Source organism: Bacillus sp. OTU530 (assembly GCF_038440375.1).
Genome location: NZ_JASATP010000027.1, coordinates 1 through 57,671, shown reverse-complemented (window position 1 = coordinate 57,671; position 57,671 = coordinate 1). Strand labels below are relative to the sequence as shown.

Annotated in this window: 44 protein-coding genes, 9 tRNA genes, 2 other RNA genes and 2 pseudogenes; 44 read left to right on the top strand and 13 right to left on the bottom strand. The window is 40.0% G+C overall.

Annotation, left to right across the window (positions count from 1 at the left end; translation table 11 throughout):
* Positions 1 to 264: 264 nt before the first annotated feature.
* Positions 265 to 732, bottom strand: coding sequence for a phosphate-starvation-inducible protein PsiE (gene psiE / locus AAHB12_RS19065; protein WP_446715586.1), 468 nt, complete (start codon positions 730 to 732; stop codon positions 265 to 267).
* Between the two features lie 324 nt (positions 733 to 1,056).
* Here psiE and AAHB12_RS19060 point away from each other — a divergent pair, with 324 nt between their 5' ends.
* From AAHB12_RS19060 to gndA, 5 genes are all read left to right on the top strand, one after another.
* Positions 1,057 to 1,356 (top strand): hypothetical protein, encoded by a 300-nt coding sequence (locus AAHB12_RS19060; RefSeq protein ID WP_342046507.1) that lies wholly within the window; start codon positions 1,057 to 1,059, stop codon positions 1,354 to 1,356.
* A gap of 1,228 nt (positions 1,357 to 2,584) precedes the next feature.
* Positions 2,585 to 4,087 (top strand): glucose-6-phosphate dehydrogenase, encoded by a 1,503-nt coding sequence (gene zwf, locus AAHB12_RS19055; RefSeq protein ID WP_342046505.1) that lies wholly within the window; start codon positions 2,585 to 2,587, stop codon positions 4,085 to 4,087.
* A 36-nt stretch (positions 4,088 to 4,123) separates the two neighbouring features.
* Positions 4,124 to 6,139, top strand: a complete 2,016-nt coding sequence (tkt, locus tag AAHB12_RS19050; protein WP_342046503.1) for a transketolase — start codon at positions 4,124 to 4,126, stop codon at positions 6,137 to 6,139.
* A 19-nt stretch (positions 6,140 to 6,158) separates the two neighbouring features.
* A complete protein-coding gene (fsa, locus tag AAHB12_RS19045) occupies positions 6,159 to 6,827 on the top strand; it encodes a fructose-6-phosphate aldolase (RefSeq protein WP_129726681.1) in 669 nt (222 codons plus the stop codon).
* 111 nt (positions 6,828 to 6,938) lie between these two features.
* Positions 6,939 to 8,348, top strand: coding sequence for an NADP-dependent phosphogluconate dehydrogenase (gene gndA, locus AAHB12_RS19040; RefSeq protein WP_342046501.1), 1,410 nt, complete (start codon positions 6,939 to 6,941; stop codon positions 8,346 to 8,348).
* Between the two features lie 186 nt (positions 8,349 to 8,534).
* Here gndA and AAHB12_RS19035 read toward each other — a convergent pair whose 3' ends face one another.
* A complete protein-coding gene (locus AAHB12_RS19035) occupies positions 8,535 to 9,038 on the bottom strand; it encodes a GNAT family N-acetyltransferase (protein ID WP_342046499.1) in 504 nt (167 codons plus the stop codon).
* 510 nt (positions 9,039 to 9,548) lie between these two features.
* Here AAHB12_RS19035 and AAHB12_RS19030 point away from each other — a divergent pair.
* A pseudogene (locus AAHB12_RS19030) lies at positions 9,549 to 10,126 on the top strand (isochorismatase family protein).
* Positions 10,127 to 10,182: 56 nt separating this feature from the next.
* On the opposite strand, the gene AAHB12_RS19025 reads toward AAHB12_RS19030, so the two are convergent.
* Positions 10,183 to 10,932, bottom strand: coding sequence for a YqcI/YcgG family protein (locus tag AAHB12_RS19025; RefSeq protein ID WP_342046528.1), 750 nt, complete (start codon positions 10,930 to 10,932; stop codon positions 10,183 to 10,185).
* Between the two features lie 367 nt (positions 10,933 to 11,299).
* On the opposite strand from AAHB12_RS19025, the gene AAHB12_RS19020 reads away from it, so the two are divergent.
* From AAHB12_RS19020 to AAHB12_RS19000, 5 genes are all read left to right on the top strand, one after another.
* Positions 11,300 to 11,884 (top strand): hypothetical protein, encoded by a 585-nt coding sequence (locus AAHB12_RS19020; protein ID WP_342046498.1) that lies wholly within the window; start codon positions 11,300 to 11,302, stop codon positions 11,882 to 11,884.
* A 454-nt stretch (positions 11,885 to 12,338) separates the two neighbouring features.
* The gene (locus AAHB12_RS19015) at positions 12,339 to 12,866 is read left to right on the top strand and encodes a DinB family protein (protein ID WP_342046497.1); all 528 of its coding nucleotides are present in this window, start codon (positions 12,339 to 12,341) and stop codon (positions 12,864 to 12,866) included.
* Between the two features lie 423 nt (positions 12,867 to 13,289).
* Positions 13,290 to 14,486, top strand: coding sequence for an MFS transporter (locus tag AAHB12_RS19010; RefSeq protein WP_342046496.1), 1,197 nt, complete (start codon positions 13,290 to 13,292; stop codon positions 14,484 to 14,486).
* A 745-nt stretch (positions 14,487 to 15,231) separates the two neighbouring features.
* Complete coding sequence (locus AAHB12_RS19005) at positions 15,232 to 16,707, top strand: protein adenylyltransferase SelO (RefSeq protein WP_342046495.1); 1,476 nt, start codon at positions 15,232 to 15,234, stop codon at positions 16,705 to 16,707.
* 323 nt (positions 16,708 to 17,030) lie between these two features.
* Positions 17,031 to 18,362: a flavin monoamine oxidase family protein gene (locus tag AAHB12_RS19000; RefSeq protein WP_342046493.1), complete on the top strand. Its 1,332-nt coding sequence runs from the start codon at positions 17,031 to 17,033 to the stop codon at positions 18,360 to 18,362.
* Between the two features lie 229 nt (positions 18,363 to 18,591).
* On the opposite strand, the gene AAHB12_RS18995 is transcribed toward AAHB12_RS19000, so the two are convergent.
* A complete protein-coding gene (locus AAHB12_RS18995) occupies positions 18,592 to 19,491 on the bottom strand; it encodes an SDR family oxidoreductase (protein ID WP_342046492.1) in 900 nt (299 codons plus the stop codon).
* A 136-nt stretch (positions 19,492 to 19,627) separates the two neighbouring features.
* Between AAHB12_RS18995 and AAHB12_RS18990 the strand changes: the two genes are divergently transcribed.
* The 14 genes from AAHB12_RS18990 to AAHB12_RS18925 all read left to right on the top strand — a co-directional run bounded on the left by AAHB12_RS18990 (position 19,628) and on the right by AAHB12_RS18925 (position 26,273).
* Positions 19,628 to 22,156 (top strand): aldose epimerase family protein, encoded by a 2,529-nt coding sequence (locus AAHB12_RS18990; protein WP_342046491.1) that lies wholly within the window; start codon positions 19,628 to 19,630, stop codon positions 22,154 to 22,156.
* 517 nt (positions 22,157 to 22,673) lie between these two features.
* Positions 22,674 to 22,756: transfer RNA gene (locus AAHB12_RS18985), tRNA-Leu, on the top strand.
* Positions 22,757 to 22,939, top strand: a non-coding RNA gene (gene ssrS / locus AAHB12_RS18980) — 6S RNA. It begins immediately after the preceding tRNA gene.
* A gap of 38 nt (positions 22,940 to 22,977) precedes the next feature.
* Positions 22,978 to 23,244: signal recognition particle sRNA large type (gene ffs / locus AAHB12_RS18975), an RNA gene on the top strand.
* A gap of 14 nt (positions 23,245 to 23,258) precedes the next feature.
* Positions 23,259 to 23,334 (top strand) — tRNA-Ala (locus AAHB12_RS18970).
* Positions 23,335 to 23,341: 7 nt separating this feature from the next.
* Positions 23,342 to 23,416 (top strand) — tRNA-Asn (locus AAHB12_RS18965).
* Positions 23,417 to 23,419: 3 nt separating this feature from the next.
* Positions 23,420 to 23,510 (top strand) — tRNA-Ser (locus AAHB12_RS18960).
* A gap of 245 nt (positions 23,511 to 23,755) precedes the next feature.
* Positions 23,756 to 23,840, top strand: a tRNA-Tyr gene (locus tag AAHB12_RS18955).
* Positions 23,841 to 23,868: 28 nt separating this feature from the next.
* Positions 23,869 to 23,952: transfer RNA gene (locus AAHB12_RS18950), tRNA-Leu, on the top strand.
* 32 nt (positions 23,953 to 23,984) lie between these two features.
* Positions 23,985 to 24,056, top strand: a tRNA-Gly gene (locus AAHB12_RS18945).
* A 5-nt stretch (positions 24,057 to 24,061) separates the two neighbouring features.
* Positions 24,062 to 24,142: transfer RNA gene (locus tag AAHB12_RS18940), tRNA-Leu, on the top strand.
* Between the two features lie 309 nt (positions 24,143 to 24,451).
* Complete coding sequence (locus tag AAHB12_RS18935) at positions 24,452 to 25,537, top strand: FUSC family protein (RefSeq protein WP_129726373.1); 1,086 nt, start codon at positions 24,452 to 24,454, stop codon at positions 25,535 to 25,537.
* Positions 25,538 to 25,961: 424 nt separating this feature from the next.
* The gene (locus AAHB12_RS18930; RefSeq protein ID WP_342046489.1) at positions 25,962 to 26,111 is read left to right on the top strand and encodes a hypothetical protein; all 150 of its coding nucleotides are present in this window, start codon (positions 25,962 to 25,964) and stop codon (positions 26,109 to 26,111) included.
* 84 nt (positions 26,112 to 26,195) lie between these two features.
* Positions 26,196 to 26,273 (top strand) — tRNA-OTHER (locus AAHB12_RS18925).
* A 158-nt stretch (positions 26,274 to 26,431) separates the two neighbouring features.
* On the opposite strand, the gene AAHB12_RS18920 is transcribed toward AAHB12_RS18925, so the two are convergent.
* From AAHB12_RS18920 to AAHB12_RS18900, 5 genes and pseudogenes are all read right to left on the bottom strand, one after another.
* On the bottom strand, positions 26,432 to 26,593 hold the full coding sequence (locus AAHB12_RS18920; RefSeq protein WP_342046487.1) for a YjcZ family sporulation protein: 162 nt from the start codon (positions 26,591 to 26,593) through the stop codon (positions 26,432 to 26,434).
* A 144-nt stretch (positions 26,594 to 26,737) separates the two neighbouring features.
* On the bottom strand, positions 26,738 to 27,871 hold the full coding sequence (proB, locus tag AAHB12_RS18915; protein ID WP_129726371.1) for a glutamate 5-kinase: 1,134 nt from the start codon (positions 27,869 to 27,871) through the stop codon (positions 26,738 to 26,740).
* Between the two features lie 19 nt (positions 27,872 to 27,890).
* Positions 27,891 to 28,733 carry a pyrroline-5-carboxylate reductase gene (proC, locus tag AAHB12_RS18910; RefSeq protein ID WP_342046486.1) on the bottom strand — a complete coding sequence of 281 codons (843 nt, stop codon included), beginning with the start codon at positions 28,731 to 28,733 and terminating at the stop codon, positions 27,891 to 27,893.
* A 503-nt stretch (positions 28,734 to 29,236) separates the two neighbouring features.
* Positions 29,237 to 29,466 (bottom strand): annotated as a pseudogene (locus tag AAHB12_RS18905) (voltage-gated chloride channel protein); the annotation flags it as partial.
* A gap of 228 nt (positions 29,467 to 29,694) precedes the next feature.
* On the bottom strand, positions 29,695 to 30,657 hold the full coding sequence (locus AAHB12_RS18900) for a D-2-hydroxyacid dehydrogenase (RefSeq protein ID WP_129726369.1): 963 nt from the start codon (positions 30,655 to 30,657) through the stop codon (positions 29,695 to 29,697).
* A 236-nt stretch (positions 30,658 to 30,893) separates the two neighbouring features.
* Between AAHB12_RS18900 and AAHB12_RS18895 the strand changes: the two genes are divergently transcribed.
* Both AAHB12_RS18895 and AAHB12_RS18890 read left to right on the top strand, forming a co-directional pair.
* Positions 30,894 to 31,598, top strand: coding sequence for an IS607 family transposase (locus AAHB12_RS18895; RefSeq protein ID WP_446715585.1), 705 nt, complete (start codon positions 30,894 to 30,896; stop codon positions 31,596 to 31,598).
* 163 nt (positions 31,599 to 31,761) lie between these two features.
* Positions 31,762 to 33,063, top strand: coding sequence for an IS200/IS605 family accessory protein TnpB-related protein (locus AAHB12_RS18890; protein WP_342046485.1), 1,302 nt, complete (start codon positions 31,762 to 31,764; stop codon positions 33,061 to 33,063).
* A 957-nt stretch (positions 33,064 to 34,020) separates the two neighbouring features.
* Here AAHB12_RS18890 and AAHB12_RS18885 read toward each other — a convergent pair.
* Entirely contained in the window at positions 34,021 to 34,872 is an 852-nt protein-coding gene (locus AAHB12_RS18885; protein WP_342046483.1) for a glycerophosphodiester phosphodiesterase, read from the bottom strand.
* Between the two features lie 435 nt (positions 34,873 to 35,307).
* Here AAHB12_RS18885 and AAHB12_RS18880 point away from each other — a divergent pair, with 435 nt between their 5' ends.
* Both AAHB12_RS18880 and AAHB12_RS18875 read left to right on the top strand, forming a co-directional pair.
* Positions 35,308 to 36,159 carry an alpha/beta fold hydrolase gene (locus AAHB12_RS18880; protein WP_342046482.1) on the top strand — a complete coding sequence of 284 codons (852 nt, stop codon included), beginning with the start codon at positions 35,308 to 35,310 and terminating at the stop codon, positions 36,157 to 36,159.
* Positions 36,160 to 36,648: 489 nt separating this feature from the next.
* Positions 36,649 to 38,679, top strand: a complete 2,031-nt coding sequence (locus AAHB12_RS18875; RefSeq protein ID WP_342046480.1) for a glycoside hydrolase family 97 protein — start codon at positions 36,649 to 36,651, stop codon at positions 38,677 to 38,679.
* A gap of 266 nt (positions 38,680 to 38,945) precedes the next feature.
* Here the strand turns inward: AAHB12_RS18875 and AAHB12_RS18870 are convergent, their stop codons facing one another.
* On the bottom strand, positions 38,946 to 39,260 hold the full coding sequence (locus AAHB12_RS18870; protein WP_342046479.1) for a helix-turn-helix transcriptional regulator: 315 nt from the start codon (positions 39,258 to 39,260) through the stop codon (positions 38,946 to 38,948).
* On the opposite strand from AAHB12_RS18870, the gene AAHB12_RS18865 reads away from it, so the two are divergent.
* The 7 genes from AAHB12_RS18865 to AAHB12_RS18835 all read left to right on the top strand — a co-directional run bounded on the left by AAHB12_RS18865 (position 39,248) and on the right by AAHB12_RS18835 (position 49,558).
* On the top strand, positions 39,248 to 39,760 hold the full coding sequence (locus AAHB12_RS18865) for a GH32 C-terminal domain-containing protein (RefSeq protein ID WP_342046526.1): 513 nt from the start codon (positions 39,248 to 39,250) through the stop codon (positions 39,758 to 39,760). The two genes, AAHB12_RS18870 and AAHB12_RS18865, sit on opposite strands and share 13 nt — an antisense overlap.
* 602 nt (positions 39,761 to 40,362) lie before the next feature.
* Positions 40,363 to 42,486: a DNA helicase RecQ gene (gene recQ / locus AAHB12_RS18860; protein WP_342046478.1), complete on the top strand. Its 2,124-nt coding sequence runs from the start codon at positions 40,363 to 40,365 to the stop codon at positions 42,484 to 42,486.
* A 390-nt stretch (positions 42,487 to 42,876) separates the two neighbouring features.
* Complete coding sequence (locus AAHB12_RS18855) at positions 42,877 to 44,226, top strand: FAD-binding oxidoreductase (RefSeq protein ID WP_342046476.1); 1,350 nt, start codon at positions 42,877 to 42,879, stop codon at positions 44,224 to 44,226.
* A gap of 500 nt (positions 44,227 to 44,726) precedes the next feature.
* Entirely contained in the window at positions 44,727 to 47,111 is a 2,385-nt protein-coding gene (locus AAHB12_RS18850) for a xanthine dehydrogenase family protein molybdopterin-binding subunit (protein WP_342046475.1), read from the top strand.
* The gene (locus AAHB12_RS18845; protein ID WP_129726358.1) at positions 47,098 to 47,943 is read left to right on the top strand and encodes an FAD binding domain-containing protein; all 846 of its coding nucleotides are present in this window, start codon (positions 47,098 to 47,100) and stop codon (positions 47,941 to 47,943) included. The genes AAHB12_RS18850 and AAHB12_RS18845 overlap by 14 nt, the downstream gene beginning before the upstream one ends.
* Positions 47,934 to 48,407: a (2Fe-2S)-binding protein gene (locus AAHB12_RS18840; protein ID WP_205650879.1), complete on the top strand. Its 474-nt coding sequence runs from the start codon at positions 47,934 to 47,936 to the stop codon at positions 48,405 to 48,407. The genes AAHB12_RS18845 and AAHB12_RS18840 overlap by 10 nt, the downstream gene beginning before the upstream one ends.
* A gap of 74 nt (positions 48,408 to 48,481) precedes the next feature.
* The gene (locus tag AAHB12_RS18835; RefSeq protein ID WP_342046471.1) at positions 48,482 to 49,558 is read left to right on the top strand and encodes an XdhC family protein; all 1,077 of its coding nucleotides are present in this window, start codon (positions 48,482 to 48,484) and stop codon (positions 49,556 to 49,558) included.
* 235 nt (positions 49,559 to 49,793) lie between these two features.
* Here AAHB12_RS18835 and AAHB12_RS18830 read toward each other — a convergent pair whose 3' ends face one another.
* Positions 49,794 to 50,069, bottom strand: coding sequence for a hypothetical protein (locus tag AAHB12_RS18830; protein ID WP_129726355.1), 276 nt, complete (start codon positions 50,067 to 50,069; stop codon positions 49,794 to 49,796).
* A 339-nt stretch (positions 50,070 to 50,408) separates the two neighbouring features.
* Here AAHB12_RS18830 and AAHB12_RS18825 point away from each other — a divergent pair, with 339 nt between their 5' ends.
* Both AAHB12_RS18825 and AAHB12_RS18820 read left to right on the top strand, forming a co-directional pair.
* A complete protein-coding gene (locus AAHB12_RS18825) occupies positions 50,409 to 50,855 on the top strand; it encodes an HRDC domain-containing protein (RefSeq protein WP_342046469.1) in 447 nt (148 codons plus the stop codon).
* Complete coding sequence (locus AAHB12_RS18820; protein ID WP_342046467.1) at positions 50,765 to 51,043, top strand: helix-turn-helix domain-containing protein; 279 nt, start codon at positions 50,765 to 50,767, stop codon at positions 51,041 to 51,043. Before AAHB12_RS18825 ends, AAHB12_RS18820 begins: the two co-directional genes overlap by 91 nt.
* Before the next feature lie 136 nt (positions 51,044 to 51,179).
* Here AAHB12_RS18820 and AAHB12_RS31885 read toward each other — a convergent pair whose 3' ends face one another.
* Positions 51,180 to 51,380 carry a hypothetical protein gene (locus AAHB12_RS31885; protein ID WP_446715588.1) on the bottom strand — a complete coding sequence of 67 codons (201 nt, stop codon included), beginning with the start codon at positions 51,378 to 51,380 and terminating at the stop codon, positions 51,180 to 51,182.
* 360 nt (positions 51,381 to 51,740) lie between these two features.
* On the opposite strand from AAHB12_RS31885, the gene AAHB12_RS18815 reads away from it, so the two are divergent.
* From AAHB12_RS18815 to AAHB12_RS18790, 6 genes are read left to right on the top strand one after another with little or no spacing between them, the layout of a single operon-like run.
* Positions 51,741 to 52,829, top strand: a complete 1,089-nt coding sequence (locus AAHB12_RS18815) for a LuxE/PaaK family acyltransferase (RefSeq protein ID WP_342046466.1) — start codon at positions 51,741 to 51,743, stop codon at positions 52,827 to 52,829.
* The gene (locus AAHB12_RS18810) at positions 52,826 to 54,274 is read left to right on the top strand and encodes an acyl-CoA reductase (protein ID WP_342046464.1); all 1,449 of its coding nucleotides are present in this window, start codon (positions 52,826 to 52,828) and stop codon (positions 54,272 to 54,274) included. The genes AAHB12_RS18815 and AAHB12_RS18810 overlap by 4 nt, the downstream gene beginning before the upstream one ends.
* An 11-nt stretch (positions 54,275 to 54,285) precedes the next feature.
* A complete protein-coding gene (locus tag AAHB12_RS18805) occupies positions 54,286 to 55,032 on the top strand; it encodes an ABC transporter ATP-binding protein (protein WP_342046463.1) in 747 nt (248 codons plus the stop codon).
* Positions 55,029 to 55,784 carry an ABC transporter permease gene (locus AAHB12_RS18800; protein WP_342046461.1) on the top strand — a complete coding sequence of 252 codons (756 nt, stop codon included), beginning with the start codon at positions 55,029 to 55,031 and terminating at the stop codon, positions 55,782 to 55,784. Before AAHB12_RS18805 ends, AAHB12_RS18800 begins: the two co-directional genes overlap by 4 nt.
* On the top strand, positions 55,781 to 56,794 hold the full coding sequence (locus tag AAHB12_RS18795; RefSeq protein ID WP_342046460.1) for an ABC transporter substrate-binding protein: 1,014 nt from the start codon (positions 55,781 to 55,783) through the stop codon (positions 56,792 to 56,794). Before AAHB12_RS18800 ends, AAHB12_RS18795 begins: the two co-directional genes overlap by 4 nt.
* A gap of 12 nt (positions 56,795 to 56,806) precedes the next feature.
* Entirely contained in the window at positions 56,807 to 57,574 is a 768-nt protein-coding gene (locus AAHB12_RS18790; protein WP_342046459.1) for an SDR family oxidoreductase, read from the top strand.
* Positions 57,575 to 57,671: the final 97 nt, after the last annotated feature.

The window sequence follows — 57,671 nt, the reverse complement described above, 5'->3', positions numbered from 1 at the left end:
AGGAAGCGTAGATATTAAAAACTATGTTTTAGGATACCTGAACTGTAACTTGGTCTCTTGTATGCTAAAACATATAGGAAAGGGGAAATGGATATCTTACCTGCAAAAGCCGAGTAGATTGTGGTGCAAACGGGGAAAGCATTGATAGCCCCGGAGAGAAAAGGAAACCAATAGCTATTAAACTCACAAAATAAATTCCCCCTAGAACAAATAAACTGCTGAGTTCACTCGTCTTGGGGGAGTTCTTTAGTTTAATACTATACTTCAAGATTCTTTATTAGGAGGTTTTCTAGAGGATGTTTTATTAATAATGTAATAGCTTAAGATTAAAATAAGGATAACGAAAGCGTGTAGTAATGTATTGAAGGGGTTATCATGATCAACGATGATTAAGCGGAGCATTGCTGTAATACCAATATAGAGAAAGTATCTCATTGGAAAATGGTAATTTTCCCGAAAGTATTTTACAATCATTGAAATAAATTCAAAATAGAGAAAAAAGACAAGAATCTGTTCGAGGAAATTGTGAAAATTAGTTGTTTCAGATGTGATAATAAATTCTACAAAATGAAAAATTTCCTTAGCCATTAAAATACATAAAACCGTGGCAAGTATGATTAATGATGCATTTAAGACAAATTGTAATATCGATGGGACAGCGGTACGAAAAGTAGGAAGTTTGCTGAATTCAAAAATTGCTTTTTGCGAGGTCATTCTCCAAGTATCTCTCATTCATCAATCCCCCCTTTATCATAAATTACTTTTATATTATCAGCTGAAATAGAAATTTAGTTAAAAAGTGGAACATTATCTAACACATAAAATAAAAAATGTAAGAAAATATTACAATACAAAACCTAATGAACCAGTCTTATGTTAATGGATGAATGGTATTCCATAACGGCTTTGTATGATACATACACATTTCTATTAAGCTTTTTACATAAACAACAAGAAAGTTACAAAAAATTTAAAAATTTGCTTCACTCTGATGATAAAAGCAGTTCCTATGCCTCTTCCTTTTATAATAGATAGGACAATGGAGAAAGGATGGTTATGGTGGAGGCATTTGAATTAAAAGTTGAAGATTATGAACGAGCACGCGATGATTATGACAATTTGTTGCGAAAGATTGATGAAAAAGCGGTTGAAATTGTGCGCATTTTATTTGAAGAAGAAAAAGAAAAAAAGCTTTATATAAGATGGGAATACGGCACGTCATTTGTTCATAGCTCTAATGTGATCGTATTACTAAGATCAGACGGTTCCCCTATTTACTTGGAGCGAAACGAAGTGATGGGGATCATTGATACAATTGACCGATTATATAAAGATACCCTGGTAATAAACAATTAAAAAAAGAACGGGATATCTCGTTCCTTTTCAAATTAGTAAGGACGATTAAAAAGGATTTCGCTGGGCAGTGAAATCCTTTTTGAGATGTAGAAAAAATCTGAGTTTTTAAGTTTTTTGATTCGGTATGAATGGAGTATAGGCGTTTCGGACCAGTGATCTCCCTCTGTTAAGGGAAAAGGAGCGTTAGGGATATAGCTGATATGGCGGCTTGTTACACGGTCAACAATTATCGGTAGAGGAAAGACAGACATAACAGGTAAGTTTTCCGTTGTTGTTCCCGGGCAAAAGTAGAGGTAACTGTAAAGGATAGTGCAGGGAATTATAGCCTGTACACAATGGGAACGGTAGTACGGTGAGTGAAAGATTAAATGTATATAATGCACCTATGCTTTGTTATAAAAGGTTACATTTGAGAAGAGTGCGAAAACAGTAATTAGGCTAAGTACACTAATGCTAATGGATGTACATTAGGAATGGTTGTAGCTTTTGCAGGGATGGGGTAACTCATCCTTTTTTCTTTATAAATATAATTTTTCGGAAACGTGGAATCGCAATATTGTTTTAGCTATGGATTATGATAAAATTTCAAATGAGCTCGCGTTGGATAGATTTTACTCTTTGTTGAAGTTATCATTTTTTCAGTATATACATAATTTTCGTTCCGTAAAGTATTTGTTTGCAGTTTAAAATGATTTAAATTCTAGCGCGAAATGAATTTATATCAACTCATAGTAAATTAAAATCCTTTCAATTACATTCTAATTAATCAATAATAATTTCAACTGGGATCTATTCTCTTCTGCTTCTGTATGGCTGAGTCTATTTAATTGATATTTTTAAAAAATATATTATATAATACTTAACAAAGTTAACTTTATTCAAGTTTCCTAAACATTTCAACCTTATTTTTCAATATAAACAAATTAGAAATTTTGAAAATATATGAATATTGGATTAAAAAAGGATTGAAAGGTATAAATAAAGGTTGTATGATACGTATTGTTACTTTTATTGTTATAAGTTATTACATTTAAAGTTATGTTTTTGAGTGCCACGACTATGCTTTGGACTTTGATAAGCACAAGGGGACTTCTTAGAGGGGGGACTACAGCTAGAGAAACGGCATCAGGTGCAGGAGACGGGATGACAGGCGCTAGAGCTATTGAGGAGATATCTCTGTACAAGCACCTTTCGAGGAAATGTTTCAAATAAGAAGGAGGAATAAAAAGTGGACTCTATGACTTTTGTTCTATTTGGAGCGACAGGAGATTTAGCTAAGAGAAAAATTTACCCAGCTTTATATAATCTATTTATAGATCAAAAATTGCCTCAATCGATTTCTATTATTGGTTTAGGTAGAAGAGAATTATCTGATGTCACATTTCAAAATCATGTGGAGCAATCGATAGAAACATTTTCTAGGAGAATAGAGAATGATTATTCCAAAATGGGAGAGTTTCTTGATGCTTTCCGTTACAAGGCCTTAGATGTAACAAACACTGAAGATTACAGGGCTTTATTGAATTTTGTTGAGCGACGTGAGGAAGAATTAAATATTCCAGAAAATCGAATGTTTTATCTTTCTGTTGCACCAGAATTTTTTGATGGGATTGCTTTAAATATTAAGGAGAGTGGATTAGGTTCGACAAAAGGCTGGAAACGTCTGATTATTGAAAAGCCATTTGGACATGATTTAGAATCTGCTCGTGATTTAAATGCAAAGCTAAGCAAAGCCTTTGAAGAAGAAGAAATTTATCGGATTGACCATTATCTTGGAAAACCAATGGTTCAAAACCTGGAAGCTTTAGCATTTGCAAATCCTGTTCTGCAAGCATTATGGAATAATCAATATATTGCTAATGTGCAAATTACAGCTAGTGAAACAGTTGGGGTAGAGGAGAGAGCTGGGTATTATGATGGAGTAGGGGCTATTCGTGATATGGTGCAAAACCATATGTTACAGCTGCTGATGATGACAGCTATGCATCTGCCAAAACAAATTAGCGCAAACGATATCCGTGAGGAAAAGAGAAAGGTTATGGAATCCCTTCGTCCATTAAAAAAAGAAGATGTAGGCTTACACGTCATGCGCGGTCAATATAGCGCAGGGGAGATTAATGGTCAGTCGGTTGCTGGGTATACAGATGAGCCTGGGATTGAAGTCTCTTCTCAAAATGACACTTTTGTGGCTGCTAGGTTGTGGATTGATAATCCGTTTTGGGCTGGAGTACCTTTCTATATTCGTACAGGCAAAAGAATGAAAGAAAAATCTACTCGTGTCGTAATCGAATTTAAAGATTCGTTAAAAGAGTTATATAAAGATCGAAATGAGCAAACAGAGCCTAATCTTTTGATCATCGAAATCAATCCGAATGAAAATGTTTCTCTACAGCTCAATAGTAAAAATCCATTAAATGATGGAAAGATGGAGCCTGTGAGAATCCATTTTGCGTCAGAACAAGAAGGTGTACCTGAGGCTTATGAACGGTTGATTTTTGATGCGATTCGTGGCGATTCCACGTTCTTTGCTCATTGGAAAGAAGTTGAATTGTCTTGGGAGTGGGTGCAGCCAATCTTAGAAGCCTTTGAGGAGAATCTTGTACCGCTTCATTTATATGAGGCAGGTTCATATGGCCCTGAGGCGGCTCATCACTTGCTGAAAGAGGATGGATTTAAGTGGTTGTTAGATAAAGAATCCCTTAAAACTTCAGAGTTAGCTCTACAAGCTTAACTATAGAAACAAAATGACAAGGAGAGAGTAAACGTTATGAATTCTAACATTGAAACATTGGCTATTAATACGATTCGAACTTTATCAATCGACGCTATCAATCAAGCAAATTCCGGTCATCCAGGTCTTCCGATGGGTGCTGCTCCAATGGCGTATGCACTATGGGCGCATCATTTGGATCATAATCCTGCAAATGCAAAATGGTTTAACCGGGATCGTTTTGTTCTTTCCGCGGGACACGGCTCTAGCTTGCTGTATAGTTTGCTTCACTTGGCTGGATATGATGTATCTCTAGATGACTTGAAGAGCTTCCGAAAATTAAACAGCAAAACACCAGGACACCCAGAATTTGGTCATACAGATGGAGTGGAGGCAACGACAGGTCCTTTAGGACAAGGGATTGCGAATGCGGTCGGGATGGCGATGGCGGAAGCACATTTAGCTGCGAAATTTAATCAAGACGGATTTCCTGTCATTGACCATTACACATATGCCTTAGTTGGTGACGGAGATTTAATGGAGGGTGTCGCTTATGAGGCGATGTCGATGGCTGGTCATATGAAACTAGGAAAATTAATTGCTTTATATGATTCAAATGACATCTCTTTGGACGGTTCCTTAAATCTTTCATTTGCCGAAGATATTCAAAAACGAGCAGAATCTGCTCATTGGCAATATTTACGTGTGGAAGATGGAAATAATGCCACAGATATCGCAAAGGCGATTGAATTAGCAAAACAAAATCCAGATCAGCCGACCTTAATTGAGATTAGAACGATTATTGGTTATGGCAGTCCAAAAGTTGCCGGAACAAACAAAGCGCATGGAAATCCGCTTGGAGAAGAAGAAGCGAAAGCGACAAAGCAAGTGTACGGCTGGCATTACGAAGAGAATTTCTTTGTTCCAGAAGAAGTAAAAGCCCATTTTGCCGAATTAAAGCAAAAAGGGATTGGAAAAGAAGAGCAATGGAAGGAATTGTTCCGTTCGTATAGAGAGGCTTATCCTGCGCTAGCAAATGAACTAGAACAAGCGATTACAGGTGAGGTTCTCATTGAGGCAAAAGATATTTTGTCATTTGATACAGGGAAAGCTGTTTCAACTCGCGTGGCGAGCGGAGAAGCAATTAACCACTTTGTGAAATCGATTCCTGCTATTTTTGGAGGAAGCGCAGATCTTTCCCATTCTACTATGACTGATATCAAGGGAGAGGCAGCATATGCAGTAGAATCCTTTAGCGGACGAAATGTCTATTTTGGCGTTCGTGAGCATGCGATGGGGGCAGCCGGCAATGGGATGGCTCTTCATGGCGGGGTAAAGCCTTATGTAAGTACCTTCTTTGTGTTCAATGATTACTTAAGACCTTCTATTCGTCTCGCTGCTTTGCAAAAGCTGCCGGTTACGTATGTGTTTACCCACGATTCAATTGCGGTCGGAGAAGATGGTCCAACTCACGAGCCGATTGAGCATCTCGCTGCTCTTCGTGCGATTCCTGGTCTTACAGTCATTCGTCCATCAGATGCAAACGAAACAGCGAATGCTTGGGCATATGCTTTACAGCAAACAGATGGTCCGGTTGCTTTAGTACTGAGCCGTCAAAACCTGCCTGTATTCCATGAAACAGAGGCGAACATCGAGAATCTTTCTAAAGGAGCTTACGTGTTAACACAAACGGATGAAAACCCAGACGTGATTCTGATTGCTACAGGTTCGGAAGTGTCCCTGGCTGTGAATGCAAAAGCTGAACTGGAAAAAGAGGATGTATCCGTTCGTGTTGTGGCTATGCCGAGCTGGGAGCTGTTCGATCGTCAATCAAAAGAGTATAAGCAGCTTGTTCTCCCTGCTTCTGTTACGAAGCGTGTGTCACTCGAAATGGGTATTTCCCTTGGCTGGGAACGCTATGTAGGATTCGAAGGAGAAATTTTATCTATTGAAACATTTGGGGCTTCAGGAACAGGAGCTGAGGTTATGGAGTTGTTTGGATTTACAACAGAAAACGTTGTTCAAACTGCAAAAAGTCTGCTTCAAAATACAAAAAGTCTACTGCATTTTTAAAACTAGGAGGAAATGAATGATGAAATTTTTTATTGATACTGCAAATCTTACAGATATTCAAAAGGCATATAGAATTGGTGTGTTAGCTGGTGTTACAACCAATCCTTCCTTAGTAGCTAAAGAAGGCGTAAAATTCGAAGATCGTATTGCGGAAATTTGCCAAGCAGTTCCGCGTGTAGAATCAGTTTCGGCTGAAGTCACTCCCGATGCGGTTACAGCTGATGAAATGATTGCGCAAGCTGAAGAACTGATCAAAATTAACGGCGGAGATGAAAAGGTTACAATCAAACTTCCTATGACATTGGCTGGTTTGGAGGCTTGCCGTTATTTAGCAGACAAAGGTGTGAAAACGAATGTTACGCTTATTTTCACAGTAAACCAAGCGCTGTTAGCAGCTCGCGCTGGAGCAACGTATGTATCGCCATTCTTAGGCCGTTTGGATGACATCTCTGAGGACGGTGTACAATTAGTAGCAAAAGTAGCAGAGCTATTCCGTGTTCATAACTTTGATACGCAAATCATTGCGGCATCTGTTCGTCATCCAGATCATGTGACTCGTGTAGCAATGGCTGGCGCTCATATTGCAACGATTCCGTACGCAGTCATTGAGCAAATCTCCAAGCACCCGCTAACAGATCAGGGCATGGAAAAGTTTGCTGCTGATTGGGCGGCAGCTCCTAAAAATTAAGAGTAGCAATTTCATGGTTCTTCATAGGGCGTTAGGTTCTATATGAATACTAACGCTCTCATGTATATGACTATGGGTAAGAAAATTTGATGCAAGAAAGAAGGATTAACTATGTCAAAGCAACAAATTGGGGTTGTCGGTGTCGGTGTTATGGGCAAGAGCCTTGCGCTGAACTTTGAGAGCAAAGGCTATTCTGTTGCCCTCTACGATATTTCAGAGGAAAAAGTAAATGAAATTCTCAAGGAACATCATGATAAAAATCTTGTAGGGACACATAAAATTGAAGATTTCATTAACTCTTTGGAATCCCCCCGTAAAATTCTTCTGATGGTGAATGCAGGAGATATTACAGACAAGGCAATTGATTCTTTATTTCCTTATCTAGATAAAGGAGATATTTTAATTGATGGCGGCAATACGTATTTCGTCGATACAGTTCGCAGAAATAAACGTTTGGCTGAGAAAGGTATTCATTTTATCGGTGCAGGTGTTTCTGGGGGACAAGAGGGTGCATTAAAGGGACCATCAATTATGCCTGGGGGACAAAAAGAGGCATACGAACATGTGAAGGAGATGCTTGAGGGTATTTCTGCGAAGGTGGATGGCGAGCCGTGCTGTTCCTATGTAGGGCCAGATGGCGCAGGCCACTATGTAAAAATGGTTCATAACGGAATTGAGTATGGAGATATGCAGTTAATTTGCGAAGCATACTTTTTCTTAAAACAAACATTAAATTTAAGTGCAGAAGAATTTCATCAGATCTTTACAGAGTGGAATCAAGGCGAACTGGAAAGCTATCTCATTGAGATTACCGCCAATATTTTCACAAAGAAGGATGAAGAAACAGGCAAGCCGTTAGTAGATCTGATTTTGGACATGGCGGGACAAAAGGGAACAGGAAAATGGACAAGTCAGAATGCGCTTGATTTAGGATCAGCGCTTCCGATTATTACAGAATCCGTTTTTGCCCGTTATCTATCTGCTGTAAAAGAAGAGCGGGTGCATGCGAGCGAAGTATTATCTGGTCCTACAGAAAAAGCAGCACTTGCAATTGGAAAGGAACAATTGATTGAAGCGGTACGCCAAGCTTTATATATGAGTAAAATTTGTTCATATGCGCAAGGACTTACCCAATTGAAGGATGCCTCAGAGCAATATGACTGGAATCTTGATTTAGGAAGTATCGCTATGCTATGGAGAGGCGGATGCATTATCCGGGCAGGATTTTTACAAAATATCAAGGAAGCGTATGACCATAATCCGAGCCTGCCAAATCTTCTGCTTGATCCGTACTTTACAGAAATTGTCGGGGCCTATCAGGGAGGACTACGACAAATTATTGCGATAGCAGCGCAGCAAGGAGTTCCAATTCCTGCATTCTCAGCAGCTTTATCGTATTATGATAGCTATCGCACGGCAACCTTGCCTGCAAACTTACTGCAAGCGCAGCGGGATTATTTCGGGGCACATACGTATAAACGAATAGATAAAGAAGGTATCTTCCACACAAACTGGATTTAAAAAGCGGGGAACGAAATACTAGAAGGAAGAAGTGACGGACGTTTGAAATGGCTTTATGTCCGTTCACTCCTTTCTTCTGTTTAATGTACAGCGCTTCCATACCGAGTGTGATATGTTCATACGTAACATCAATCTTGCTTATAGCAAAGAAACCTTGGCTGTTAGGCTTTTTTACAAGATTTTCGTTTATTTAAAAGAAAGGCGGTATGCTCTCACGACGATACCGTCAGCTGCAGGCTGAAAATCAAATTGAGGCAGCCGTTCAAAACCGAACTGTTCATATAAATGGATTGCATTTTTCATAAACTCTCCAGTATGTAATCCGATTGAACGGAAGCCTTTCGATTTCGCTCGTTGAATACATTCAGAAATTAAAGCGGCTGCGATTCCTTTCCCCCGAGCCTCTGGCGTTACCGCAAGCATCCGTATTTCAGGATAATCCAACTCATCAACCAAACCGTCATATGCATCAGTTTTCGCTGGAAATAAAACAGCGCTGCCTACTACTTTACCATCTAGCTCGGCAACCAATCGTTCAACTCCTGCTTGTGTAGCTGTGTCCGATACGATTGCTTGTTTTAGAGCGTTCCAATGCCCCTCCGGAAGCACTTGTGCATATTCTTTATAAGCGTTAATTCTCTGTTCTTGAATATAAGATAATTCTCCTTTTAGAGCATCTCGTATCCTCATAATCTACGAACTCCTTCGTAACATATTTTAGTCCTATGAAAAAAAGTTATATTCTATTTACATCTATAAGGAACTATAGCATAGGTAGTGTTTATGTTAATACCATTTTCGGGAAAATAGATAAATAAAGCTATTGAATTTTATCAAGAAATAGGTGAGAGCATCCCCTTCTCAATCATGTGAAGGAGCGTTAGCAAGTAAGTAGCGGATAGTTCAGGTTAGTATTTTGGTGTCTAAGTTTTGTTATAAAAACAGGTGAATAAAGGTGGGAGATTGCAGTCTCCCTTTTGGAATAAAGCCTGTCCTCGATCGAGTTGTTGTTCTGTGAAGGAGTATGACAGACCATTTATAGAACGGTGGATTAGGGAGTTACCAGTAGGGAGGATTTATCTCGGCAGGTTTATTCGTTTTCCTTTGGTTACAATGTCTCACCGGTTTGATAAACAACACTAAAAAACGTACATAAAACATAGCAGCAATCATTTCTTATTTATGTTAGGAGAAGAGATAATGAGCAAATTCATTAGCATACCGATATTAATGATACTAGATGTTCAAAAAGGCTTCGTCGATCCCTATTGAGGGAAGCGAAATAATCCTCAAGCCGAGGAAAATATTTTACGATTGCTAACAGAATGGCGTAAACGTAAGTGGAAAATCATTTATTCCAAACATTTATCTGTTTTGCCGCAATCACCGCTCTATCATAAAAATAAGAATGCAACAGACATTAAGGAGGCGCTTCAGCCTCAAGAGGGTGAAGTCGTTTTCACAAAAAATGTAAACAGTGCTTTCATTGGTACTGAACTAGAATCTTACTTACGAGAGCAGCAAGTTAAATCAGTTATTATGACAGGCCTTTCGACACAGCATTACGTTTCTACAACTACCCGGATGAGCGGGAATCTAGGCTTTGATACGTATGTGGTCTCTGATGCAATCGCGGCCTTTGCTTTGAGATAACGGATCCCAAGGGTGCTCTCCATTCTCCTGATGCAGTCCAAGAGGTAGAACTTGCCACTCTGTATAAAGAATTTGCGACAATACTAACGACTGACGAAATTTTGAGTCAATTGGAGAGCTTATGATAAAGAAGCACAAAAAGCACAGGATGATTCTGCGCTTTTTTCTTGCTTATAAATAATCATCTTAGTTTTAAAAACTTTAAGAAACGGTGGTAGGGACACTTTGACAATGATGAATCATCATCTCTTAAAAAATATTGCTTCCACTCATAGTTATCCTCTTTACCGTAGCTGTTTAAATCAAGGTGAATAGGGATGGAGTCATAATTCTCTAACCGGTTTCTTACCATAATTTTTATTCGCTCGGCATAGGAGGGTGACTTATTAAATTCCTGTAATACCCATCTAGGTGTAATGGCGAGCATCATAAAGTCAAAATGTCTGCTCTTTCTATTTTCGTGAGATGGGGTCGCACAATACATGAAATATTGTTCTCCATGATAACAGAATTCCCAAATAGGATCATGTGGGTCAGTCGGAATGTCTGTTGGCCATTCTATATCGTCTATCGCACTTAGTCCGCTTAGTTGTTGCCAGAATAGTTGTTCATATTGTTCAACATGGTATGTTTCTTTCATATCCTGTGGTGTTTCATAAAATATGATGAGGGAAGTATAGTTGCCAAATTGTCTTGAAGTTTGAGTGAACACGCTTAATAGCTCAGCAAGCTCATGTAATGTAGAATCTTTCCGAGGATCACCTATAAAGCCATAACGCAGTTGATTTAAGGAGAAGCCGATTGTAGCTGGTATACAAGGAAATGGTTTCTTTTTATCAGTCATTTTCTCTTCGAACTTTTCTAGGGCAGCCCTTTTCCAGTCATCGAGCTGATTTCTAAGAGTGGAATCATCTGTATATAAGAGTTTAATAATAATCACCTCACAATAACTTCTATAATGTATTCGAGGCAGGGATAATTGGGATGACGTCCGTCTATATTTGGGCATTTATACTTGAATGCCTAACAAATTCCTTGTTTATACTGCTGCTAAAAGATTTTGCTTGCTTCAGTCTAGAGGGATAAATGTGTTTAAGTCCATCGAGCTGGAGATTTTGAGCTATCGGTTCCAAATCAGATCTATGATTGCAGGGGGTTAAATCTAGGGGAAATACTACCTTGAACAGACTACCTACTAAAAGAATTACACAGAAGATATATATAAATATGCTCAAGCATTCCCTCAGAAAGTCATAACCCTTCGCGTTTGGTATTAACCTTATAAAGGAGGGATGCTTATGAGCTTTAGAATGAAAGTCGTCCGTACCTTTAGCAGCCAGCATCATATCACAACACATCGATATTCAAAAACTAAAAAGCTCGTCCTAGGCAGTTTGTTGGGGGCGATAGCAGCGATTCTTCAATCTGCAGGGTTAATTGCTGGGATTGGATATGTTTTTAGTATGTTAGCGACAGGTCCTATTGTTCTTGCGACTGTTCTATCTGCTCGCATTGGATTTTTGACATATATATTGACCTCTTTATTGTTGGTAATTATACAGCCCACTGAAGTACTTATTTTCCTTTTTACAACTGGGCTCTTAGGGATTAGCTTAGGTATGAGCTTTAAATTCGTAAAGAATAGTGCATTGGTTTATTTGATAGCAGGAGCATGTCTGGCATTTGGGATTGCTATTTTACTGTATGTGTTTCAATTTCCTTTTCTAGGCCCTTCAATTACAACTCAAGTAAACGGAAAGGTTATTCTTGGCTTACTTATCTTTTCTGTTTTGTACAGTGCGATATGGATGAAGATATCTGTGTTAGGTATGAGGAAGCTGAATAAAAGGATGCTCAGAAACGTGACCTTTGAAAATCAGTAAGGACTTGTAGAGGCTGTATTGGCAATAATCCGGCCTTTTATAAATTGGAGAGAACCAAGCGAACTGCTTGGTTCTTCTTGCACTTTAAGAAAGTATAAATTTCTAGCTGGAGGACAATTCGACGTAGCGGGAAATTTTAGGAAGAAAGTATAAGTACAACTACGCCTCTGTCTTCGCCCAAGAGCAGGGCTCGCCAATCGGCGAGTTTTCTTTATTGCATTGGAAGCAATCAACTCATGAAGCTCTAAGGTTTCATGCCAAGCCAAAGCTTTTGCCCTGTTATTCATCTCTCTCCTTCTGACCGAATTTCATGGTCGTGTATGTCCGAATAGAAAAATGGGTGCCTGTATTGTTTAGAGGGTACGACCTGAATACAAGCTTATACAGTACAGGTTCTATTGATGGACACAGCATAGTGAGGTCAGTACAATGAATGATAGAAAGGAGCGGTTAGATGAATTTTAATTTAAAAGAAGCTATGGAGATTCTGGAGCGCACACCACAAACATTGGAGTGCTTTTTATCTGGCTTATCTGATGAATGGCTGAAATGCAATGAAGGGGAAGGAACTTGGAATGTCTCCGAAGTGATTGAGCACCTCATTGAGGGGGAGAAAACGAATTGGATACCGAGGTTAGAAATGATTCTTCAGGAAGGTGAAAGCAGACCATTTCCCTCATTTGATCGTTATTCGCACTTAAATGAAACGTCTGAAGGATCAATTGAGCAAAAGGTGCTTGAGTTTAAAATGATTAGAAAACAAAATATAAACAAGCTCAAAGTTCTAATCAAGCCTGAACTGCATCTTGAATTGACGGGCGTACACCCTGCATTCGGTGTAGTGAAGGTAAGAGAGTTGATTTCTACGTGGGTTGTTCATGATTTAACACATATTGCTCAAATTGTACGAGTGATGGCTGAGAGATATCGGACAGATGTGGGCCCTTGGAAAGAATATTTAGGTATATTGAAAAAGGAATAATGAACATTCAATTCGTTAATCGATAGCTACGCAGCACGATGCCGGGTCAAATGGAACATCCGGTTCCCTTTGTTTAATGGTTGTTATTAGGATATTTGCAATGAAGCAATAGTTAGCAAAACACTGAGACGCTTGCTCGAGTACTATGAGCAAAATGGTAGAGCGATTAGAGAAGAATAGGATTGTCTATCGAGCATCTAGTCAAAAGACACACAGATCAAAATAGTTGTCCTGAGTGAAAACGAAGAAAGATTATCGCGGAAAGGGAAAAGCTATGGGTACATAATCTTTTCAATACTTTCTTACTGAAGAGAAAGGAAACTTTTTTAACCCGATAGAAAAGTTGGTATGTTATATGCCAAAGAAGAGAGAAAATATAAAAACAATCTGATGCAACAGTCCTTTGAAAGGGAGGTGTGCAGTTTGAACTGGAAAAGAACATTAGTCATTTTATGGATATCTGATTTATGCTGTGCGATGGGAATGAGTTTAATTTTACCTTTCCTTCCTTTGTATATTGAACAATTAGGGGTTCATCAAATGGAAGCAGTGGTACGATGGACGGGCTGGATTTTTGCCTCTCAATTTATTGTTGCTGTCTTCTTTCAACCTCTTTGGGGATCAATGGCAGACAGGTATGGTCGAAAGGTCATGCTCTTGAGAGCTGGATTTGGGATGGGGATTGTTACAGCCTTGATGGGGTTAGTGAATCATCCTTGGCAATTACTTGTCTTGCGGATGATTAACGGGGTTTTCTCCGGATTTATTTCTATGTCGGTTTCTCTTCAAGCTTCCGTTACCCCCAATGAACAGTCAGGTCGGGCATTGGGTACTTTACAGACAGGGCTTATTGCCGGAAATTTGTTAGGTCCTTTAGCGGGCGGGATTTTAGCTGAGAAAATAGGCTATCATCATATCTTCTTTTTAACAGGCGCTTTTCTCTGTACAGCAGGTCTCCTCATCCTGTTCTTTGTACATGAAGAACATCAACCTGTGGCACAAGTAAAGCAGAAAAATAAAGTAAGCTGGGAAATGATCAAACCATTACTTCCAGTTTTTATTGCTTCCTTTGTTACGAATGTAGGAATGATGAGTATTGAACCGTTAGCCACAGTCTATGCTAAAACATTATATCACGGTGTGCATTTAGAATTTTTCTCCGGACTTGTTGTTTCAATTACAGGAATGGCTAATCTTATTGGAGCGCCTACTTTAGGGCGAATTGGCGATAAAATTGGTCAAAGAAAGGTATTAGCCTTTGCTTTATTGATGGCTGCTCTTGCATTTATCCCGCAAGCATTAGCAGGGAATCTAACCACCTTATTGGTTGGACGCTTCCTTCTGGGGTTATTTATCGGAGGCATGGTACCTTCTCTTAATGTTTTAGTAAAAAAATTGGCTCCGACTGAAATTCAAGGTACTGTCTATGGCCTCAACAGTTCTTCGCTTTTTTTAGGGAATTTTGTCGGACCTCTAATCGGCAGCCATGTTGCCGCTACATGGGGAATACGGTCTGTCTTTTATGTTACAATGAGCGTTCTCCTCATTAATTCTGTTGTGGTTTATTTTAACCGCTTCCTAGAGCCTAATGTATCTAGAGAAAGGAAAATGGCTTCTTAAAAAGAGCGAAAACCCTGTTTAATGAAGTATATCTGCTGCTGATCTGTACTAAAATTTGTGAAAGCATGTTGTTTTGGTGATTTTATTAAGGCCCATGTTGAGAGGTTGAATGATTACTGAGCAACATTGTAGTGAGGGAGGAGTACTTTTCACATTATGTAAATCACTGGTATATAGTTGTATAATACAAATAGTGGGGAGTTGTGTTGTCATACAACTATTTGCAAATAAAGTTGGTTTTTAACACTTTAAGAAAGTATAAATTTCTAGCAGGGAGACCATTCGACGTAGTGAGGAATTTTAGGAACAAAGTATAAGTGCAACTACGCCTCTGTCTTCGCCTAACGGCTCGCAAATCAGCGAGTTTTCTCTAGGAATCCTGAAAGAAGTCCCTTCCTCAAGCATGTGAAGGGCACAGCAGCAAGCGGAACAAACACTGGAAACGGATCTGTTCCAAACAGGTAACAGCAATTGGGGCTTCGGAAAACTGAAACAGAAGGAGCAGGAGCGTAAGGACAACCATCCAAACGATAAAAGATAGAGACATGGCTTATACCTTTAGCCTTTATACTAAAGAAAATACATAGCGAACGAAGTTCTTTTGTTGAGCCAAATGGTATAATAAATTGGAAGAAGTAGACACTAAAAGGGGTTTCCTTATGCCCATATAGAAGTAGATAACTACAAAACTCATTTGAGTTGTATTTATGCAAAAGAAAAAGCTGAAAGAATAAAGGGAGATACGATGACCGAGAAAGAAGGAATCATAAAAGCAGGATGGAATTTAGACAATAGTTATTCCCGTTTACCGAAATCATTTTTTTCAAGCCTCAATCCAAACCCTGTACGCTCACCGAAGTTGGTTATTCTGAATAGTGCGCTGGCAGCATCCTTGGGGTTGAATGCCGAGGCTTTGCAAAACAATGATAGTGTAGAGGTATTTGCTGGAAACCGCGTCCCAGAGGGAGCTTTTCCGCTTGCGCAAGCTTACGCAGGTCACCAGTTTGGACATTTTACGATGTTAGGAGACGGCCGGGCTCTGCTGCTTGGCGAGCAGATTACTCCTGAAGGTAAGCGAGTTGATATTCAGCTCAAGGGTTCAGGAAGAACGCCATACTCCCGCCGAGGCGATGGCCGGGCGGCACTTGGACCGATGCTGCGAGAATACATTATTAGCGAAGCGATGCATGCGCTTGGTATTCCTACTACCCGCAGCCTAGCAGTAGTAACAACCGGTGAGTCAATATTCCGTGAAACAGAGCAGCCTGGTGCAATTTTGACCCGTGTGGCCGCCAGCCATCTGCGTGTGGGCACTTTTCAATATGCTGCAAACTGGTGCACTGTCCAAGAGCTTCAAACCCTTGCTGATTATACATTAGAAAGACATTTTCCAGGCAGTGACACTGCCTCAAACCGTTATCTTTTTCTGCTTCAGGAAGTGATGAAGCATCAGGCCGATTTGATTGCCAAATGGCAATTGGTTGGTTTTATTCATGGAGTGATGAATACCGACAATATGGCTCTTAGTGGAGAAACGATTGATTATGGTCCTTGTGCCTTCATGGATACGTATGATCCAGCAACGGTGTTCAGCTCCATTGATGTGCAAGGTCGCTATGCTTATGGCAATCAGCCATATATTGCCGGTTGGAATCTTGCCCGATTTGCAGAAGCACTATTACCGCTGTTGCATGATAATGAAGATCAGGCTGTTGAACTGGCTCAGAATGAGCTTTCGAAATTTATCGAGTTGTATCATAATACCTGGCTTAGAGGAATGAGAGCAAAGCTGGGAATATTTAATGAAGAAAAAGAGGATGAGTCCTTGATTGAGGGTCTCCTCAGTATGATGCAGGAGCATCGTGCAGACTATACAAATACCTTCCGTGCATTAACCTTTCATACACTAGAAGATACCGCCCTGTTCGGAATCCCGGAATTTAATCAGTGGTATGAGCGATGGCAAGCAAGGCTAAGCAGGCAGCCGGAATCAAAAGACTCCTCGCATGAGCTGATGCGAAACAGCAATCCTGCAATAATCCCTCGGAACCATAGGGTAGAAGAGGCGCTGGAAGCTGCGGTGGAACAAGGAGACTATAGCGTTATGCAGCGGCTGCTCCATGTTCTTTCAAGCCCTTATGCACACTCATGTGAACAGGCTGAGTATTCTACACTGCCTGCGCCATCAAATCGTCCTTACCGAACTTTTTGCGGTACCTAATGTGAACTACCACGAACCTAAAGTATCGTGATTTTACGCCCGCAAATATAAAAGCATTGGGTATAGAAGGATATTTGCAGATTAAAAATGTTAATTGTTCCGTAAAGAGGCGCTGCCCACTGAATGGGGAGCGTTTTTTCTTACTGTAGGAAAGTATAAATTTCCAGCTAGAAGTCATTCGACGTAGTCGGAAATCTTAAGAATACAGTGTAAATGTAACTACGCCTCTGTCTTCGCCCAAGAGCAGGGCCCGCCAATCGACGAGTTTTTCTTTATACATTTGTAAGAAAGTTTTGTACATGTAAGATGATAAGGAGAATTTTATGAAAGAAGCGGATGTGGTCATTGTTGGTGCCGGATTTGCGGGACTTTCAGCCGCGTGGGAACTAACAAAAAGAAAAGTAAATATTGCTGTAATCGAAGCTATGGATCGTGTAGGAGGACGTGTACATAGTTTTCAAACAAAGGATGGCGTAACGGTGGATCTTGGAGCACAATGGGTCGGGCGCCAGCAAAAACGCATGCAGTCTTTTACCAAAGAATTTGGTTTGTCTCTTGTGAGTACTTATACAAAAGGGAAAACAACGTATAATCTAGGAGGAACGATAAAAAAAGTAGCAGGGGAAAATCCGCCACTGTCATCTGAGGGACTTTTTGATTTATCTCAACTCAAATGTAAAATGGAAAGCTTGGTAAAGGAATTGCCTGAACAAGAAATATGGAAATCGCCCTTGGCAAAAGAAATCGATACATATACTTTAGATGCTTGGATTCAAAGCAATTTGTTGACAGAAGAGGGAAGAGATTTTTTTCGTTTATTTGCAGAAGTGATGTGTGTGGAACCTTATGAACCTTCAGCGTTAGATTTTTTATGGTGCTTAAAAACGAGCGGCGGTTTTCAGCAAGTTTTAACAGCAGAAGAAGAATGGTTTGCAGAAGGAGCACAGACACTTGCTTTAAAGATGGCAGATGCAATAAAGGATCATATATACGTAAGTACACCAGTTAAAAAGATTGAGTACAATAAAAATAATGTGCTTGTTTTTTCTGAAAAACAAGTTTGGAAAGCGAAGAAGGTAATTGTTGCTGTTCCGCCAAGTATTAGCGACCGGATTGAATATGATCCACCTCTTCCAGCAGGCCGAGATTTAATGACACAAAAAATCGGGCAATCATCGGTTAGAAAAATGATTCTTATTTATGAAAAACCTTTTTGGCGGGAAGAAGGTTTAAACGGTCTCGCACAATGTGACAGAGGCTTAGTTCGGTTTGTTGCAGATAGCTCGCCGAATGATGGGACAAAAGGGGTTTTAACGGTTCTCTCTGGAGGAAGGCATGCGAGAGAACTAGCGGGATTTGAAAAGCACGATCGTAAGCAAATCGTTTTAAAAGAGATGAGTTCCTTGTTCGGTCCAAAAGCTGGACAGCCGATAGCATTTTATGAAAAAGATTGGACGGAACCATGGATTCGAGGCGGATATTCTGCCCATTTTCCTCCTGGAATTATTACCGCTTTTGGAGAATGGCTGCGAAGACCGATTGGACCGATTCATTGGGCGAGTACGGAAACAGCAGATGAGTGGAAATTCTATATGGAAGGCGCTGTACGATCAGGAGAACGCGCGGCAAAGGAGGTGTTTGATACGCTGAAGTGAAGAATTGTTTTAATTTTGCTCTGTAGTAGTGGGAATGAAGAAATATTCAATAACAGTAATAGATTTATGCTTTTACAAATTGATGCTGGTATCCAAGGGAACAATGAGGAGATGATAGTGCTTTTATCCAATATTTAGATGAGCCTATAGGTAGTATCAAATGGCTCGAATCTAAATTGGTTTGAGCTGTTGATTATGACATTTAACTGTCGGTCATAACTTCTTCTCCTCACGTTGTAACCATTTGGCCGCCATTTACATGAATTGTTTGTCCAGTTATATAGGAACCGTCATCTGATGCTAAAAGTACATAGACTGGGGCAAGCTCATACGGCTGTCCCGCACGCTTCATTGGCACATCTGCTCCAAATGTTTCAATTTGCTCTGACGATTGAGATGCTGGTTGTAAAGGAGTCCAAAATGGACCAGGAGCAACTGCGTTCACTCGAATCCCTTGTTCAACAACATTATTAGCCAATGCCCTAGTATAGCTGACAATGGCTCCTTTTGTTGCAGAATAATCAATTAGGTCTTCACGCCCAACATATGCAGTGACCGAAGCGGTATTCACGATACTGCTTCCAGCGGACATATATGGAAGTGCGGATTTTGTCATATGGAAAAAAGATAAGATATTTGTATCAAATGTAGTTCTTAGCTGCTCATCACTAATGTCTAATAAGCTCTTTTGAACAAACTGCACACCAAGATTATTGATAAGAACGTCAACTCTGCCAAACGAATCTACGGCTTTCTTTACAACATGTTGGCAAGCCTCTTCTTTTCTTAAATCCCCAGGTATTAATAAGCAATGCCTTCCTAAATTCTCAACTGCCTGTTTCGTTTCCGCCGCATCCTGGTGCTCATCGAAATACGCAATAACAATATTGGCTCCTTCCTTGGCGAATGCAACTGCAACTGCCCTTCCGATACCGCTGTCTCCACCGCTGATAATAGCCGCTTTGTCCTTCAGTTTGCCGGTACCGATGTAGTTTGGGTTATCATAAATTGGGCGAGGCAACATCAAATATTCAAGTCCCGGCTGCCTGTATTGCTCCTGTGGCGGAAAAGTCAAAGGAATCTCCTTACATTTTATTTTTGAACCATAATAAGGATATTTCGGATTCATACCAAATCCCCTCCCAGCCTCTTTTTCAGGTTAGTATATTCTGCCCAGTTAAATAGGTGAATGTGGGAATGCTATGAGGAATACCACCATAAATACTTATATATGAATTAATGTGAATGTGAAGGAGGTCAGTCCAATGGTTTCGAAAGAAATACTGGATGGCTTTGAAATATACACATTACAAAACGAGAAGATGATTGCATATTTGTGTCCGGCATTGGGCAACAATTTGTATAGGTTATGGGATCAGGTTACACAAAGTGAAGTGCTAAGGACACCAAAAGGTCTTAATGTGTTAAAAGAGAAAGCCATTTACTACGGTATACCTGTTTTGTTTCCGCCAAATCGAACGCGTTTTGGCCGTTTTGAGTTCCAAGGAAGAGTCTATCAATTGGATATTAACTGGGAAAACAAGCATAATAACCATGGATTTCTCGCGTGGCATCCATGGAAAGTAGCAGCCACTATGCAAATTGGTAACAGTCAGTCTGTCACTTCGACATTTGCTACGGTGGATTTCCCAGATGTTTTGCGACAGTATCCTCATGATTTGTTTTTTAGCATGACATATGACTTAAGTGGAAGTACGTTAACACAAAAAGTAAGCATTACAAACCGAGGAACAGTAACCGCGCCTGTTGGCTTCGGATTGCATCCATGGTTTCATATTGGTTATGAACCGGAAAAATGGATGTTTACACTTCCTGTGTCCTATGAGTGGGAGTTAGATTCTGAATTAATGCCAACAGGTAAATTGATGAACCTGGGTTCTTATGAATTATTAACTCAAGGGATGAATGTAAAGTATGTGGAAATGGAGAAATTGTTTTCAATCGGCAGTCACCCCCATCTGGCCGTGCTTTCCAGAAAAGATTATGAAATTCGAATCCAAACTTCTGAATTATATAAGTACTGGCTTATATATACAATGGGAGAGACTGATAAAATTATAAGTATTGAACCTTATACCTGGGTAACAAATGCGCCAAATCTCTCTTTGCCCCCTGAGTTAACCGGAATAATAGCTCTTCGGTACGGTGAAACAATAAAACTTACAACTACAATAGATATTACGCATCAAAGTGATAATAGCCATTGTAATAGTCAATTCTGTAAACCTCAATTTTTAGCATTATGCAATAGTCAAGATAACCATGTAATACTCCACAAGGACATTGACCAACAAAACCATAACCAAAATCAAAGGAAAGACTCCCCTTATAGTTATTACAATGAAAAATACCGTTCCCAGCTCCACTTTTCTCCAGAAAGAAATTGGATAAATGATCCCAATGGTTTGGTTTATTATAAAGGAAAATACCATATGTTTTATCAATACAACCCTTATGGTGACAAGTGGGGGAATATAAGCTGGGGGCATGCGGTAAGCAAAGATCTTGTACACTGGGAACAGCTTCGGGTTGCCTTAACACCTGATGGACTCGGACTGATATTTTCAGGAAGTATTGTAGTGGATAGACATAATACAAGTGGGTTATTTAAAGAAAGCTCTGAAGGTTTAGTCGCAATATATACTAGTGCAGGAGAAATGCAACAGCAAAGTCTAGCTTATAGCACGGATGAGGGAATAACATGGACTAAATACAAAGGTAATCCAGTTATTCCAAACCCAGGAATAAAGGACTTTAGAGATCCAAAAGTTATGTGGTATGAGAAAGAATACAAGTGGATTATGGCTTTAGCTGCTGGAGATCATATACAGTTTTATTCTTCTAAAAACTTAACGGATTGGAAATACATGAGTAGGTTCGGAGAAAATGAAGGATCTCATGGAGGTGTTTGGGAAGTTCCAGAATTGATTGAACTCCCTGTTGATAATGATCCGAACAATACCAAATGGTTATTGAAGGTCGATATAAATCCCGGATCTGTTGCTGGAGGTTCTGGAGGACAGTATTTTATCGGGGCATTTGACGGTATGAGGTTTATCAATGAAAATCCTCCGAATGAGATTCGCTGGGTAGATTATGGAAAGGATTTTTATGCTGCTCAAACATGGTTTAATACGGGTAGCCGAAAAATTTGGATTGGTTGGATGAACAATTGGCAATATGCCGATGTCACCCCCACTAATCCGTGGAGGGGTGCAATGTCTCTTCCAAGGGAATTAGCATTAAAAACATTTCGGGGAGAAGGAGTTAAGCTGATTCAAATGCCGGTTAAAGAACTGAAAGGAATTCGAAAAAGTCAATATCAATGGAAAAATGAAAAGGTAATGCCTGGGAAAAACATTCTTTCCAATATTAATGGTAAAACAGTTGAAATTGTAGCTGAATTTGAGTTGGGATCTGCTTCTGAGTTTGGGTTTAAAGTAAGAAAATCAGCCGCTGAAGAAACTGTTATAGGATATGATACAGAACGGCACATCTTGTTTGTAGATCGTACTTGTTCAGGGGAATTTATTTTTTCTCCTGCTTTTGCAGGGAGACATGAGGCTATTTTGAATCCGATTCAAGATGGAATAAAGCTTCACGTTTTTGTAGATTGGTCCTCTGTTGAGGTATTTGGAAATGATGGAGAAATTGTTTTTACCGACTTGATTTTCCCGAATCCATCAAGTGATCGGATAGAACTGTATAGCAAAAATGGATATGTTAAGTTGAGTTCTTTAATAGTGAATGAATTAGAGTCCATCTGGCAGTAAGAAAATCGGACGCAGATTGGATAGGAGAGGGGAGAGAGTTACCCTCTCTTTTTGGTTTACACTTTAAGAAAGTATAAATTTCTAGCTGGATGGCCAGTTCGACGTAGCGAGAAATTTTAGGAATAAAGTTATAAGGGCAACTACACCTCTGTCTTCGCCCGGGGAGCAGGGCTCGCCAATCGGCGACTGTTCTTTACGGTATGATTTCTGGTTGTTGTGTAATGTTAATGGTATGTAGATAAACAAAAAATAATGGATCTTTGCGTTGGTAAAGCTGGCAATAAATACATTGCAAAAACGTATTTAAAAACTTAAATGTTTGTTGTATACTGACTAAGCAGTGAACGAAATGCTTTAAATACATGCCGCTTAAATCGGTAAGGCATGATTGAATAAACATCGAAGTAACTGCTTCAGCGTACTCATCGAGCTGCTGTTTGAAATAGCCTTTTTGAGATGAGGACGATGAGAAAATTAGTAAGTGGTTGGGGGCTCTAGCTCGCACCATTGTTATCATGCGACCGTGGCGGAACGGCAGACGCGCTAGGTTGAGGGCCTAGTGAGAGCAATCTCGTGGAGGTTCAAGTCCTCTCGATCGCATATGTCCTGCAATGTTCGTGATCCCTACATGTTTTAAACCGTAAGATTGATTCGGGATTCCTAATGTATTTGACTGATGCCACGCCTACTCGTTTAGGATCGCAGGAAGGTCAATATGCGGAAACCCACCTGTGAGAGCGGGTTTATAAAACATCTGGGAACACGGCATATGGTGGGAATGCCTTTAAAAAAGACATAGTTTATTCTATATTAAATACATACCGTGATAGGCGGGGAGATAGCGGTGCCCTGTAACTCGCAATCCGCTCTAGCGAGGCTGAATTCCTTTCAGCGGTATGATGGATGTAAGGCTTTGCCTTATATAAGCGGTGTTGACCTTTGGAGTCCTCGCAACAGAACCCCATGAATTTGGTCAGGTCCGGAAGGAAGCAGCCATAAGTGGAATGTTCTGTGTGTCGCAGGGTCGCTCTGAACGAGCTGGCTGTATAAGTAACACTTATGTCATCATATCAATGAAAGGTTCACGGTGTTTCACTCATTTGGGGCCTTAGCTCAGCTGGGAGAGCGCCTGCTTTGCACGCAGGAGGTCAGCGGTTCGATCCCGCTAGGCTCCACCATAAGTATTCCGCAATAGCTCAGCGGTAGAGCAATCGGCTGTTAACCGATAGGTCGTAGGTTCGAATCCTACTTGCGGAGCCAAATAGAGAAGTACCCAAGTGGCTCAAGGGGCTCCCCTGCTAAGGGAGTAGATCGGGTAACCGGTGCGAGGGTTCGAATCCCTTCTTCTCTGCCATACATATGATGATTTTTAGCTATAAGATATGAGGATCACAGCAATCATCATATGATAAGAGTGATGTTTTTTCTAAGGTTTCCTTTATTAAAAAGGGATTGCATGAAAGAAAAAGACATGTTATATTGTTCTTCCGCCAATGAGGGTTCATACGAAATGATGGTTGGAAAGAAAAAGAAATAAATTTAAAATCTATACATTTAGTTTATGTGTTTTGACGAATTCAATTTTTTTAAACATTTTCTGGAGGGGTAGCGAAGTGGCTAAACGCGGCGGACTGTAAATCCGCTCCCTCAGGGTTCGGCGGTTCGAATCCGTCCCCCTCCACCATCGGATTTGAATAAGATGTTTGAAGCTTGCGGGTGTGGCGGAATTGGCAGACGCACCAGACTTAGGATCTGGCGCCTTTGGCGTGGGGGTTCGAGTCCCTTCACCCGCACCATTTATAATTGTATATGATATAGTGTTTGTCATGCGGAAGTAGTTCAGTGGTAGAATACAACCTTGCCAAGGTTGGGGTCGCGGGTTCGAATCCCGTCTTCCGCTTTTATGCCGGTGTGGCGGAATTGGCAGACGCGCACGACTCAAAATCGTGTTCCTCTGGAGTGTCGGTTCGACCCCGACCACCGGTATTATTTACGAAAGAAAAATGAGAGTGCTCGTCATCTCAACATTTTTAGCGTTCCTGCTTTGGGCAGGGACGCTTTTTTTATTTCCCTGAAAACTAATAACGAATAAGGTCAAATTTGGCGCACCTGCTAAAGTGCAGTAGATGCTTGTATAAACAAAATTCAAAAGGTGGATTATATTGATGTAAGATAAGCAGACCTTCTAGTATTATAAAGGGGTTCCTTGCCATTCATGCTTAATATAGGATTGAAACATTTCTTTTTACCACTTACAACAGCGTTAACAATTAAATATGCAGAAGGTATATAATCATGAAAAAATATTTAGACATTTTGATTAGATTAGGCTTTACCTTACAGGTAACGAAAACCGCTCTTGCAGCAGCAGTATCCTGGTGGGTTGCGACACTATTATCCCAAAACCAATACCCATATTTCGCCCCGCTAGCTGCCATTTTAACTTTACAAGTAACTGTTGCTGACTCCTTGAAAAAAGCCTCGTATCGAATAACAGGAATTATTTTAGGTGTGGTAGTTACTGTATTAATCAGTCATTGGCATACCTTTGAAATCAGTGTTGGCACGATCTTTATGCTCGTACTTATTGCAATGACGATTCCAACAGCTATGCATTTAAACCCACAGATTATATCACAGGTTGGGGTTAGCGCATTATTAGTATTTGCTTTTGGCCAACATCAAGGATATGCAGCAGGAAGAATCATTGAAACCATTATCGGATCAGGAATAGCCATTATCATTAATGCATTTTTGTTCCCTGCTAATACGATGCCAGCCGCCGAGCAAAGCATTCTGGTACTTAGTCAACTCTCTTCAAGCGTTCTCAAGAGTTCAGTAACCTTATTGAAAGCAACTACTGAAAAAACCCATACAGAACGAAATAACATCAGGGATTTGGTGAAGGAAACAGAACGATGTATTCAAACCGTACAATTAACGCAGCAAAGTCTAAAATATAGTCCGTTTCTCATGAAGGTAAGAATACGATTAACGCATATTACCTTAGGAATGAATCAATTAGAAGATGTTACAATACAAGTCCGTGACGTATACAGAGGCTTGTTCGACTTACGTTCCGCAAAGGAGTTTCAAAATGAGTATGCACATATAGAAGGAGTGAAGCCTGCTATAGAATCAACAGCTTCTTGTATTGCTTATTTTGGAAAGGTAATTATTGAATCTTCGAAAGAATCTTTGTCTACGCTTATGACTAACATTGAAGGGGCGCGTTCTATTCAGTCGCGGTGCCTCTCAGATATACGGAATGTAGAATCTCTGCCCATACTGCGAGATTTAGGGGGAATTCTTACTGACTTAAGCCGTATATTGAGAGAATTAGAAGAAGCAGCTTTAGCTTTGACAAAAAACAACGGTTAAAATGACATCCATCACTGTTTTCAGCAGCCAACGGATAGACTGATAAAAGCTCCTGCTTCTGGTAAAATACCGTTCCGATAACAGGTCCGTATTGATGAGTCCAGCGCATAGTAGTTATAAGATCTGCCTATGAAAAGTTTTTTGAAGATGGGGCCTATACAGGCTTCTACAGTGCAGGCTGTAATTTTTACTTAAGCTAATTACAAATCAATACGCTCAGAATGTATTGATACTAAAGAGAATAGTAGATTCAGGCAAGTCTGAAACATCTCCAAGGAGAAATCGAGATCCTGTCCATGCAAGCGTGGAACATGTATGGTTTACCTCCGAGCAGCGGTTATCTTCATAGCACACGAATATGCATGCAATGGGAATGGATGAAAAAGAGGTTACTCCATCATAACGAAAGTGGGGAGGGAGAAAATTGAAGCATCAACAGCTTATGAAGGATGGTAAGTTAAAATATAAGTTTGTTAAAGAATTTGAGGTTGAGGGTGGTGCAAGACAGTTGGAAGCAAAACTTATTAAGCAATATAAAAAGTTAGGTCAAGCAAAATTCAACAAACATTGTTGACAAAAACAGGGGGCAGGTGCATAATTATCCATAATCTTACGCGTCGTTTTTTAGGAAAATTGAACAAATGTTGATTTGCCAATAGTCGGTGTGGGGTAGGTAGAGAGTTACGACTCAAAATCGTGTTCCTCTGGAGTGTCGGTTCGACCCCGACCACCGGTATCAACATAGTCAGAAAACCAGTAAAGTCAATGGAATACGAAATAAATTAGAATCCATCTGTAACATCCAAAGAAAAATTCGATCGTCAGTTGACAATCGAATTTTTCAACAATGTGAAAAACCTCGCAAAAGAATGATGCGAGGTTTTTGCATAGTTTTTAGCAGAAGCCGTAGCCACCGTAACCGCCGTGGCCGCCACAAAAACAAACTGCACCGATAATGATAAGTAGGATAAAGAGAACAATGATTAATGCAAATCCATGACCAAATCCATGTCCATGTCCATGACCAATTCCACACTCTGTTCCAACATTACTCATACATATTTCCCTCCTTGAGATTAAGGAAGGAGGTTCAACTACAGTATTTCCTATGGGTTATTTCACTATATTCCCCGCTGCTGTATCTTGTTACATTTCGTGGGCAAATGATGAAATCGCCTATTTTTTTGACAAATAGAGCTCTTATAAATTAATTGGAACGGAAATATGCAACTGACATACAAGCTGCTCACTATCCACGATCGGCTTTTGATGCGCTGCCAGTTTCGCTTGCGGAAGATTTTGTAACTCCAGTAATTTCTCCGAAGAATAATTTACGACACCAAGACCAATTGTTTCATCATTGCTATCTGTAATCTTAACAACTTCACCGTGATTGAAACGGCCTTTTACCTTCTGGATATGCGGAAGAAAGAGGCTTCCTTTCTTTTTCATAATAGCATTTTTAGCCCTCATATCCACAATCACTTCCCCACGCGGGCCAGAATTAAAGGCAATCCATTGCTTTTTCAAGTTTAGATTCATAGCACTGGTCGTTACTTCAAAGTAGGTTCCTATTGCTTTTTGGTAAACTGCATCATATAAAATATCCGGAGTGCTTGCTTTTCCCAGGAAGGAGGGAATGCCGGATGCTATTGCAATTTTAAAAGCATCGATTTTTGATTTCATTCCGCCGGTTCCGATAGCACTCCCCGCTGCACCAGCAGCCTGTTCTATGTCTGGGGTGATGTTATAGATCCTTTCGAATCGCTTTGCGTGTGGATGCTTTCTTGGATCAGCATCATATAGGCCATCGATGTCTGATAAAATAATTAACATATCAGCATCCACAAGCCCAGCGACTTTTGCGGACAAGGTATCATTATCGCCAAATTTTAGCTGATTTATGGCTACAGTATCATTTTCATTGATAATGGGAACAATCCCGCGCTCTAGCAAAATGTTAATCGTATTTCGGACATTGTTGTAACGATCTTCGGCAGAAAAATCATCTCTAGTTATTAGGATTTGGGAGGCAACATAGCCATGGGATAAGAAAAGCTCTGAATAAGCCTCCATTAAAAGCCCCTGTCCAATAGAGGCAGCAGCTTGTTTTTCTATCAGAGCAGTTGGACGTTGCAGGAACCCGAGCTTTCGATAGCCAGCTGCAACTGCACCTGATGAAACGAGGAGAACTTCATGTCCATTATCTTTTAAACGTACCACTTCATCTACTAATTTTTCTAGCTTCCTACGACTAATTTGACCGTGTTGGCTCGTGAGCGAGGTGCTGCCAATTTTCACAACCACTCGCTTATTCGTCGTGTCGGATATCATGTAATCACTCCTATCGTTTTTATACAGTCTTTGTTTCTTTCCTAAGCTGTGCACTAATTTCTTGTGACCGCTTTGCAGCACCTTTGACAGCTTGAGCAATCGCTCTTCCGCCTCCGTGTTTTTTGAGGGCTGCTAATCCAGCAGCAGTCGTACCATTCGGAGATGTAACTTTTTCCCTGAGCTCAGCGGGTGTGTCGTTTTGCTGCATGATCATTTTAGCAGCACCGAGAATTGTTTGTGCTCCGATGTTACGCACCACTTCGCTGTCTAATCCGGCTTCCTTTCCGACTGCTTCAATATGCTCCATCAAATAATAAAAATAAGCAGGGCCGCTTCCAGCAATGCCTGTAAAAATATCCATATGATTTTCATCAATGATGTATACTTCACCTAAACATTGCAATAATGTTTGCGCATACGCGACATTGTTTGCAGTCGTATATATTCCTGCCGAGATAGCGGTGGCCGATTCTTGGATCATCGCAGAGGTATTGGGCATTACGCGAATAACTTGTTGATCTTCATGAAGATAGTTCTCGATGTAAGCTGTGGAAATTCCTGCTAATACAGATAGGATCAACTGATTAGGCCGTATGTGGTGCTTGAGGGATTGCAGGACTGTTTGCGCGTGTTTTGGCTTCATTGCCAAAATAAGCACATCTATCTTATCAAATGATAGGTGCTCTTGTTTTATACCTTGTATTCCGTATTTGTTGTGAAGTTCCACTAATCGTTCTGTATTGCTTCGGTTCGTTACAATGATATGATTGGGAGGAGTTTGTTCTGTGGCAACGATACCAGCAATCATCGCTTCTGCCATGGAACCAGCTCCTAAAAAAGCAATCGTTGGATTCTTGACCATCTCATCACTCCTGTTTTGTGATTCGTATGTTTTGAAGAGAACAATTATGCTTAGAAAAATCAAAGAAAGGTTGATTTTCCATTTTTTTCTAATTGAATCTGCGCTGTAATTTATCTTAACATTCTCACATTTGTTGTCAAGGGAGGGAGGAAATAACGGATTATATAAATGTAATGATATTGATTGGTGCAGCACTAGCTGTTTATATGTCAAAAATATCGTGATATTTTATGAGATGGGTATGACATAATTGTCTGAATATTTTTAATTCAATTTATTTCGAAACCGTTTTCTTTTCTTTGATCATGGGAGATAAGTACGTTGATACAGGCTTAAGAAAAGAGGAGTAAAGCTTGCAAACAGAGATACTTCTTGCTAGGATAAATAACCATAAGCTGTTGGGAGGATTATACAGCTAGGCTTTTTTCTGTAAGGGGTGATAAAAAAAGATAAGGGAGAGATTTTTATTAAATTTTTTCCCTCCATCTCTCTTGTAAATTACTTCATTTACTTTTTTTCACCGAAGCTAACGTTGCCTGTTTGGGAATTTCAATCCAGCTATTTTTGGAAGCCTCAATTTGTTGAGATGTATAAATCCCTGTATGTCCTGAGAATAAGTAACTAACAATACAGGCAATGAATAAATTACACTTGCTTCCGAACCAAAGAGCTCAATTTCCATAATAAAACATGCAATCGGTGTATTTGTTGCTCCGCAAAATACGCCGATAAAATAACAAGATGTGGTACGTTTTATTGGAAAAGCCTGCAGAAATATGTTGTTTGATTTCCTTGAATGTTCGCTCTCCTTTTTTACTTAATGTTGCTCGTTTTCGATAAAAAAATGGATTCCTACTAGGAAAGTCCATTTCAGGTCACATCTCTAGTAGGAGTCATCAGCCCCGTTTAGAAAGGCTCTTAGTGTGCCCTTACGGCGTGGGTGCAGTTCATAACAGAAATATTAATACCCCTTTACATAGTCAACCAAGTTAATCCTAGGTATTGCTCCCTTGACGTAGTCACGTAAATTTGGAATGAAAATATCCTCTATTACACGTTTGTCATAATGCTCTGTTGAACCGGCCGTATGAGGAGTAATGATGACATTTTCCAACGTCCATAATGGGCTTGCTTTAGACAATGGTTCTGTTTCAAATACATCTAGCCCAGCACCAGCAATTTTCTGTTCCTGCAGTGCTTGGATTAAATGCTTTTCCGAAATCACTTCGCCGCGACCGATGTTGATCAGGAATGCGGAAGGTTTCATAAGGTGAAATTGCTGCGGACCGAATAGATGATAGGTTTCTTTTGTAAGCGGTAAGGTCACAACCACGTAATCACATTGGGGAAGGATTGTATTCAATTGCTCAGATTTGTACATCTCATCAACATAATCCTCCGGTTTGCCAGAATGGCGCAATCCAATGACCCTCATGCCAAAGGCTTTGGCGATTTTAGCAGTTTCCTTACCGATGGCGCCGACACCAATGATACCAATCGTTTTTTTATGCATTTCCAGTGATAAATTAGAATGATGCCATGTGTGTGTCATTTGGTTTCGAACGTATGTATGAATTTTTCTCGTTAATGCTAGCATTAAGGCAAAAATGGTTTCCGAGATGGGATACGCGTGCACACCATTGGCACTTGTTAATACGATCGCCCTTACTGCCAGTTCCTCTAGGGGTAAGCTGTTCACACCAGCACTCCAGCTTTGCACCCAGCGTAGCTTTGATTCCTCCAAAAGGCATTGCTGTGCCATACTTTTTCTCCAACCAGCAATAATTTCAGCATCCAGTATATGGTTCTCCCAAATAGAGCTGTCTTTGCCCGTAATAATATCCCAATCGGGTATAATTTCTTGAATACTTTGATAATGAGCCTGACTAACAGTTTGAGTAATTACAAGCTTTCTTTTTTTCACAATATCACCTACGTTTTAGTTTTTGGCCTGTACGAATTTCTTGCTGAGGGGGGGTCTTATTTCATTCTAGCATAAAATACAGAACATTTAGAAAATTAAAGCTTGATAAAATAGAACAACAAAAATTGGTTTTCGAGAAGGTTATCATTTTTTGAAACAGTGGAAAGGGTTAAAAACTGTTTTTATTGTATTGGACATAGATAGACGAATGTATCATTACATGCTAGAATTAAATTATGGAAAAATTATACAGGTTAAGTGAAGCTGCAAAGATTTTGGCGGTATCTGTTCGTACGTTACAACGTTGGGACGTAGATGGTAAAGTAAAGTTCATTCGAACTCCAAATGGAAAAAGGAGAATTTCTGAACGTGAAATCCAAAAAATTTTAGGAGAACCTCCTGCAGAGTCCTTAGAAAGAAAATTAGTCATTTACGCTAGGGTATCTTCTCATGAACAGAAGAGAAAAGGGGATTTAGAACGACAGGTACAAATTGTTAGGAGAAAAATAGATCGTTCCCTTTTCTCCTCTATTGATATTGTAGAAGACGTAGGTTCGGGTTTAAATGATAAACGAAAAGGTTTATTGAAGTTACTAACAATGGCAAAGGAAAAACAAATTACCGATGTTGCCGTTCGATACAAAGATCGTTTAACCCGATTTGGATTCGAATACCTACAATTCTACTTTGAAAGCCATGATGTCAAACTTCACGTTTTAGATGATAAGGAGAAAGCATCCACTATTCAAGAGGAACTAGTAGAAGACCTACTGTCGATTGTTACAAGTTTTTCAGGGAAATTATATGGAAGTCGGAGTAATAAGAATACACTCATGAAAGAAAAAATGAAAGGAGTTATAGAAGATGTTACAAACCTACCAGACGAAGTTGAAGAATGTACAACTGGATCATCATTTGTATGCAGAAGACTACCTCAATGAGTTTGGTGAGTTTTTTTGTTATGTAGAACGGAAGCTGTTCGTGCAGTTATATGTACGAAAACAAACGGCTTCTTCTATCAAATCTTCCTTTTCCAAACAATATGGAATCACTGCTCGACAATACAATTCCCTTCGCATGCAATTGGAAGGAAAAATAGATTCTGTGAAGGAAAACAGAACCTATAGAATCGAGCAACTGAAAGATAAGATCTCTGAAGTGGAACGTACGATAGAAAAGAAACAAAATCAAAAAGAAAAACTTTGGGAACAGATACATAAATTCAGTCAAAATGACCTTCGTTTCATGAAGAGGGTAAAAAAATATAGAAACATAAAATTCGTTCTGCATCAAAAGAAGAGAAAATTACGTAATCTGCAACATAGACTAGAATCTTTGGATTGGGATGAACAAGCGAATATTGTGCGTATTTGTTTTGGTTCTAAAAAACTATTTCATAAACAATTTCATTTAGAAGAGAATGGGTACAAGTCCCATGAAGAATGGAAAAAAGATTGGAAACAAGCACGAAGTTCTCAATTTATGGTCGTTGGTTCCAAGGATGAGACATTTGGAAATCAAAGTGCTACATATAATTTGCAGAATGAACTTCGCTTGCGTGTGGCAGATTGCTTTCAAGATAAATATGGTGAGTATATTTATTTCACAAATGTTTTATTTCCGTACGGACAAGAATGTTTAGACAAAGCAAAAGAAGCTTATAGGGGTGTTACAAAAGGAGGAAACCCAAAAAAGTATTTCAAAGCGATCACGTATCGTTTTTTACGCAACGAAAAAGGGTGGTATCTTTATGCGACAGTCGATAGAGAAACAATGGATATTCAAACCTCTGAACTTGGAGGATACATTGGGGTTGATTTGAATGCAGGTTTCCTAGTTGCTTGCGAAATCGACAGATTTGGCAATCCAATACGAGAGTGGAGCATTCCTGTTCCTATGTATGACAGAAGGAAAGAACAAATATCGGCTTCTTTAAGTGATGCAATTCAAAGCATGTTAATAGATGCAAAAGAAAAAAGAAAACATGTAGTAATAGAAAACTTAAATTTCTTTAAGAAAAAAGCTTCGTTGGGTGAAGTGAACAGAACATATGCACGTATGTTATCTGGTTTTGCTTACGCTAAGTTTAAAGATTTAGTGGAAGCAAAGGCAAAGAAAATTGGTGTAGGAGTAAAAATCATTCATCCTGCTTATACGAGTCAAATTGGTCATATGAAATTTATGGCGCGTTATGGTCTTAGTTCACATGGTTCCGCAGCTTGTATGATTGCGAGAAAAGCATATCGCTTTTCAACAGAACAACCAAAATATGACACTGTATTAGGACTTCCTAAGAATTTTGATAAACAAAAATCGAATTACGGAAATTGGATAAGTATTACGAAATATGTAAGAACAAAGTATACGTTCCATGACAAAATAGAATTATTGAAAGCAGACATATAAAATCTATGTTTACAAAGACAGAACGGGGGCAACGCTTCCCTGATACCTGTAAGGAATGATGGGACCACGTACTTCCGTTCTTGCAGCACCTGGCAATACCCTAAAGCGAGGCTAACAGCCTGACAAGAGTGTAGTGAGAGGTTACTCCTGCATCCTTGTACGTTCCTTTTCCCGTAAGGTGAAATGGTGATTTACATGTGACGGAGACGTCGAAATTGAATTGGGTTGAAAGACTCAGATAGATGGATGTTTCCATTCTTGTTTTGAAGTGTGACCCTTCAACGCGATTCGTAAGAAACACTGTTCGTCTTACGTGCAAGAATGTTTTTCTTGAACAGATATAGCTTTATAGATTGTCTATAAATGTCTATATCTTTAGGAACGGTGTCAGGATTTAAATGAGAGCTAGTACTTAGGAATGTTAAGCCGCCTGCAGGGCAGTAGAGGTACGCGATGTTTCATGAATAAAGGCAGGGGAATTCATACGTCAGTATTATCAAAGCAGGTATATATCAAGATGGTTGTGACCAAGAATAGCTGCTCCTGAGGCGAAGAAATGGGAGGATGTGTGAAAATGTCAAGGATACACTTATGGTAACGAAACAAACATCCAAAAATAACAAGAAGAAGTAAAGGGAAAAATCCGTTGCTTCTAAGATTCAACTTAAAGATGTAACAGCCTTGAAGTTATAGGGACTGTTACTATCTTGTAACCAAAACAAAAACACCTTCGCTTGATTCGTCTTCTTAGTATGCGAATCAAGCGAAGGTGTTTTGTTCCCAATACTAGTGTTCACTTCAATTGAAACTGAAGGGGTTTATAGATTCCTAGATGTATAGAATGGCGATGATGAACAGTGACATAGGCTAAGAATAAATACATATGCTTAAGATAAAAAAATATTTCTTAGTTAAGCAATCCTATTATAACGAAAGAGTCTTTTAATCTTTATAGACTTATTTTCCTTTTGTCACTTCTTGAAGTCGGTCAGGATAATTTGTAAACATTCCTGTTACGCCCCAATCAATTAATTTTCTCATTTCTTCTTTTTCATTGACAGTATACGGATGAATTTCTAACCCGCTATTTACTACCTTTTGTACATATTCTTGGCTTAAATATTTAGAATTTGGACCAATTCCAATAGCATATTCCTTTATTGCAGCAATTTCTACATCTGAAATCATAGCAGGTGATTGATATGATAATAGTTGTACTAATTTTATAGATGGATCAAGTTGATGCATTTTCAGTAAACTCTCTGGGCTAAACGATTGTACGAGCAACGTATCTTTATCGATTCGGTACTCATCGATTAATCGAAGAAGCTCTTCTTCCATTCCTGGATAGACGTTTGGAGACTTTGTTTCAATATAGTATTTCTTATTCTTTCCAAATGTCTGGAATACCTCTTCAAGTGTTGGAACTTGTAGTCCTACATACTCATCTTTTGCAGCTTCTGGATACTTTTCATTAAACCAAGAACCAGCATCAAGCTGCTTAATTTCTTCTAATGTATAGTCTTTGACACGTCCTGTCCCATTTGTTGTGCGGTCTAGTGTTTCATCATGCATAGCAATTAATTTTCCGTTTTTTGTCATTTGTAGATCCAATTCAATGTAGTCACCATGCATTTGTTCACCTATTTTATAAGAGGTGATCGTATGCTCTGGGGCATATCCAGACGCACCTCGGTGTGCAACATTCGTAATATCAGCATGTTCCTTTGCCTGAGCTGTCATACCGCTAGTAACAATACCGATCCCAAGTGTAGCGACACTTAAAGCTGTCAATAACATTTTTTTCATGGCGTTTCTCTCCCTTGCTTTTTTCGACAAAAAAAGCGTAACAAGAGAGTGTTATGATGTTATTAAGGATATGTAAAAAAATGTTTTAATTACATAAAAATGTATATATTGTAGGGTGATATTTTGTGTATGTAGAAGTTTTAAAAAGGAAATCTCTAGTATTTTGGTGCAGGGGAAAAAAGTTGTATTTCTATTTCTTAAATTTACACCAAGTTAACAAAGTAGATACCTGGATTAAACAAAGGCTTGTTAAATTACTAACAGACAGTCTGGTATTATGTTGGTCTAAAATACTACTTTCACAAGAAAGATGAATTTAGCATGAGGAAAAATCTACTTATATAAAATGATCAGGGAGTTTCATTGAAGAAGGGATAATTTCCCTTATAGTGAATATGTAATTCATAGAATATCATAAATGAAAGGGGCTATTTTATGTTATCTCCTAAATCTAGATTTGAAAGAATTAATGGCATGGAGGTTCATTTTACTGAATGGGGAAATCCACAAAAGCCAACAGTGGTTTGTTGGCACGGTCTAACCCGGAACGGGCGGGACTTTGATATTTTGGCCCGCCATTTAGCCCGGGATTATCATGTCCTTTGTCCGGATACGATTGGGCGAGGCTGGAGCCAATGGAGTTCTTCTCCTGAAAAGGACTATTGTTTTGAAAATTATAGTAAACTGGCTATTGAATTATTAGACTGTTTAGGAATTGAACAAGTCCGTTGGATTGGAACCTCGATGGGGGGCGCCATTGGGATGCGTATTGCTGGAACAACTTTGCATCAACATCGCATTACCCACTTAGTTTTAAATGACATTGGAGCAGGTGCTTCCGATAATACTGTTCTAGATATTGAAGGAATTAAACGAATTATAAGTTATGTAGGGACTCCTCCACAATTCAACACCTTTACCGAACTAAAGAATTATTATAAAACTATTTATGCCGCATTTGGTCTTTCTAATGAGCAGGAATGGATTGATTTTACCCAATATTCTTGCAGACGGAGAGATGGTGGTGGGATTAGTCCTGATTATGACCCGAACATTGCTTTGCAATTTCAGCATACAGAGGACTTAAACTTATGGAACCATTGGGAAGCTATTCAATCTAAAGTTTTACTCATTCGGGGAGAAATATCAGACGTATTGCCCCTAGATGTAGCAGTGAAAATGGAAAAGAAACCAAACTGCCAAATGGTGACAATTCCGAAACTAGGCCATGCCCCAGCTTTAAATACAGAGGAACAGATCTCCATCATCGAGAATTTTCTTCGGTAAATGATAATTATAGATGCAATATTTGTAGGCAGTAACTATAGAAACTGAGCAGTCCATACGGTAAGTTCTTACGCCGTATGGACTTTTGTCGTGGTCGAAAGTCGGATTTTCCAGGTTGCTTTTTACCTATCACCCTAACAGATGCTGACATTTTTCTCTACTTGGTTATTGAGATGGTAGCTTTCCTCGATGTAACAATGGATTCAAGTCCCGTGCATATATTAGTAAAGTAGTTAAAGTGTTAGTGTGAGGTGAGACATGGAGAACTTTTATATGATAATGTATTGTGTTACACCCGGAGATACTTTAGATTCAATAGCCAGGAATTTTAACTGCTCTATTAATAACATTATGGTGATAAATGGGTTGATATCTCCAATTCTATTCCCTGGTCAACCACTTAAAATACCTGTTCCTTTTTCAAGACATCAAAGTGGCAATTACCCTTCAAAACGATCTACAGTTCCGAAGATAAGGAAGAACGCAATTATGGATAGGGATTTTTATATTTCTTCACCAGATGGCAGAGTTCATGTCACCTTTATGTTAAAGAACGGAGTACCTTATTATGCTGTTAGATATTTTGATAAAGACATCTTGGCTGCCTCAAAACTCGGTTTTATTTTCAAAAAGGAGGCACCGCTTAATCAGAACTTTTTTATCGTCAGCAGCAGGTATGATAGTTTTGACCAAACTTGGACCCAGCCTTGGGGGGAAGTAAAAGAAATTCGGAATCAGTATAACGAATTGAGAATTGATCTTGAGGAAGCTGCCGCCGCCCATCGTAAAATGACAATCGTTTTCCGTGTATACAATGATGGACTCGGCTTTCGTTATGAATTACCAGCACAAGAGCATGTATCTGATTTTGAAATCATGGATGAGGAAACTGAGTTTTCGCTAACAGGTGATCATACTGCTTGGTGGATTCCGGCATACCAAAAAGAACGTTATGAATATCTTTATCATAAAACGCCTCTCAGTTCTATTGCCAAGTCTTTTCGTGCTGTGCATACACCACTTACTATGAAAGCAACTAACGGAGTTTACTTAAGTATTCACGAGGCGGACTTGAAAAATTATTCTTCCATGGCATTAATGCCCTTACATTCTAATAAGCTTAAGGCGGATCTTTTTCCTTGGTCGGACGGTGTTAAAGTGAAAGGATCTACCCCTTTTCAAACACCTTGGCGCACGATCCAAATTGCAGAGAATCCAGGGGACTTAATTACAAACTATTTAATTTTAAATCTTAATGAATCTAATCAATTAGGCGATGTTTCATGGATAAAGCCTGGCAAGTATATTGGTATTTGGTGGGGAATGCATCTTGGAAAGTATACTTGGGGTTCTGGACCTAAACATGGGGTAACTACCGAAAATGCTAAGAGATATATTGATTTTGCTGCTAAATACGGAATTCCGATGGTGTTATTTGAGGGGTGGAACCAAGGCTGGGACGGGGATTGGGGAGAACATGGAGAACAATTTAAGTTTACAATTCCGTACGAAGACTTTGACATACAAGAAGTGGCTTCCTATGCGGCAAAAAAAGGAGTAAAAATCATTGGCCATCATGAGACTTCTTCTGCGATTAAAAATTATGAAGAGCAAATGGAAGCGGCTTTTGCGTTTTATAAAAAATTAGGAATTCATGCAGTAAAAACAGGCTATGTAGGTCATGACCCAGCCATCAAACGTTATGATGCTCAAGGTAATGTTATAGGTTTAGAATGGCATCATGGACAGTACATGGTGAATCATTACAGGAAAGTGGTAGATACAGCAGCTCGATATCAGATTATGTTAGATGTACATGAGCCTATTAAAGATACTGGAGAAAGGCGTACTTATCCGAACATGATGACTCGTGAAGGGGCACGGGGACAGGAATATAATGCATGGAGTGAGGAGGGGGGAAACCCGCCAGAGCACACGACCATCCTCCCGTATACCCGAATGCTCGCAGGTCCCTTTGATTATACACCAGGAATTGTAGATTTATTTTTCGAGGAATATAGACCGAAAAACAGGGTGAAAAGTACTTTAGCTAAAGAGCTTGCCCTGTATGTTGTTTTGTACAGCCCGCTGCAAATGCTGGCTGATTTGCCTGAAAATTATGAGAAGAACCTTCCAGCCCTTCAATTCCTTTTAGATGTACCGGTTGACTGGCAAGACACGAAGGTTTTAAACGGTGAAATTGGGGAATATATTACGATTGCCAGGAAGGATAGAAATAGTGATGATTGGTACTTAGGAAGCATCACGAATGAAAATGGACGCATGTTTGATATCTCTTTCTCTTTCCTTGACCCGTACAAGAAATACGTAGCTGAAATCTATGCAGATGGCGTCAATGCGGATTGGGTATATCATCCATTGTCTCTTGCGATCGATAGGGTACTTGTTGATCATAACACGATACTACAATTGAGGCTGGCTAATGGAGGCGGGCAAGCGATGCGTATCCGGCCAGCTTTTGAGCATGAAGTAAATCTTACTTCCCAATATCCATCCTAATATAGACTTAACTGTAATCTTATAATGGACCAACCTCTGAGCTTTGCACACATACTGCCTTTGGTGAACCCGTACTTAGGATGTAATTCATTTTTTCTTGTTGTTCATTTCAAATTATACTCATCTCGCTTATTCTATCGTAAGGGCTTTTCTCTTGCTCTTTTTTATAATTAAATTAATACTTGTACTCCTAGGAAAGACAACTATAAGTTAAATAAAATGGGTAGGTTTAAATTAAACCTACCCAAGCAACAGCATATTTTTTTCTAGAAATTTCGTCTAAAGCTAGAAGGAGTAAGGTTAGTATTCTGCTTAAATACCTTTGAAAATTGTTGAGGATCTTCATATCCAACTGACTGAGCAATCGTATTTATAGGATAATCGGTATTTGTCAGCAGCTCTTTAGCTTTCCGAATTCGCACTTCTGTTAAGTAATCTTTAGGGCTCATACCTAACTCTTGTTTAAATAATCGATGTAAATAGGTACGGTCAATTGCTAAAGAATCTGCAAGTTCCGAAATTTGTATATCTGTTTCATAATTATTTCGAATAAAAAGAAGGAAAATTAATTCAGCGGCCAATCAAAGAACTAAAACAATTAAGATATGACCATAAAAAGTTTCAAAAGATACTCACTTCTGATGAGGGCTTTATGCTTAAAACAGGGGCTGTGTTTGAATTAGAAGTAACTTTAGAAATGAATGACTCAACCGAATTAAGTTTTGGTATTCGGGCAGATCAAAAAAATGAAGCTAAAACATTAATTCGTATTGATAGGAATAAGAGTGAGGTTGTTATCGACAGAAGTCAATCAGGAGCCAAATTTGCTACAGAGTATGGAAATACACGAAGAATTGCAGAAAATATTGGTGATGAAATAAAGTTGCAAATTTTTGTGGATCAAAGCTCGATTGAAGTCTTTATTAATGATGGAGAAAATGTTGCTTCCAGTCGAATATTTCCAAATGATGATCAAAATTATCTATTTATTGAAACCATCAATGGGAAAAGTGCTATTGAATTGGATTATTGGAAGCTAAAAGATTCAAACGAGAAGCTAAAGGCTACGGTCTACAAGTAAATAAGAAGCATAATTTTTATTTAAATACTCAAGCTCCTAAATTTAAAAATCATAGGAGTGTCAATCAATAACACTTAGATAGGTTAAAAGAATTCGTATGGGAATGGTAAGTATCGGCGGTCTTGTATAAGGCCGCCATATTTAGCTTTGCTACAGATATTAAAACCACTCTGTAATAAAATCTTGATAGTCAGCCATAGTTTCCTGGTGATTGTAACTGGTATGATATATTCTCTGAAAAGAAAATCTAGACATGAGCACCCCTCCCTGAGCGGGATCGTTCTATACTGCAAGGCACCTTTATCTGCTTACATGTATCCACAAATACCTTGACGTCTTACTTCCTCCAGCTAAGAGAGAAGGTTGTTTCATGTCTCGCAATGGGCAGTTTTTTGTAATGAGCTATAGAATCTCGCCGTGTTGCTTGTAGTTCATTATTTCTAATTATTCCTCCAACCTATCAACTTCTCAGCTGTGCTAGTGATGGTTGCTTATACTTTTAGTGCATTACACGAAGTTTCTATGAAAAGAGGACTCGTAAGAAGCTGCAAATTCTCCCAAAATGCTATAATAGAATCTGTAAAAACGAAAGGAGGAACCCTATGCTCACTCAAGCAAAACAATATCTAAAACAATACTTCGGCTATGACAATTTCCGTCCAGGTCAGGAGCAAATCATCCAAAGCGTGCTCGCAGGCAATAACACTGCCGGTATTATGCCGACAGGCGGCGGAAAATCCATCTGTTATCAAATCCCCGCGCTTCTTCTTCCTGGCATTACCATCGTCATTTCACCGCTTATCTCTTTAATGAAAGACCAAGTGGACAGTTTGGAGAGAGTCGGCATTCCAGCGACCTTCCTCAACAGTACACTCAGTGCAGCTGAGGTACGTGAACGATTAAGGGGCTTGCGCCAGGGGGCATACAAAATCTTGTACATAGCACCGGAGCGGATGGATGCACCGCAGTTTTTGGATTTACTGCAGGATATGCCTGTGTCCCTAGTGGCTGTGGATGAAGCACACTGTATTTCGCAGTGGGGTCATGATTTCCGGCCGAGCTATTTGCGCATTAAAGAAATGATAGAGTATATTCCCGGCAGCCCGGTCATGCTGGCGCTGACTGCGACGGCGACACCCCAGGTAAAAGAAGATATTTGCTTTTTACTTGATATTCCAATTTACAACACGATTGTAACGGGATTCGGACGGCCGAACTTGGCCTTTAAGGTTGTAAAGGGGCAGGACAGGCTGACTTATGTCATGCAGTACGTCAAACAGAACAGGGGAGAGGCCGGTATTGTATATGCGGCTACCCGAAAAGATGTGGATCAATTGCAGGAGCATCTGAAAAAGCAGGGTATTGCTGCAGCCAAATACCATGCAGGCATGAGCGACAGCGAGCGGGAGAGGCAGCAGGATCTCTTTTTGCAGGATGACGTAACCGTAATGGTAGCGACGAATGCCTTCGGAATGGGTATCAATAAAAGTAATGTGCGTTTTGTAATACATTATCAATTACCCAAGAATATGGAAAGCTACTATCAGGAAGCCGGCCGTGCCGGGCGTGATGGACTAGACAGCGAGTGTGTGCTGTTTTACGCGGCGCAGGACGTTCAATTGCAGCGTTATTTGGTGGAGCAGTCGCAGGCAGAAGAGACTTTGAAAAATCAGGAGCTGCATAAGCTGCTTCAGGTAAAGGATTATTGCTATACGGAGGGCTGCCTGCAGTCATTTATCCTGCAGTATTTCGGCGAGGAGCCGACCGGCCCGTGCGGTCGCTGCGGCAATTGCACCGACCAGCGGACAGCAGTCGATGTGACAACGGAGGCGCAAATGGTACTGTCGTGCATTATCCGCGCGGGGGAGCGTTTCGGTAAGACAATGATCAGTCAGGTACTGGGCGGATCATTGAATAAAAAGCTGCAGGAACTGCGGCTCAATAAGCTGTCTACCTACGGACTGTTGAAGCATAAAAGTGCAAAGGATATTACGGATTTTATTGACTTTCTTGTTTCGGAGCAATACGCAGGAACGGCCGGCGGGCAGTATCCGGTGCTGTATGTGACAAATCGGGGGCGAGAGGTGCTTGTTGGGAAGGAACGCGTGATGCGCAAAGAGGCAATGGCGGTGACGCGTGTCGTATCCGATGATGCACTGTTTATAGCACTGCGGCAAGTACGTAAAGAAATTGCTGCTGAGGAGAGAGTGCCGCCGTTTGTTATTGTGTCGGACGAGACGCTGCGTGATTTGTGTGCAAAGCTGCCGCGAACCAAAGAAGCGTTGCTTGGCATAAAAGGAATTGGAGCGACGAAGCAGGAACGATATGGAGAACGCTTTTTGCAGGTCATCATGGAGTATCTGGAAAGCAATCCAGCCTATGCTCCGGCTGTGGAAGTGCAGGAACGACCGAAAGAGCAGGTGGCGAAACAGCCATCGCATTTGGCAACGTATGAGATGTATCAGCAGGGCAAAAGCCTTCAGGAGATTGCCGCTGAGCGTCAGTTATCCCGTACTACGATTGAGAATCATATTGTACAATGTTTGGAAGAAGGGATGGCGGTGTCATGGGAGAATATTTTGACACCGGAGCAGGAGGCACTCATTCGAGAGGCGGCATTGCGTGTAGGGATGGAAAAGCTAAAGCCCATTAAAGATGAGCTGCCGTCTGACATTAGCTATTTTATGATTAAAGCTGCATTGGTAAAGACAGCGTCAACGATCTAAAGGCAGTTCATAGAAGATTTACTTCCAATAAAGAGTTTTACGTGAACTATAAAGCCGCTCAAAAGGAGCGGTTTTTTTGCTTTGCGAGACCAGCGAAGCTGTGGTCTGCTAGCCGGTGAAAGTCCAGCCCGAGTAAGTGCAAGACGCTCGGTAGCACGATTGGCAACTGGTGAAGCAATCTTAAGGTTGAAGCTCGATGACAACGTAGCTTCGATAAGAAGGGTAAGCAACTCAACAGGTTGTAATATAAAGTGAATCCTGCCGCTTCGTTAAAAGAGCCCTGAGGAAATTTTGCAACCCTTATTCCTTTCCTATAAAAATGTGTCTTTTTCTAAAGACTTTTCATAGCATATAACCCCTTTCTACATCATCTGAGAAAGGGGTTATATTTTGGAAAAGACAAAGCTTACCGGGCGAATCGTTACACCTGATGATGCTGAATATGAGCAGGCCAGAATAAATAATAATTTAAGCGTCTCTAAATTCCCAAGAATCATTGTATTTTGTCAGGATACAGGGGATGTATTAAACGCATTGAAGTGGGTGAGAGAAAATCATGTACCATTTCGAGTGAGGAGCGGTCGACATAGCTATGAAAATTTTTCGTTAGTAAATGGTGGTCTTATAATTGATGTCAGCGAAATGGATGAAGTTATGATCAATTGTGAAGACATGACAGCAAAAATAGAAGCTGGAGCTAATTTAGGGCAAGTATATAATAGATTATGGGAATACGGAACGACTATCCCTGCAGGAACTGAAAGCAGTGTGGGGCTTGTCGGTCTTACGCTCGGCGGGGGCATTGGGATGTTATCGCGATTGTTCGGACTCACTTGTGATAATCTTCTTGAAGTTGAAATGGTAATAGCAAGTGGACATAGAGATGCTAAACTGATTAGAGCAAACAGGCATCACAACAGTGATTTATTTTGGGCCTGCTGCGGCGGTGGCGGTGGGAATTTTGGAATTGTAACGTCTCTTATATTCAAGGTGCACCCCATTTCTATGGTATCCATATTCTCAATTATATGGGAGTGGGAGGATTTCGAAGTTGCATTTGACGCATGGCAGAATTGGGCACCTAACACGGATGGACGCCTAACTTCGGAAATTGAATTAAAGTCAAAGGAAGCTAATCAAATTATCGCCCAAGGTGAATTTGTCGGTCCGTCTTCCATGTTAAAGGAACTTGTCCAGCCTTTAATAGACGCAGGTTCCCCTACAGAAGTATTAGTACAGGAAGTACCATATATTGAAGCTGTTCGGTTCTTTGACGATCCAAGCGGAAATCAGCCAGCCTATCGAAAGAAATCAGGTTCTTTTCTTAATAAGCCTTTTCCGATGAAAGCGATCCTGACGATGAAGCAATTTTTAGAAAACGCTCCAAATGAAAAATCTAGCATTTGGCACCAATCTCTTAGAGGAGAAGTAGGGAGGTTTGCTCCAAATGAACCTGCTTTCTATTATAGGGATGCGATCATCGCCCAAGAGTACCTTGCTACATGGAGCAATTTTGCAGAAAAACGACGAAACATCTGCTGGATAGAAGAATTAAGGAGTGCTTTATCGCGATATGCAACTGGAGACTATGTGAATTGGCCAGATCGGTTCATCAGAGATTGGCCAACAGCATACTATGGAGAAAATTTTAAACGGCTTCGAGCAGTGAAAACAGCATATGACCCATTTAATCTATTTGAATTCCCTCAAAGCATCCCTCCTTTTATGAAATGGATTTAAAGACCAGCCTTAAAATTGGCGGATAAAGAAAACTCATCGATTGGCGAGCCATTCCCTTGGGCGAAGACAGAGGCGTAGTTGCCTTTATACTTTACGCCTAAAATTTCTCGCTACGACGAATTGTCTGCCAGCTAGAAATTACACTTTACCTCTAAAATTTCCTGATGTGTAAAATTCGATTTCACATAGAAATTTATACCTTATTCAAGTTTGAAAATAATGCCCATCAAATGAGATGGGTCTTCCTTTTCTACTTTCCCTTTTTCCTGTTGGGTTACGAGAAAAGAATTAAGCAGTGCAGCAAATGATATGCTAATTTATTTCATTAACAAAAGGATGTTCCTTTTGACTCAAGCATCGATGGATTTTTTCTCTACAAGCATCTGGAGTGAGCAGCCCTTTTCTCTTCTCTCTCACTTCATTACATATCACGGGTTCACAGTTCTAAAAAGATACTTCAATTAATACGATTTTATAGATGTGTGAAGAGGAGGGAACGTATGAAGCACTATCGTGTTATTGGAAAAAGTGTTCCCAAGAAAGAAAGCTGGGATAAGGTCTCCGGGAGAGTAAAGTATATTGATGATAAACAGGAAATCGGTACATTGCATGTAAAACTGTTAACGAGTGTGTATGCACATGCCTGTATAGAGAGTATTGAAACAGAGGAGGCTTGGAAGGTACCGGGTGTGCGTGCGATTGTAACGGGTGAAGACTATCCGATATTGGTTGGCACTACGATTAAGGATCGCCCGTTGCTTGCCTTTGAAAAGGTCCGATATTATGGAGAGCCAATCGCCATGGTCATAGCAGATACCGAAGCAATAGCCATTGAAGCCGTCACATTGATACATGTTACTTATAAAATGCTTCCTGTAGTGAATTCACCTTTGGAGGCGTATCAGAAGGATGCGCCATTGGTTCATGAAGATATAGAACAATATCTAATTGACCCGGAGCAGGAAACCACAGGGACATCCGGTGGTATACAACCAATACCTGGCACTAATATCGCAAATCGGCAAGGGATTCGCAAGGGCAATATTGAATTAGGGTTTGGTCGTTCTGACGTATTTGTTGAAGAAGTATTTTCTTTTCCACAATCTGATCATACAGCTATCGAGACAAGATGTGCCGAGGCAGAAATCAAGAAGTCCGGTGATGTTATTATAGACTCTGCCTCACAAGAACCGTTCGAAATGAGAGAGCTAATAAGTGAGACGTTTAATATAGATGAAGGAAAGGTGCACGTTCATATTCCGTTAGTCGGCGGGTCTTTTGGTGCTAAAACAAGTGTGCAATTAGAACTATTTGCTTATGTTGCTTCTAAGGCTGTAGGTGGAAGAAGGGTAAAGATCCGTAATAGCCGAGAAGAAGACATTGTTACATCAGCTGTCCATATTGGTTTACATGCAAAGGTTAAAATAGGGTGTACAAAGGAAGGGAAATTACAAGCAATAAAGCTCTTTTTCTTATTTGACGGAGGTGCCTATGCAGAAAGGGCAGTTCCTGTTACAAAGGCAGCAGCTTTTGATTGTACGGGGCCTTACTCCATAGAGAATGTATGGTGTGATTCACTATGTATGTATACAAATCATCCTTATGTAACGGATTTTCGGGGATTCGGACGTACGGAGGCTGCATTTGCAGTAGAACGAGCAATTGATATATTAGCCGATAAATTGGGAATGTGTCCATTGGAATTTCGTTTGAAAAATGCGGTTCAACCAGGTGATACATCTCCTACCCAAGTTCTTTTGACAAGAAGTAATCTTGGTAATATCAAAGAGTGTCTATTGAAGCTTAAGGAGCTTATTGCCTGGGATGAGGGACAAAGAATTAAAATTTCGGATCGAAAGATACGGGCAAAAGGAATTAGTTGTGCATGGAAGAATGGAGATCCACCACCAGGCGTTGGAGCGGGTGCGATAATAACCTTTAACTCAGACGGCAGTGTCAATATTAATAGTGCAGCAGTAGAAATAGGGCAAGGGACAAAAACAGTTTTAACGCAAATGGTTGCAGAAAAACTGAATATGAACGTTGATGATGTGTTTATTCAAATGGAAATAGATACACAGTTGAATCCTGAAAGTTGGGAGACAGCAGCGAGCCGCACTACGTATCTAGCTGGAAATGCAGTGCTACGAGCGGCAGAAGATGCAATAAGGCAATTAAAGGAAACTGCATCAGTTGTATTGGAATGTTCACCAGATAAGTTGGAGGTCGCTAACAAAAAAGTATTTGTAAGGACAGAACCAGATATTTCAATTGATTTTTCTGAGATTGTGTATGGCTATATATTTCCGGATGGTACTGTTGCAGGGACGCAAGTTATTGGAAGAGGGTCTTATATCATTCCTGGACTGACAGAGGTGAACCCTAAAACGGGAAAGGGCATTCAGGGACCTGAATGGGGAGTGGTGGCACAAGCGGTGGAAGTTGAATTTGACACAAGGGACAATACCTTTACGTTAATACGTGCAATTAGTGTTGCTGATGCCGGAAAGATCTTGAACTACAAAGGTGCCGAGACGCAGGTGACGGGTGCGATGAATATGGGATTAAGCTTTGCAACGAGAGAAGGATTTCTGTATGACGACCTAGGAAAAGTATTAACAACCCAATTTCGATCGTACAAAGTGATGCATTTTGGAGAGCAACCCGAATATATTGTACATTTCATTGAAAATCCGCATAAAGGTTCCCCGTATGGTTCACGGGGTCTTGGTGAACACGGTATTATGGGTATGCCTGCAGCGGTTGCGAATAGTTTATCTAAGGCAGCAAATGTTTCCCTCCGTCAGCTCCCTCTTACTCCAGAGTATATTTGGAGAACAAGATTACAGGAAAAAGAATGGGGGGGACCTAATGCTACACTTTAATTTTGACTATTATGATCCTTCAACTATAACCGAGGCAGTTCAGCTGTTTGTTAAGCTAGAGGAGGAAAGGAAAAATCCGTTATATTACGGGGGTGGAACGGAACTCCTTACTCTTGGGAGACTCAATCAGATTTTTACGAAGGCAGTAATCGATGTTAAGAGGATTCCTGAATGTAATGTCCTGGATGTTAAGCGGAATTCTGTAGTTGTTGGAGCAGCCCTTACCTTGACAGACCTTGCGGAATCGAAGGTATTTCCTTTTCTTGGTGAAACAGCTGCAGTGATAGGAGACCGTACATCTAGGAATCAAATTACATTCGGAGGAAATCTTGCTAGTGACATCATCTACCGCGAAGCTGTACTCCCATTATTACTAACTGATAGTACATTTGTTATTGCGGGTAATGAAGGGGTTCGTCATGTACCTGTCCAACAAATTTTTAAAGGAAGGCTGCACTTAAACAAAGGTGAATTTCTTGTCCAGGTAAAAACGGATGTGCAATATACGACATTGCCATTTTTTATTGTGAAAAAAAGAAAGAGTGAAAGGGTGGATTATCCACTTCTTACACTAGCATTATTAAAAACTAACACTTCTATTAGGTTAGCGGTGAGTGGATTATGTGAGTTTCCATTTCGCTCTATTGCCATGGAGAAGGAGATAAATAACACTGATTTACCCCTAGAAGAACGGATTGAAAGAGCATTATGTTGTATCCCGGCCCCTGTAATAGACGATATACGTGGTTCCTCGGAATATCGTCTATTTGTGCTTCGGAATACGCTATTCGATGGGTTGACTTATTTAGAAGGGGTGAGAACGTGGATATAAAACTTACTCTTCATATTAATGGTGAAAAACAGGAAACGGTTGTTAGAGCGGCAGATACGTTGTTAGATACATTAAGAGGCAATCTTGACTTAACAGGCGCCAAGCGAGGCTGTGAGAACGGGGATTGCGGTGCCTGTACAGTGCTTGCAGATGGTTTGCCTATCAAGTCGTGCATGATGTTGGCAGTGGATGCGTGCGGGAAAAAACTCACTACAATTGAAGGATTACACGACGCTCCTATACAGCATGCTTTTGTGGAGAAATGGGCATTTCAGTGCGGGTATTGCACTTCTGGCTTTATTATGAATGCACATTCGCTCGTGAATAACCATCCTGATGCAAATGATGCGGTCATAGAAGAATGGCTAAGCTCTAATATTTGCCGTTGTACTAGTTACCAAGAGATTAAAGAAGCTGTAAAATCAGTTTTAAATAAGGCACGTGAGCAGAATTTCTTCTTCTAAATATTTGTGTTAATGTCTGGATGTTGAGATGAGAATATGTTTTATGATAAAAGTATGGGGCGTCGGGTGATTATATGAGAGAATTCTACCGATATATAAAAATATTAACCACGCAAAATAATGATCACTTCGTTAGGGGAACCGTTATTCAAGTGCTGGGATCAGCCTATCGGCATGAAGGTGCCATGATGTTCTTTGGAAAAGATGGCAGTCTTTTCGGTACTTTAAGTGCAGGCTGTTTAGAAGAGGATTTATCCTATCATGCAGCAGAAGTGATGGGCACTTTACAGTCTAAGATTGTTGAGTATGACTTGTCCACTGATAATGATATACTTTGGGGCACTGGAGCAGGCTGTAATGGACAAATTAAAATTCTCTTAGAACCATTTGGCTGGAACCATATACCTCCTAACCACAGCCAACCAGTATTGCCCAGAATAGAGCGGCTTCTAGACGATGGAAAAACAGTTTTTGTAGCAAGAAGCATAGAAGGAAAAGTAGAACCAGGGACTACATTTTTTTGTTCCGATGATCAAATGGAAATCGGTCAGACAGAAAATACAGACATCCTGCAAAGAATGGTAGACCATTTAGAAGAGTTTGCATCTTCCGGTACACATTTTCAGTGTACCTTCATGCATGATATGGAAAGTAAATTTATCTTCGAACGACTTGAACCAAAGGATGCACTATATATTTTTGGTGCGGGTCCAGATGTGGAACCTGTTGTTAAACTAACCTCAGCTTTTGATTTTTCGACAACAGTAATTGACCCAAGAAGCAGCAGGTGTAATCGAACTTTCTTTCCATCAGCCGACTCCATAATTAATGAGCATCCCGAAGTGTTTTTTAATAAAAACAAGATTCGAGAAAATAGTTATGTCTTAATAATGACCCATAATTTTTCTCGAGATAAACAAATACTAGAGTTGCTTTCAGAACAACCTTCTCCCTGCTATATTGGAATCTTAGGCCCTAGGGTGAGAACAGACCGTTTACTCCCTCCGAAACAACTGCTTAATAAAATATATTCCCCAGTGGGTCTAAATATAGGTGCAGAAGGACCAGAGGAAATTAGCATAAGTATCATGGCACAGTTGATACAGGTTAGAAAGCAAAATTCGATGAAAACCAATGTTTTTTTCAAATAAATGGTTTCCATTCTGTCCTGCGCTTGTCAAGATAAGCTTTAGGTGAGGGACATATCTTCTCTGAGCATGCCAATTGTTCATGCAATATGACACGTATATAAACAAAAATGCCTACGTCAATATGAAGACGTAAGCGGTGTAAGTTGTTTAGTGCTATGTGACAGCAAAAAGTACAAAAGAATGGGGGCACTTGGGACATTCGAAGGTCTTTAGATGCCCTTAAGCAGATGTTCCTTTAAAACACAGGACCATGTGAGATTGTTGGAAATTTCCTTGGGTAAATGGGAATAGTTCCTATCGGAGTGATCTGTTTTGGAGCAGGGTTCAATACGACTGGAATAGGAGGAAGAAGAGAAGGACCAATCTTATTACTTTTTCGATCTTGTTGATTACCTTGACCATTAAGTAACTCCAGAATGTGTTCATTAGAGTATTCATTCTTATTATGAATGTCATTGTTCTTATGTTTAGGACCAAAGAAAAAATCATCAAACTTACTTTTAGAAGCCATATCATCACTCCTGAATTAAAAGTTTTTCATGATGTATATCCAATATATACAAAATTCGATTAATTGATTGGGCTGGATGAAGAAACTTTAAAGGTAATATGTAGAATTAAGTAACCTTGGGTTGCTGTTCTGTTTAGGGACTTAAAAAATAATGTAGATTGTTACAAACAATACGAGAAATATGTCATATAAATATTCACAAAAAATAAGAAGGTATGGTGTATTTAAAAAGTTAATAGAAACAAAACATTCATTGATGAAATGTAACATACTGTTACATATTGATCCTGTTCGTTTCATTCTCTATGGCGGGAAGTGCTTGTCAGCAAGGAGCGGGTGATGCGCAAGGAAGCGATGGTAGTGACGCGCGTTGTAGCTGATGATGCACTGTTTACGGCATTGCGGCAAGTGCGTAAAGAAATTGCTGCTGAGGAGCAGGTGCCGCCGTTTGTTATCGTGTCGGACGAGACACTGCGTGATTTGTGCACGAAGCTGCCGCAAACAAAAGAAGCGCTGCTTGGCGTAAAAGGAATTGGCGCAACGAAACAGGAACGGTATGGAGCGCGCTTTTTACAGGTTATCGCGGACTATTTGGGAAGCAATCCGTCCTACGCTCCGGCTGTGGAAGTACAGGAGCAGCCAAAGGAAAAAGAGAAGGCGGCGAAACAGCCATCGCATTTGGCGACATATGAGAGATGTACCAGCAGGGGAAAAGTATGCAGGAGATTGCGGATGAGCGTCAGTTATCCCGGATTACGATTGAAAATCATATTATACAATGTTTAGAGGAAGGTCTGACGGTGTCGTGGGAGAATATTTTGACACCGGAGCAGGAGTCGCTTATTCAAGAAGCCGTATCGCGTGTAGGGACGGACAAGCTAAAGCCCATTAAAGATGAGCTGCCATCTGACATCAGCTATTTTATGATTAAAGCTGCATTGGTAAAGGCAGCGTCGGCTATGAATATGAGGTAAACCTAGAGTTGTAGGAGATTTAGTAGGAACCAGCATGGGAAAACAACATTCGTCAGGATCCAGTTTTAAATTTTTAGATTAACCATGTTTCACCAGCGAATCTTGCTGGTGTTTTCTTGTGTTATAGGAACAAATATTAAGAGACGACAACGCGAACGCCTTTTACGAGATTTTTTCTAAGTCTTTGCAGTTCACATCTCAGCAGGTCTTGGGAACTGTCTATTTCCTCATATAGCTCATACTGCCAACCTTGTTTTACCGCGATTCCTATTAGATACTCTTTGTGTTTTTTAAGGTCTTGTATCCCATCTTCAGCCCTAGATTTACGAAGATAAATTACGGCATAAATAAACTATCCCAAGTTGCTTCATAGACAGTTAACGGAGCAGTTCAGTTGAAGAAGAGAACTTAATCTATTGCGTTTTTGTTAAAGAAAGAGTAGAATTCTCATATGTCGAGTTGGCAGCTTCTTAGTGCCTTATTACATCTTGTATTGGATTGAATAGGCTTACATAAACCTTAGCTTATATTTGTATATCGGGAGTCTGTGGTATCAGGCTGAGAGTACGGCTAATCTGTCGTAGACCGTTGAACCTGTTGGGTAATGCCAGCGTAGGAAAAGTGATGAAGAGGATATTTATGCACTTTGCTTACGCAAAGTGCATTTTTTTATATTAGGAAGAAGGGTTTGGAGACAATGGAACAGCAACAAGAAATCATGGAACATGTTCTGCGTTTTATACAAAGGGATAGCTCTGATGAGAATGACTTTAATGAACAAGCATTACAGCTATTTTTATATCAGTATCAATATAATTTACCCTATCGTTCGTTCTGTATGCAAAAGGGTAAGACACCGAGAATGGTCAAATCGTGGCGAGATATTCCTGCAGTTCCAATCAATGCCTTTAAAGATGTGACATTAAGTTGTACAGATTCGGAGCAGGCCGAAGCTATCTTCATGACAAGTGGTACTACGAAAGGGATAAGGGGAAAACACTATCATCCTACTTTGCATGTGTACGATCAGTCGATGATTCAGAACTTTCAGCAAAGATTCATGAAGGGGCTCAATAAAATTCGTATCGGTGTTCTTTTTCCAACAGCAACAGAGATGCCTAACTCCTCTTTGGCTCATTATTTATCCTTAGCTGTACAACACTTCGGTACAGAGGATAGCCATTATTTAATTAACAATGACGGAGTGGATATTGAGCGTTTCATACAAGAATGCAGACATGCCGAGGAAACAGGAGAACCATATGCTCTTATTGGAGCGAGCTTTAGTTTTGTTCATATGCTTGAGGAATTAGGACGTATTGGTAAAACATTTTCCTTGCCTAAAGGAAGTAGAATTCTTGATACGGGTGGTTTTAAAAAGCAATCTAAGGAAATGGAGCTAGACGATTTTTACAAGCTGCTTTCTGATGCTTTAGGAGTAGACCGTGCGGATTGCATCAATATGTACGGCATGACTGAACTGAGTACACAGTTTTATGATGATGGAAATGAGACAGTGCCATCAGTCAAGTCCGGACCTAATTGGATACAGACAAGGGTGATTAACCCGTTGACCGGTGAGGCAGTCCAAAAAGGAGAACGCGGAGTACTTGTACATTGTGATTTAGCCAATTTTAATTCTGTGACGACCATCTTAACTGAAGATGTAGGAATAGAGGTAGATAATGGTTTTCTTCTATTAGGAAGGGTGCAAGGAACTGCGGCAAAGGGCTGTTCTATTGCAGTGGAGGAATTTTTGCATGCAGCTAAGGGGCACTCAAAATGAGAGTACAGGCAGGTTACCTTCCGAATATCGGAGAAAACGAGTTTAAATATAAAGTTTTAAAGTATCGCAATAAGGATGAAGAAATAGCGGTGGAAATTCCGCTTTTAACGACGGAACAGATGAATAAAGTCATTCAAAAAGTGAAACAGGCTAGTGCTGAAACTTTAAAATGCTATTCAAGTACGGAAATTGTGAACATTATTGATCAAGTAATCGAACGATTGCTTGATCGAGGTACCGTGTATCGCCAAATGGCTGAACGATTTTTACCAATCGTAACTGGTTATGACAAAGAAATTATTCGTCTTGGTCTCACGTCTTACTTAAAAACATTTCGAAAGCATGAACTTCAACGATTTTTAGTAGAGGATTTAGGAAATCCTTTATTACTTGATAATTTTCAGCCTCGTGTAAAAGGAGGGTTTTCAAAAGCTTTCGGGCCTGATCTTATTACTCATATTTGGTCTGGAAATGTTCCTGCTTTGCCTTTATGGAGCTTTATTTCAGGTTTGTTAGTCAAAGCTGGAAATATCGGAAAGGTACCTAGTGCAGAGCCGCTGTTTGCAGGATGGTTTGCTCACTTAATCGTTGAAGTTGAACCGAAATTAGCTGACTGTTTTGCCGTTGTTTGGTGGAAAGGCGGAGATGAGGAACGTGAGGAGGCTTTATTCCAACAAGCCGATGTTGTGGTTGGGTATGGCGGAAATGATTCGTTGCAATCTTTACAGCAGCGAATGCCGATAACAACTCGTTTTTTGCCCTTTGGCCACAAAATAAGCTTTGGGATCGTTTCAAAACTAAGTCTTGATTCCAGAAAAGCATGGCAATCCGTACATCAAGCGGCTCTTGATGTTATCCGGTATGATCAGCAAGGCTGCTATTCACCTCATATTTTCTATGTACAAGAGGGAGGAAATGTTTCTCCAAGGGAATTTGTTAGATATATGGCGAATGAATTGGAGAATTTCCAGAAGCGTTATCCGCGTCGGGATCTTTCTATGGAGGAATCAGTGTCCTTATCTTCATGGAGACAAAAAGAAGAGATGAGTATGTTTAACCAGCTTGATAAAGAAGTACTCGGGAATGAGACAAATGACTGGACTGTTGTCTATGAAAAGGAACTGGACTTTGCACCAAGTTGTCTGAACCGAGTCATTAAAGTGATTTCATTTGAAAGTATAGATGACATTCTGCCTTTGCTTGCACCTTATCGATCTTTTCTTCAGACAGTTGGTGTAGCTGCAAACCCAAAGGAATTATTTCAATGGGCAGAATTGTTAGGAAAAAGCGGAGTTACACGTATCACTGCTTTGGGAAGCATGACCTCACCTGAGGCTGCTTGGCACCATGATGGCCGATTTAATCTATTAGATTTAGTGAACATAGTGGACATTGAGTCTTCTGCGGAGGATTATAGTGAACAATTTGCCCCTTATGTTGATTAGGAGGTAGCAACATGAGTTTTTTAACAATCAATAATGTAACCTATAGCTATCAGGGACAGAATGTAATCATCGATAGGGTAAATTGGGAAATGAAAAAAGGAGAGTTTCATTGTTTGCTAGGGAAAAGCGGCTGTGGAAAGACGACTTTATTAAAGCTCGCTTCAGGCTTACTCCAGTCTGATACAGGAAATATACAGCTGCAAGGAAAGCAGGTAACAGAACCTTCTCATGAATGTGGATTTGTTTTTCAATCTCCTACCTTATTAGAGTGGAAAACGGTAATAGATAATGTATTGCTGCCTATCTCCCTTAGACGAAAGGTGACTTTATCGGACCGGGAGCATGCTGCTCAATTACTGGAACTAGTAGGGCTTTCCTCGCAGTTCGAACGCTATCCTCTCCAGTTATCTGGTGGACAACAGAGCCGGGTTGCATTAGCTAGAGCCTTGATTCAAAAACCATCCATGCTATTTTTGGATGAACCGTTTGCAGCATTGGATGCCATCACTCGAGAAGAGCTGCAGGATGATGTTTTGCGAATTTGCAATCTTCAAAATACAACGGTTCTATTTATTACACATGATATTTCAGAAGCGGTCTACCTTTCTGACCGTGTTGCGGTTATGGAACAAGGGAAGATTATCTATGCATCAGATGTAAATCTTACAAAGCCACGTACATTCAAAACAAGACATGATGCTGGCTTTAACGAATTATGCTTACAGATACGTCAAGTGATGAGTGGAGGGCAGCCATGAGAAATGTAAGACTATATTCTCTCCTCCTGTTGTTTGTGTTACTTGCTCTTTGGGAAATGTTAGCGAAAAATATGTCAGAGCTGGTATTACCTGCACCCTCTGTTATCTTCTTTACTATGCTAGATGGAATGCGGAGCGGCTATTTGTTCCCTCATATCATTCGGACGACATTAGAGGTTGTACTAGGTCTATTTTGTGGGAGCTTGTTTGGATTTTTCTTTGGAATTTTAATGGGCGAAGTAGCATTTTTACGAAAACTGCTTTTTCCATATGTGATCGCTAGCCAAGCTGTGCCAAAGCTTGCGTTGGCCCCGTTGTTTATCCTTTGGTTTGGATTTGGGATGACTTCAAAAGTTGTCATTACAGCTCTTATTTGTTTTTTCCCTTTATTGGAGAATACAGTAACAGCGATTCAATATGTAGATAAGCAGAAGGAAGAGCTATTTCGAATGCTGAAAGCGAGCCGTTGGCAAACTTTAATTCATTTGAAAATCCCAGCTGGCATGCCCGGTATACTGGCAGGGCTTCGGGTGGCTGTAGTACTGGCAGTAGTAGGGGCGGTTGTCGGGGAATTCATTGGCGGCAGTGAAGGGCTAGGAGCGTTAATTATCGCATCACAAGGAATGATGGACACTCCTTTAATGTTTGTATCGTTACTTTTGTTAACCATCATAGGTATGTTTTTATACCAATTGGTTGCTATATTGGAAAAAAGATGGCTAAAGCCATATACAAGGGAGAAAAGAAAATGAAGATGAAACATGTATTAGCGGTAGTACTACTATTTGTAACCGTGCTGATTTCAGCTTGCAGCGCAGAAGAGAAAAAAGACGCAGCAAAAAAAACAGTTGAAAAAGAAAGCCTTAAGGTAGCCATTTGGAGTAAGCCAATAACAGAGCAAACGAATCTATTGGTGGATAAGAAGAAAGGATTTTTTGCAGATAATGGTTTAGACGTAACAGTGATTCCTGGTGCCGGCGGTGGAGATGCAATCAAGAATATTCTTTCCGGACAGGCTGACATTGCATTTACAGATCCAGGTTCTGTATATTCTTCTTTGGATAAGGGGGAAAAATTAAAGGTTATTTACAACATCTATCCCCAAAATGTATTTAATATTGTGTCGCTGAAAACAAGTAATATTACAAAGCCTGAAGATTTAAAGGGAAAAACGATTGGCGTATATAGTTTATCAAGTGGTACTCGCCAAAACTTGCTTGTATTGCTAAATCAAGTAGGTATTTCTGAAAAGGATGTCAAGATTGTCGAAACAGGTATTGCTAACTTTGCACCATTGATGCAAGGACAAGTAGATGCGACAGCTGCAACTGATACAGGTTTGGCAGTTGCAAAACAAAAGGGCTTAGGAGAAGTAAATGTGATTGATGTAAAAGATCACTTGAATATTCCGAGCGATGTATTTGTTGTGACAGAAAAAACCTATGAAGAAAAGAAAGACGTGTTAAAGAAGTTTTTAGAATCCTATAAAAATAGTGCAGAGTGGATGATTAAAAATCCAGAAGAAGCTGCTTCTTTAGCGAAAACGTATGCAATTGATGGAAAAGATGAAAAACAAAACTTAGAAATGATTAAACTTCGTAACGCTTCAACTATATCGGAGTTAACAGAGAAAAACGGATTAGGAGCACTTGATACAACTATTCTTCAGCAAGGTGCAGATACGTATCAAACATTAGGCCTAATCACACAGAAGCTAAATATGGAAGAGGTTGTAACGAAAGAGCTGCTTCCTAAAAAGTAATGGAGGAATCCTATGGGGAAATTTCAAGGAAAAGTGGTCCTAATCACAGGGGCTAGCCGAGGGATTGGCGCGGCTATTGCGCGGGCCTTTGCAAAGGAAAAGGCTTTTGTCATTGTGAATTATCTCCAAAACAAGGAGGCTGCTGAACAGGTAGTCTCCTCCTGTATAGAGCTTGGAGGGGATGCTTGGGCTTTTCAGACAGATGTCACATCTGAGCAGGCTGTTCAAGGGATGATTGAGCAAGTCCTCTTAGAAATGGGAAGAATTGATGTTGTGGTAAACAATGCTTTCAAACCGTATATTTTCAATCCTGATGATCGTAAAATGTTTTGGGAGTTAAAATGGGAAGATTACCAAAGCCAGCTCGATGGAGCGCTTCGTTCTACTCATTATATGTGTCAAGCAGTTCTTCCTGCTATGAAAAAGCAAAGTCAGGGAAGTATTATCAATATCATTAGTAATTTAGTTGAAAGACCGATTGTCCCTTATCATGAATATAATACGGCGAAAACAGCCTTAATGGGATATAGTCGCAATCTAGCAACTGAACTAGGACCTTTTGGTATTCGAGTCAACTGTGTAGCACCGGGGCTTGTTTACCCAACAGATGCAAGCAGGTTTACAAAGGAAGATATGAAGGAAATGATTATTGCTCAAACTCCGCTCCGCAGAATTGCTCTTCCTGAGGATATAGCGGGTCCTGTTTTATTTTTAGCTTCAGATTGGAGTCAGTTTGTAACAGGACAAACCTTGATTGTCGATGGTGGTTTTGTGATGTAGACCGTACAAGTAATGTATTGCTGCGTTTGATATGCTAGGTTTATATAATGTGAATATTAATGCTTTTAAGAGGCCGTCTAATGATGCCTCTTTTTAT

Excerpts from the sequence above, each read along its gene's own strand:
- AAHB12_RS18820 (WP_342046467.1), top strand. The coding sequence starts at position 50,765 with ATGTACCAGCAGGGGAAAAGTATGCAGGAGATTGCGGATGAGCGTCAG.
- AAHB12_RS19015 (WP_342046497.1), top strand. The coding sequence starts at position 12,339 with ATGAATTTTAATTTAAAAGAAGCTATGGAGATTCTGGAGCGCACACCA.
- AAHB12_RS18850 (WP_342046475.1), top strand. The coding sequence starts at position 44,727 with ATGAAGCACTATCGTGTTATTGGAAAAAGTGTTCCCAAGAAAGAAAGC.
- AAHB12_RS19035 (WP_342046499.1), bottom strand. The coding sequence starts at position 9,038 with ATGAGGATACGAGATGCTCTAAAAGGAGAATTATCTTATATTCAAGAA.
- AAHB12_RS18920 (WP_342046487.1), bottom strand. The coding sequence starts at position 26,593 with ATGAGTAATGTTGGAACAGAGTGTGGAATTGGTCATGGACATGGACAT.
- AAHB12_RS18815 (WP_342046466.1), top strand. The coding sequence starts at position 51,741 with ATGGAACAGCAACAAGAAATCATGGAACATGTTCTGCGTTTTATACAA.
- AAHB12_RS19060 (WP_342046507.1), top strand. The coding sequence starts at position 1,057 with ATGGTGGAGGCATTTGAATTAAAAGTTGAAGATTATGAACGAGCACGC.
- AAHB12_RS18795 (WP_342046460.1), top strand. The coding sequence starts at position 55,781 with ATGAAGATGAAACATGTATTAGCGGTAGTACTACTATTTGTAACCGTG.
- AAHB12_RS19005 (WP_342046495.1), top strand. The coding sequence starts at position 15,232 with ATGACCGAGAAAGAAGGAATCATAAAAGCAGGATGGAATTTAGACAAT.
- fsa (WP_129726681.1), top strand. The coding sequence starts at position 6,159 with ATGAAATTTTTTATTGATACTGCAAATCTTACAGATATTCAAAAGGCA.
- AAHB12_RS18995 (WP_342046492.1), bottom strand. The coding sequence starts at position 19,491 with ATGAATCCGAAATATCCTTATTATGGTTCAAAAATAAAATGTAAGGAG.
- AAHB12_RS18810 (WP_342046464.1), top strand. The coding sequence starts at position 52,826 with ATGAGAGTACAGGCAGGTTACCTTCCGAATATCGGAGAAAACGAGTTT.
- AAHB12_RS18845 (WP_129726358.1), top strand. The coding sequence starts at position 47,098 with ATGCTACACTTTAATTTTGACTATTATGATCCTTCAACTATAACCGAG.
- AAHB12_RS18875 (WP_342046480.1), top strand. The coding sequence starts at position 36,649 with ATGGATAGGGATTTTTATATTTCTTCACCAGATGGCAGAGTTCATGTC.
- AAHB12_RS18895 (WP_446715585.1), top strand. The coding sequence starts at position 30,894 with ATGGAAAAATTATACAGGTTAAGTGAAGCTGCAAAGATTTTGGCGGTA.
- AAHB12_RS19000 (WP_342046493.1), top strand. The coding sequence starts at position 17,031 with ATGAAAGAAGCGGATGTGGTCATTGTTGGTGCCGGATTTGCGGGACTT.
- AAHB12_RS18805 (WP_342046463.1), top strand. The coding sequence starts at position 54,286 with ATGAGTTTTTTAACAATCAATAATGTAACCTATAGCTATCAGGGACAG.
- proB (WP_129726371.1), bottom strand. The coding sequence starts at position 27,871 with ATGATATCCGACACGACGAATAAGCGAGTGGTTGTGAAAATTGGCAGC.
- gndA (WP_342046501.1), top strand. The coding sequence starts at position 6,939 with ATGTCAAAGCAACAAATTGGGGTTGTCGGTGTCGGTGTTATGGGCAAG.
- AAHB12_RS18835 (WP_342046471.1), top strand. The coding sequence starts at position 48,482 with ATGAGAGAATTCTACCGATATATAAAAATATTAACCACGCAAAATAAT.
- AAHB12_RS18935 (WP_129726373.1), top strand. The coding sequence starts at position 24,452 with ATGAAAAAATATTTAGACATTTTGATTAGATTAGGCTTTACCTTACAG.
- psiE (WP_446715586.1), bottom strand. The coding sequence starts at position 732 with ATGAGAGATACTTGGAGAATGACCTCGCAAAAAGCAATTTTTGAATTC.
- tkt (WP_342046503.1), top strand. The coding sequence starts at position 4,124 with ATGAATTCTAACATTGAAACATTGGCTATTAATACGATTCGAACTTTA.
- AAHB12_RS18825 (WP_342046469.1), top strand. The coding sequence starts at position 50,409 with ATGCGCAAGGAAGCGATGGTAGTGACGCGCGTTGTAGCTGATGATGCA.
- recQ (WP_342046478.1), top strand. The coding sequence starts at position 40,363 with ATGCTCACTCAAGCAAAACAATATCTAAAACAATACTTCGGCTATGAC.
- AAHB12_RS18990 (WP_342046491.1), top strand. The coding sequence starts at position 19,628 with ATGGTTTCGAAAGAAATACTGGATGGCTTTGAAATATACACATTACAA.
- AAHB12_RS19020 (WP_342046498.1), top strand. The coding sequence starts at position 11,300 with ATGAGCTTTAGAATGAAAGTCGTCCGTACCTTTAGCAGCCAGCATCAT.
- AAHB12_RS18790 (WP_342046459.1), top strand. The coding sequence starts at position 56,807 with ATGGGGAAATTTCAAGGAAAAGTGGTCCTAATCACAGGGGCTAGCCGA.
- AAHB12_RS18800 (WP_342046461.1), top strand. The coding sequence starts at position 55,029 with ATGAGAAATGTAAGACTATATTCTCTCCTCCTGTTGTTTGTGTTACTT.
- AAHB12_RS18880 (WP_342046482.1), top strand. The coding sequence starts at position 35,308 with ATGTTATCTCCTAAATCTAGATTTGAAAGAATTAATGGCATGGAGGTT.
- AAHB12_RS18885 (WP_342046483.1), bottom strand. The coding sequence starts at position 34,872 with ATGAAAAAAATGTTATTGACAGCTTTAAGTGTCGCTACACTTGGGATC.
- AAHB12_RS18830 (WP_129726355.1), bottom strand. The coding sequence starts at position 50,069 with ATGGCTTCTAAAAGTAAGTTTGATGATTTTTTCTTTGGTCCTAAACAT.
- proC (WP_342046486.1), bottom strand. The coding sequence starts at position 28,733 with ATGGTCAAGAATCCAACGATTGCTTTTTTAGGAGCTGGTTCCATGGCA.